This window comes from Pseudomonas sp. B23(2017) (assembly GCF_002113725.1).
GTDB lineage: Bacteria > Pseudomonadota > Gammaproteobacteria > Pseudomonadales > Pseudomonadaceae > Aquipseudomonas > Aquipseudomonas putida_Z.
This window is the reverse complement of record NZ_NEJM01000004.1, coordinates 22401-77791: the sequence shown is the minus strand read 5'-3', so window position 1 is coordinate 77791 and position 55391 is coordinate 22401. Positions and strand designations below refer to the sequence as shown.

Below are 55391 nucleotides of genomic sequence, written 5' to 3'. Positions count from 1 at the left end.
GGCGATATTGCCGGTAGCGCCTTTGGCATAGGGGCAGCCGCCCAGCCCGGCCACCGAGCTGTCGAACACGCTGATGCCTTCGAGCAGGCTGGCATATACGTTGGCCAGGGCCTGGCCATAGGTATCGTGGAAGTGCCCGGCCAGTTGCTCGCGCGGTACCTGTGCCGCGACCACCTCGAACAGGCGCCGGGTTTCGCCGGCGGTGCCGGTGCCGATGGTGTCGCCCAGCGATACCTCGTAGCAGCCCATGTCGTGCAGGGCACGGGCCACCGGGGCGACCTGCTCGGCGCTGACCTTGCCTTCATAGGGGCAGCCGAGCACGCACGACACATAGCCGCGCACGCGCACACCGTGGTTGCGCGCGGCTTCCATGATCGGCTCGAAGCGCTTGAGGCTGGCGCTGATCGAGCAGTTGATGTTGCGTTGCGAGAAGGCTTCGGAGGCGGCCGCGAACACCGCCACTTCCTTCACGCCGGCGGCCAGGGCGTCCTCGAAACCACGCAGGTTGGGGGCCAGCGCCGCATAGGTGACACCCGGGCGCTGCTGGATGCCGGCGAACACTTCGGCGGAGCCGGCCATCTGCGGCACCCACTTGGGCGAGACGAAACTGCCCACTTCGATATAGGCCAGGCCCGCCTCGGTGAGGTCGTCCACCAGGCGCACCTTGTCGGCGACGCTGATGGGCTGGGCTTCGTTCTGCAGTCCGTCGCGGGGGCCTACTTCGACCAGGCGGACGTGTTTGGGCAAGGACATGGCGGGTTTCCTGTGGCGTTCAGCGGTTGTCTTTGTTGTTCAGGGTGGCGGCCAGGGCTTGTTCGCAGCGCTCCTGGGCGGTGTCCAGCTCCAGCTGCATCTGGTGGATGTCGAGCATCTGCTGTTCCAGCTGGGCGCGGCGCTCGGCGATTTTCGCCAGCATGCTGTTGAGCTGCTTGAGGTTGCCGCTGGAGGGATCGTACAGCTCGATCAGCTCGCGGCATTCGGCCAGCGAAAAGCCGATGCGCTTGCCGCGCAGGATGAGCTTCAGGCTGACCTTGTCACGCGCCGAATAGATACGCTCCAGGCCACGGCGCTCGGGGCTCAGCAGGCCCTGTTCCTCATAGAAGCGGATGGCGCGGGTGGTGATGTCCAGTTCGCGGGACAGGTCGGAGATGCTGTAGGTCTGGGTGCTCATGCTGGGGCTCGGCGTGGGGTATGCGGGTATCCTGAGGGCAGGTTGACGTATACGTCAAGCAGGGGCGTGGGATGTGTGTTGCCTGTTCTGGCCTCTTCGCGGGTAAACCCGCTCCCACAGGAAGTGCACAGGCCTTGAGGGCACCGCCGTCCCTGTGGGAGCGGGTTCACCCGCGAAGAGGCCAGAACAGGCAAAAAAGTTACTCAGACAACCCCGACCTGCGATACCCATTCGGTGTCTGCCCACTCAACCGCTTGAACCACCGGGCAAAATAGGTGGGGTCGGTAAAGCCCAGGCTATCCGACAACTGCCCGATGCTCATCCGCGTATAGATCAGGTTGCGCCGCGCCTCCAGCAGCAACCGCTGGTGCACCACCTGCAGCGCGGTCTGCCCACTCAGCGCCCGGCACAGCTGGTTAAGCTGCAAACTCGGAATATTCAGCCGCGCGGCAAAGTCCTCCACCGACAGGTGCTCACGGTAATGCGCCTCGACCAGGCGCAGGTACTGCCCCAGCAACTGGCGGTCGCGTTCATCGCGGTTGCGCGGCGCCTGCCCCAACTGCTGGCGGCGGCTGATCCACACCATCAGCGCCGTCACCAGCGCCTCGAGCAGTGCCGCCCGCGCCGGGGCGTTGCCCTGGTACTCCTGCTGCAGGGTCTCGATCAGGCTGCGCAGGTTCACCCGGTCCCGGCCCAGCGGGTAACACGCCGCCTTCGCCAGCACCGCCAGCGGCGCGCCCAGGCGCTGCTCCAGGTTGGCCACCAGTGCCGTGCCGAAGGTCAGCACATGCCCCTGGATATCGGCGCTGAAGCGAAAGCCGTGCACGGTCATCGGCGGCACCACCTGGATCGCCGCTTCGCTGATGGCGCTGCGCACCCCCTCGACCTCCACCTCGGCCCGGCCGCGTTGCACATACAGCAACTGGAACAGCTCGGCATGCTGGTGCGGCTTGATTTCCCAGTGGTGCAAGCGGCTACGCGCCGGGATCGACTCGCAGTGCAGCAGGTCGGTGCCGGGCCAGGCCTGGTTTTCGCCATAAAGCTTGAACAAGGGGACGCCGGGGAGGGTGGATTTCATGCGTGCAGGCCTGTCCGTTAATCGAACGTTTTTTGTAAAAGTGCAGGTTATGCATGGAATAGCACACTTCAATGGCTGTTTTTGCCAGTAAAAATGCAAGGGCAAACCCTAACAGCAGATGCCGCCCCACTGCCAGTCCAGGGCCGGCATCGTCCGCACAGAGACAACAACAATGAAAACTCAGGTCGCAATTATTGGTGCAGGTCCGTCTGGCCTGCTGCTGGGCCAACTGCTGCACAAGGCCGGTATCGATACGGTCATCGTCGAACGCCAGGCGCCCGAATACGTGCTTGGCCGCATCCGTGCCGGGGTGCTGGAGCAAGGCACGGTCGACCTGCTGCGTGAAGCCGGTGTGGCCGAGCGCATGGACCGTGAAGGCCTGGTACACGAGGGTGTCGAACTGCTGGTCGGCGGGCGCCGCCAACGCCTGGACCTCAAGGCCCTGACCGGTGGCAAGACGGTGATGGTATACGGCCAGACCGAAGTCACCCGTGACCTGATGCAGGCACGTGAAGCCAGCGGCGCGCCGATCATCTATTCGGCAAGCAATGTCCAGCCGCACGAACTCAAGGGCGAACGGCCCTACCTGACCTATGAAAAAGACGGCCAGGTGCACCGGGTGGACTGCGACTACATTGCCGGCTGTGACGGCTTCCACGGTATCTCGCGGCAAAGCATCCCCGAGGGCATCCTCAAGCAGTACGAGCGGGTCTACCCGTTTGGCTGGCTGGGCATGCTGTCAGACACGCCACCGGTCAACCACGAACTGATCTACGCCCACCACGAACGCGGTTTCGTGCTGTGCAGCCAGCGTTCGCACACCCGTAGCCGCTACTACCTGCAGGTACCGCTGGAAGAGCAGGTGGAGGCGTGGTCCGACGAGCGCTTCTGGGAGGAGCTGAAGGCACGCTTGCCCGAAGACGTGGCGGCGCGCCTGGTCACCGGCCCGGCGCTGGAGAAGAGCATCGCGCCGCTGCGCAGCCTGGTGGTCGAGCCGATGCAGTACGGTCATCTGTTCCTGGTCGGGGATGCTGCGCATATCGTCCCGCCGACCGGCGCCAAGGGCCTGAACCTGGCGGCATCGGACGTCAACTACCTGTACCGCATCCTGGTCAAGGTGTACCGCGAAGGGCGTACCGACCTGCTGCAGCAGTATTCGCCGCTGGCCTTGCGCCGGGTGTGGAAAGGCGAGCGTTTCAGCTGGTTCATGACCCAGCTGCTGCATGACTTCGGCAGCCACAAGGATGCCTGGGACCAGAAGATGCAGGAGGCCGACCGCGAGTACTTCCTGACCTCGCCGGCGGGGTTGGTGAACATTGCCGAGAACTATGTAGGGCTGCCGTTCGAAGAAGTCGCCTGACCTGTAGGAGCGGCCTTGTGTCGCGAAGGGGGCGAAGCGCCCCCAGGGTCTTCGCATTCCTGCAAAATTGCCGGGGCCGCTTTACGGCCCTTTCGCGACACAAGGCCGCTCCCACAGGTACAGCAGCGCCTGTGAGGCAAACGATTACATGTGGGAGCGGCCTTGCGTCGCGATTGGGCTGCAAAGCAGCCCCGGCATTCGAAAGCCAGCATTGCCTAGCGGGCCAGTAACGCCTCCATCTCTCGATACCCCCGCTGCCGCGCATGCTCCAGCGCGGTCACCCCATCCTTGTCGGCAATCTGCCGATCCGCCCCGGCCGCCAGTAGCCGGCGCACGATCTCCACATGCCGCGGCCCGCCGTCACCGAGGATCACCGCCTCCAGCAGCGCAGTCCAGTGCAGGCGGTTGAGATGGTTCACGTCCACCCCGGCATCGATCAGCAACTGCACGGTCTCGACATGCCCGCGTTCGGCGGCGGGTATCAGCGCAGTGCCTCCGTACCGGTTGGTGCTCTTGAGGTCGGCACCGTGGTTCAAGGTCAGCCGCAGGATGTCGTTCAGGCCACGTGCCCCGGCATACAGGTACGGGCTGTCGTCGATGTTGTCCTTGGCATTCACATCGGCACCGGCCTCGATCAGCGCTTTCGCGGCCGCAACCTGGTTGCCATGGGTGGCCACCAGCAGGGCAGTGCGCCCTTGCTCGTCACGGCTCTCCAGCTGCGCACCTTGTGCCAGCAGTTGTTGCAGGGTGCGCACATCATCGTGACGGGCAGCATTGTGCAGGCGGTTGTCCATGGCAGTGCTCTCGGCGTGGGCGGCAAGGCTGGTGCACAGGGCGAACAGCATCGCAGCAAGTAGTGAACGCATGGGGCAGGCTCCTCGATGACCTGCCCGCATCCTAGAAAAAACACGCCAGGGCTTGAAGTTAAGTTTGCGCATGACAGACAGTGCCTTGCTGAATAGGTAATGGCGGGAAGTACAACGATGACATTCTCCACCCCCCTGATGGGCGCCTTGTGCCTGGTAGCTGCCAGTGGCTGGGCCTGTGCCGACCAGGTGCTGCCCGCACCACCGGAACTGGCCTCCGGCTACCGCACCGGCCTGCAGCCGGTGCATGCCAGCCGGCACATGGCTGCAGCTGCCAACCCGCTGGCCAGCGAGGCGGGGCGGGCGATGCTGCGGGCCGGTGGCAGCGCCATCGACGCGGCCATCGCCATGCAGATGGTGCTGACCCTGGTCGAACCGCAATCAAGCGGCATTGGCGGCGGGGGGTTCATCCTCTACTGGGATGGGCAGCGCGTACAGGCGTTCGATGGCCGCGAGGCAGCCCCGGCGGCGGTGACGGAAAACCTGTTCCTGCAAGCCGATGGTTCACCGATGCCATTCAGGGCGGCGCAGATCGGCGGGCGTTCGGTGGGCGTACCGGGGGTTCTGCGTGCCCTGAAGCTGGCCCATGAGCAGCACGGCAAGCTGCCCTGGCGCGACCTGTTCGCCCCGGCCATTGCGCTGGCACGTAACGGTTTCGCGGTTTCCGAACGCCTTCACACGCTGGTGGCGGGCGACCCGTTCATTGCCCGTTCACCGGCCATGGCCCGTTACTTCCTGGATGAGCAGGGCAAGCCGCTGGCGGTGGGGGCTACCTTGCGCAACCCCGAGCTTGCGCAAACCTTTGAACTGATTGCCGCGCACGGCCCCGAAGTGTTCTACAGCGGCGAGATCGCCGAAGCCATCGTCGCCAAGGTGCGCAGCCATGCCAATGCCGGCTATCTGTCGTTGCAGGATATGCAGCAATACAGGGCCAAGATGCGCGAGCCGCTGTGCGGCCCCTACAAGGCCTGGCGCATCTGTGGCATGCCGCCGCCGTCGTCGGGCGGGGTGACGGTGCTGCAGACCCTGGGCATCTTGGAGGCACTGCAACGGGCTTCGCCACAGCGCGACCTTGCCGCCATGCGGCCGCTGCGCACTTCGTCGGTTGCCGGGCTGGAAGCCCCGCCGCTGGCCGTGCACCTGGTTGCCGAGGCCGAGCGCCTGGCCTATGCCGACCGCGCCCAGTACCTGGCCGACAGCGATTACGTGCCGGTGCCGCTCAAGGCCCTGACCGACTCCGCATACCTGGCCAGCCGCGCTGCGCAGGTCGGCGAGTACAGCATGAAACGCGCCCGCCCGGGCCAGCCGCAGGGGGCCGATCTGGCCCTGGCGCCTGACCGCTCGCCGCTGCGCATATCCACCTCGCACCTCAGCGCGGTGGACGACCGCGGCCAGGCCCTGGCCATGACCACTTCGGTGGAAGCGGCGTTCGGCTCGCACCTGATGGTCAAGGGCTTTTTGCTCAACAACCACCTGACCGACTTCTCGTTCATCCCCCGGGAACAAGGCAAGCCTGTGGCCAACCGGGTGCAACCGGGCAAACGGCCGCTGTCGGCCATGGCGCCGACCCTGGTGTTCTCGCAAGCCTCCGGCGAGCTGGTGGCCAGCCTGGGTTCGCCCGGCGGCTCGCAGATCATCGGCTACGTGAACAAGGCGCTGATCGGCCTGCTGGATTGGCAGCTCGACCCGCAGCAGGCCGCCGGCCTGCCCAACTTCGGCAGCCGCAATGCCGGCACCGAAGTAGAGGCGGGGTTGGCCAGCCCGGCACTGATCCGCCAGTTGGCAGCCTGGGGGCATGAGGTGACGCCGATGATCATGACCAGTGGCATGCAGATCATCCAACGCAGTGGCGAGGGTTGGTCGGGTGGTGCCGACCCTCGGCGCGAAGGCGTGGCAGTCGGCGACTAGCGGTGCGCGTTGCGGTGCAGCAGGTGGCGTGGTAGAAGTCAGTCTTGCCATTCATAAGTTGAATATCAAGATGTCCATCAGCGTGAAATCGAATAGGGCCCTGTTCGACCTCGACCTGTTGCGTGCCATTGTCGTGGTGGCCGATTGCGGCAGCTTCACCACGGCTGCTGCCCGCCTGCACTCCACCCAATCGACCATCAGCCAGAAGGTGCGCCGCCTGGAGGATATGGTTGGCCACCGTCTGCTGGTGCGTGGCAATCGCGACGTGCTGCCGACCGACGCCGGGCAGACCCTGCTCGGCTATGCCCGGCACATGCTGGCCCTCAACGACCAGATGCTCGAAGCCTTGGCCGGGGCGATGGTTGGCATGACCGTGCGCCTTGGCGTGCCCGAGGACTTCGTGGGCGGGCGTACCACCAATGCATTGTCGGCCTTCAGCCGGCTGCACCCGCAGGTGAAGCTGGAAGTGACCAGCGGCCTGTGCCGCGACCTCAGCCAGGCCTACGACAACGGTGAGCTCGACCTGGTGTTGCTCAAGCAGCGGCGCAACAGCCGCGAAGGCGTGGCCTGCTGGCCCGAACGCCTGCAGTGGATCGACAGCGCGCGCACGCCCGCCTTCGAGCTGGACCCGATCCCGCTGGTGACCTTCCCGCCCCGCGGCCTGTACCGCGACGACATGATCACCGCCATCGAAGGCATGGGCCGGTGTTGGCGCATCAGCTTCACCAGCTCCAGCCTCAGCGGTATCCAGGCAGCGGTCGCCGATGGCATGGGTATCAGCCTGCTGCCGCCACGGGCGGCCACTGGTGAGCACCGGGTGCTGGGGGCAGGGCAAGGGTTGCCGGAAGTCGACAGCTACGAAATCGTCATCGTCCACCGGCCGACGGCGGATGTGATGGTCAAGGCGTTGGCCGAGGTGATGACGCAATTGCTTGCGGGTGGCGGGATCTGACGATCTGTACGGCGATGCAGGATTTTACAATCTGACGCGATCCCTTGTAGGAGCGGCCTTGCGTCGCGAAAGGGCTGCGCAGCAGCCCCAGGTTTCAGCGTCGCTGCAGAGATTGCCGGGGCCGCTGTGCGGCCCTTTCGCGACACAAGGCCGCTCCTACAAGGGCCGCGTCAGCCAGTAAGGTCGTGGGTCAGGCGCAGGCAGCGGTCATTCTTGGCGACAGATGTATCCCGGCAATCATGCAGCGCACCGAGCCTCCTGCCATTTCGATGGTCGGTACATCGAGTGGCACCAGCCGCGCCGAGCGTTCGATGCGCTGGCGCTGCTCGCCGCTCAGGCTGTCGAAGGCCTTGCGTGACAGCGCCAGGATGCGCCCGTCACGCCCGGACAGTTCGATGGCATTGCCGGCGAACTGGCTGATCTGCCGGTTGCTCAGGTCGATCACATCGCGGCCCGACTCAAGCAGGCGCATGCGCACTTCCTCGGCCCGCGCCTTGTTGGTGAAGGTGCCAAAGCCCACCAGCGCAAACTCCGTCGCCACGCACATCAGCACATTGGTGTGGTAGATCGGCGTGCCTTGTTCATCGGCGGTGTCGAACACCATCGGCTCGAAGTTGAAGTGCGTACTGAAGCGCTCCAGGGCAATCGGGTCGGCGCGGTTGGAGCGCGCGGTATAGGCCACCCGCGACAGGTGGTCGAAGACCATGGCGCCGGTCCCTTCAAGGAACAGTTCGTCCTGCTCCAGCCCCGAATAGTCGATCACATCCTGCACCCGGTACTCGTGCTTGAGCATCTCGATCACATCGGCGCGCCGTTCGCGGCGGCGGTTGCGCGAGTACATCGAGTAGATCGCGATGTGCCCCCCAGGGTGGGTGGAGAACCAGTTGTTGGGGAATACCGAGTCGGGGGTGTTGTGCTCGCCGAAGTCGTCGAACAGATGCACCCGCACGCCCTCGGCCTCGAGCCGGCCGGCAGCCTGGGTGACTTCATCGCGTGCCACCTCGGCCAGGGCCTGGGCGGCGATGTCGGGGTTGCTGCGCTGGAACGAGTTGTCGGCTGCGGTTTCCGGGTTGGGGGTGAAGGCATGCGGCCTGACCATGACCACTGCTGCAGGTGCCTGAATGGAACGCGTTGGAAATGCCATGTGAAATACCAGGTTGGGAGCAGGGTTAAGCAACGCGTCGGATGCGGCTTTTGGCAGCGCGACCGCGGGTATGGCTGAACAGGTCCTTGGGGTCATCCTCCACCCAAGGCACCAGGTCGATCTTGCTGCCCATGCCGCGTTTTTCGGCTTTCTGTAGTACGTACCGTAGTACGGTGTAGTCTTCCAGGGCGAAGCCCACCGAGTCGAACACGGTGACCTGGGCGTCACTCTGGCGGCCCTCTGTCTCGCCGCGCAGCACACGCCACAGGTCGACCACCGGGAAGTCCGCCGGCAACTGCTGGATATCACCTTCGATGCGGGTTTGCGGCTCGTATTCGACGAACACCCGGGCGCTGCGCAGCACATCGGCATGCAGTTCGGTCTTGCCCGGGCAGTCGCCACCCACGGCATTCAGGTGCATGCCGGGCTCGAGCATGTCGGGGGTGATGATGGTGGCGTAGGCCTTGTCGGCGGTCACCGTCGTGATGATGTCCACGCCTTTCACAGCTTCTGCCACCGAACCGGCGCGGCGGATGGTCAGGCCGCTGTATTCCTTGAGGTTGGCGATCAGCTTGGCGGTGGCCAGCGGGTCGGTGTCGTAGGCGACGATTTCTTCGATGCCCAGGTGCTTGTGGAAAGCCAGTGCCTGGAATTCGCTTTGCGCACCGTTGCCGATCAGCGCCATCTTGCGCGAGTTCGGCCGGGCCAGCGCCTGCGCTGCCATCAGCGAGGTGGCCGCAGTGCGCAGGGCGGTGGCGATGGTCAGTTCGGACAGCAGCACCGGGTAGCCGGTGTCGACATCGGCCAGCACGCCGAAGGCCATCACCGTATGCAGGTCGCGGGCGGTGTTGGCCGGGTGGCCATTGACGTATTTGAAGGCATAACGGCTGTTGTCGGCGACCGGCATCAGTTCGATCACGCCGACTTCCGAATGGCTGGCAACACGCGCGGATTTATCAAACTCCTGCCAGCGTTTGTAATCTTCGCGAATAGCTGCGGCCAGTTCGCCAATGAACGGCGCTACGCCAATGTCATGTACCAAGTCCGACATGGTTGGAACATCAATGAAATACGTCATGCTCTTGCACCTTATTATTGCGCTTTCACCCCAGTGGCCTGCGGGGTGAACGCTTGAGATTGTTGAAGTGGCGTGAACATTTTGATGAAAGGTTGCGTCAAGATGAAGAGAGCAGGTTGCCAGTTTCATCAACTTTCTAGACAATCTGCCACCCCAAAATAGCAATCTGATTATTTGGCAGGCATCCATGGATACTATCGATCGGGAACTGATTGCGCTGTTGCGGGACAACGCGCGCACCCCCGTGCTGACCCTGGCGAAGAAGCTCAAGGTAGCCAGGGCAACCGTGCAAAACCGCATCACCCGGCTCGAAGAGCAGGGCGTGATCATCGGCTACACGGTACGCCTGCGCTCCGATGCGCTGGAGCAGGGTGTGCGGGCCATCACCAGCATCGGCATCAGCGGCCACCACGCCGCAGAGGTCAAGCACGCGCTGCGTGGGCATCCCAACGTGGTGGCCATCCATACCACCAATGGCCGCTGGGACCTGATGGCAGAGCTGCGTGCCGACACCCTCGAGGCCTTCGACCGGGCGTTGAACACCATCCGCTCGATACCGCACATCGAAAACACCGAGACCAGCATCCTGCTCTCGACCTACAAGATGTGACCGCTGGGTCAGGCCTTGTGGCAGGTGCATTGTGCAAACTGTCACCCAGGCTTTTCACACTGCACAAAATCCCTTTGGCTGTGTGCATTCTGTAGCGTTCCGCTTGACCCGGGCCGCTGGCAGAATGAAACGGCTTTCGCGGGACTGTATCGGGCGCGCCACTCTGGTGCGCTTCAATAGAATAAGTAAGCCCGCTGCGAAGTTGCATCGGGAACTGTTCTTCATCTGTCTCAATACCCACGCTTCGACAGTATTGAATGACTAAAAGCCTGCACTTGAGTACCAACTAACTGGTGCGGCGCGGGGCGCTGAGGTTTTACAAAAAAAGAATAAGAGGTCAACTATGCAGCAAACGTGCAACGCGCAAAGCGCAGTTCCGGAAGATGGCCGCGTGCTCAAGCGCCGGCTGGAAAACCGGCATATCCAGCTTATTTCGATCAGTGGCGCAATTGGTACCGGCCTGTTCATGGGCTCGGGCAAGATCATTGCGCTGTCCGGCACGTCGATCATCCTGGTGTACGCCATCATCGGCTTTTTCGTGTTCTGCGTCATGCGGGCCATGGGCGAGATGCTGCTGGCCAACCTGCAGATGGAATCGTTCGCCGACCTGGTACACAACTACCTGGGGCCAAAGGCCGGTTACATCCTCAGCTGGTCGTACTGGCTGAGTTGGGTGGTCGCGGCGGTGGGCGATGTGGTGGTAGTGGCGGGGTTCGTGCAGTACTGGTACCCGGATGTGCCCACCTGGCTACCGGCATTCGCCACCATGTTCCTGCTGCTGGGGCTGAACATGCTGGCGGTGAAAGCGTTTGGCGAGGTGGAGTTCTGGTTCGGCCTGATCAAGATCGTTGCCATCGTGCTGCTGGTGGTAACCGGCCTGGTGATGGTCGCCACGTCCTACACTTCGCCGGCCGGGGTGACCGCCTCGTTCAGCCACCTGGTGGCCCCGGGCGTGGTCATGCCGCATGGCATCCTCGGCTTTCTCGCCGGGTTCCAGATCGCCATATTCTCCTTCGTCGGTACGGAGCTGATCGGCACCGCAGCCGCGGAGGCCAAGGACCCGGAGCGGACCTTGCCCAAGGCCATCAACACCATCCCGGTGCGTATCCTGCTGTTCTACATCTGCTCGCTGGTGTGCATCATCAGTGTCATCTCCTGGGCCAATGTGCCGGCCAATCGCAGCCCGTTCGTCGAACTGTTCCTGCTGGGTGGGTTGCCCGCTGCCGCTGGCATCATCAACTTCGTGGTGCTGACCTCTGCGGCCTCGTCGGCCAACAGTGGCGTGTACTCCGGCTCGCGGATGCTCTACGGCCTGTCGCACCAGCAGCAGGCGCCGGTGGCGTTCGGGCGGTTGTCGGGCTCGGGTACGCCGGTGCGCGCGCTGGTGTTCTCGGGGGTGTGCATGGCGATTGCACTGACGCTGCTGTTCGTGATCCCCGAGGTGATGACCGTGTTCACCCTGGTGTCGACCATTTCCGCGGTGATGATCATCGTTACCTGGTCGCTGATCCTGCTGTCCTACTTCGCCTATCGCCGGCAGGATCCGCAGGCGCATGAGCAGTCGACGTTCAAGCTGCCTGGTGGCAAGGTCACCGCTGCGCTGTCGCAGCTGTTCCTGATCTTCGTGCTGTGCCTGCTGGCGCTGGAGCCGGACACCCGCACCGCGCTGTACGTGATGCCGCTGTGGTACGCAGGCCTGTTGCTGGCCTATCGGCGCAGGGCCAGGGCTTGCTCCCAGCCGCAGACAGCCACGGCGGCCTGACGCCTCGGCTTGCACCGGCCCTTGTAGGAGCGGCCTTGTGTTGCGACAGGGCTGCAAAGCAGCCCCAGAAATTTGTGCATCTGCGCTGAGCCTTGGGGCTGCCTTGCAGCCCTGTCGCGACACAAGGCCGCTCCTACAGCGTGAACCGATCATGCGGTGGGCAAGTTGTCGCGCAGCCAGTCCACCAGCCGCAGAATGGTCGGGGTAGTGGTGCGCCCGTGAGGCACCACCAGGTAATAGGCCTCACGCGGCCGCACCACCAGGTCGGTCAGGCGCACCAGTTCGCCGGACGCCAGCAGGTGGTCGAGCATGCGCCCCCAGCCCAGTGCCACGCCATGCCCATGCAGTGCGCCCTGGATGGTGTCGGTATACAGCTGGCAGCGCAGGTTGTAGTGCAGCTTCGGCGGGTTGCCGCCCAGTGCGCGGAACCAGGTGGGCCAGGTCATCCAGCCTTCGGTGGTGGCATCGGCGTCCAGCAGGTCGGCCCGGTACAGCGCCTCCAGCGAGTCCGGCAGCGGGTTGTGCGCCAGCCAGGCTGGCGAGCACACCGGGAAGATCTCTTCATCGAACAGGTGCAGGGCAATGCCGTCTGCCCAGCGGCCATTGCCATAGCGCACCAGCAGGTCGACATCGTGGTTGCGCAGGTCGCCGGTGAGCATCTGCGTGGCCAGGCGCAGTCGCACCTGGGGCAGGGCGCTGCGCAGGCTGCCCAGGCGCGGCATCACCCGCAACTGGGAGAAGGTGGCGGTGGAGCTGAGCACCAGTTCCTGTTCGCTGTCGCCTTCACTGAGGCGGTCGAAGACCGAGGCGATCTTCTGCATGGAATCGGAAACCACCGCGTACAGCGCCTGGCCCTCGCTGGTCAGGCGGATGCCGCGGTGCAGGCGCTGGAACAGTTGGCGGCCGAGGTTTTCTTCAAGCTGCCTGACCTGCTTGCTGACCGCGGCCTGGGTGACGCCCAGCTCCTGGGCGGCCAGGGTGAAACTGGTGTGACGGGCTACCGCTTCGAATTCGAGCAGCGCGGTCATCGACGGGATGATGCGCCGGTAGCCTTTATGCGTGTTGTCGTTTTCTTGTGTTTTCATGTGACGTCCTGGCCAGGCGCGGCGCGCTGGTCCGCGCCGCGCGGGCACCGTGGCAGAAAAAGCGCGATGGCGGTAGCCCGGAAGGGCCGTGATGCTGCCGGTGGAAACTGTCTTGCGCAAATCTGAAGGCTTGTGCAAATCCCTGTGGGAGCGGGTTTACCCGCGAACACCGGCGCAGCCGGTGCCATCCACCGCGTTGGATTCTTCGCGGCTGAAGCCGCTCCCACAGGGTGCGCGGACCGCTTGCGAATCAGTTCACTGGCCTTGAGAGCGGCGCGATCGGAGTGGCAGCTCGGCTTGTCGGCGATAGGGCCGTGCAGGCATTTCAAGGCTGGCGCTCGGCCACCGCCCGCAAGGTCCGCAATGTCACCACGGGTGCATCCACCACAAACCGGTTGGCCAGCCACCCCGGCACATCCCCCGCAGGGTCGGCCTGCAGTTGGTAGGTCACTTCGGTCTTGCGCTCACCCAGCGGTTTCATCCGCCACTCGCCGCTGAGGTGCTGCACGCGGATCAGCCCCTTTACCTTGGGGATCCTGCCTGGCTCGGCGCTCAGGTGGCGCAGCAGCGTGCCGTCGTCCAGGCGTTCGGTGGTGACCTTCAGCACGATGTCCCGCGGCATCGTCGGCCACGGCAGGTTGGTGGTCAGGTACACCCAGGTGTTTTCGTCCTGTACATCCAGCAAGCGCATCTCGGCGCAGGCGTACAGCCACTTGCAGGCCACCCGCAGGTTCTCTTGCAGGTCGGTGAGCGTGCGCACGCTGGCTTTCATGGTGCTGACACCACGGAATTGCTGGTAGGGCGAGTCGGGGGCGGCGCTCAGGTAAACGCGGATGCCTTCGCGGTCGTAGGCCAGGTTCCAGTCATCGGCGGCTGGGGCGGGGGTGCAGAGCAGCAGGACGGCGAGCAGCAGGCAGCGGTTCATGGCTGGTACCGCGCGGGAGGTGGGTGTTTCAGTATGCGCGGCAAACAGAAAGCCCGCCAGGTTGGCGGGCTTGCGGGCATCAGCCTGGGCTTAACGCTTAGGGTTGAGCGTCAGGTGCACGTGACGGTTCACGTCCTTGTACAGGAGGTAGCTGAACTTGCCTGGGCCGCCGGCGTAGCAGGCTTGCGGGCAGAAGGCGCGCAGCCACATGAAGTCGCCGGCTTCCACTTCGACCCAGTCCTGGTTCAGGCGGTACACCGCCTTGCCTTCCAGCACGTACAGGCCGTGTTCCATCACGTGGGTCTCGGCGAACGGGATCACGCCGCCCGGCTGGAAGGTGACGATGTTCACATGCATGTCGTGGCGCATGTCGGCCATGTCGACGAAGCGGGTGGTGACCCAGCGGCCTTCGGTGCCCGGCATCTCGATGACGGTGGCGTTGTCACGGTGGGTGACGAACGACTCGGGAACGTCCAGGCCTTCGACCTTCTGGTAGTGCTTGCGCAGCCAGTGGAAGGTGACGTTGGACTTGCTGTTGTTACGCAGGCTCCACTCGGCGCCCGGGGCCAGGAAGGCGTAGCCGCCCGGTACCAGGGTGTGGTGCTTGCCTTCGACGGTGATGTCCAGTTCGCCTTCGACGATGAACACCACGGCTTCGGCGTTCGGGTCCAGCTCAGGGCGCTCGCTGCCGCCTTCCGGGGCCACTTCGACGATGTACTGGGAGAAGGTTTCGGCAAAACCGGTCAGCGGGCGGGCGATGACCCACATGCGCATCTTGTCCCAGAACGGCAGGTGGCTGGTGACGATGTCACGCATCACGCCCTTGGGGATGACGGCATAGGCTTCGGTGAACATGGCACGGTCAGTCAGCAGCTCGGTCTGAGCCGGGTGCCCACCGTGGGGGGCGAAGTACGAATGGTTCGACATGGACGATCTCGACTTGTTGTTCTCTCCCCATGCCGTGAACCGCACCGGCCGGTGCGGCGCAGGGGATGTGGCGACAGAATAGGGTCGAGTGTGTGCCATCCACAAATTAAATGTTGGAATACCCGGTATTTGGCGGCTGAATGCGAACCTGCCGGCCAGCGTGGCCTTCCGGCAAGCGGTCGCCCTGGCCGAACAGCTTGTGGCGCAAGGTGCCTTCGGCATAACTCAGCGGGTAGCGGTCGCGGCGTTGCAACTCCGGCACCAGCAGCTCGACCACATTTGCCAGGTCGTCCGGTTGCACTGCGTAGGTCAGGTTGAAGCCATCGATGCCGGTCTGGTCCAGCCAGCTTTCCAGCTGGTCGGCCACCTCGCTGGCAGTACCCACCAGCACCGGGCCACGGCCGCCCAGGCCAACGAACTCGGCAGCCTCGCGCACGGTCCAGCGGCGGTTCGGGTCGGCGGCGGTGAAGGCGGCCAGGGCCGCGCGGCCGGCATCGTTCTCGACGTATTCGATGGGCGCATCGGGGTCGAGGCCGGCAAAGTCGATGCCGGTCCAGCCCGACAGCAGCGCCAGGGCGGCGTCCAGGTCGACATAACGGCGGTATTCGGCGAAGCGCGCCTCGGCCTCCTCCCGGGTAGGGGCGACGATCAACAGCGCCTGGGCGTAGATCAGCACCTCGTCCCGGCCACGCCCGGCCACCTCGCTGGCCTGGCGGATGCCGTCGGCGTAGCGGCGCAGTACCGTGGGCGTCGGCCCGCTGATGAACACGCATTCGGCGTGCCGCGCCGCGAACTGCTGGCCGCGTGCCGAAGCACCGGCCTGGAACAGCACCGGCGTGCGTTGCGGCGAAGGTTGGCACAGGTGCATGCCCGGCACCTGGAAGTGCTCGCCCACATGGTTGATGGGGTGCACCCGGGCGGGTTCGATATAGCGCCCGCTGTCACGCTCCAGCAGCACCGCATCGTCGTCCCAGCTTTTCTCCCAGAGCTTGTACAGCACCTGCAGGTATTCCTCGGCCAGGTCATAGCGCTGGTCGTGGCCCAGCTGGCGCGCCAGGCCCAGGTTGCGCGCGGCACTGTCGAGGTAGCCGGTGACGATGTTCCAGCCGACCCGGCCATTGCTCAGGTGGTCGAGCGTCGACATGCGCCGGGCGAACGGGTAGGGGTGTTCGTAGGTGAGCGAGAAGGTGACGCCGAAGCCCAGGTGCTCGGTAACCCCGGCCATGGCCGGCACCAGCAGCAGCGGGTCGTTGACCGGCACCTGCACGCCACCGCGCAGGGCGGCTTCGGGGCCGCCCTGGTAGACGTCGTAGATGCCCAGCACATCGGCGATGAACAGGGCATCGAACAGGCCGCGTTCGAGCAGGCGGGCCAGGTCGGTCCAGTAGCCCAGGCGGTTGAAGGCCACGCTGGTGTTGCGCGGGTGGCGCCACAGGCCGGGGGACTGGTGGCTGGCGGCATTCATGCTGAAGGCGTTGAAGCGAATCGGGCGGGGCATGGTGGGCGCGCTCCGCTCAAGGCAATACGGAAGCCGGGTAGACCGCGTCGGCCACCTGCAGCTTGCGTGGAATCAGGCCCAGGCCCTGGAAGGTATCGGCCAGCTTCTGTTGCTCGGCAACGATCTGCGGGGTAATGGCCACGGCGTTGTAGTTGCGCCGCTCGCTGGCCACTTGCAGCACGTTGGCGTTGATCCCCAGTTGCGGGGCCAGCAGCGCGGCAACTTCCGCAGGCTTGGCATTGGCCCACTGGCTGACCTTGCCCAGTTCGGCGAAGAAGGTCTTCAGCAAGGCGCGATGCTGGTCGGCGAAGCTGGCGGTGGACAGGTAGAAGGTGCGGTTGTTGGACAGGCCGCTGCCGTCGCGCAGGTTCTTCAGGCCCGGCTGGCTTTCTGCCGCGGCGAGGAACGGGTCCCACAGGGTCACGGCCTGGACGCTGCCCGATTGCAGGGCAGCCACGGCATCGGCGGCGTTGTTGACGTAGGCCGGGGTGATGTCCTGGTAGCTGAGGCCGGCCTGTTCCAGGGCAACGGCCAGCAGGTACTGGGCGTTCCAGCCGCGGCCGGTGGCCACGCGCTTGCCCTTGAGGTCTTGCACGCTGGCCAGGTGGTCCTGCTCGCGCACCACCAGGCCGATGCCGCGTGGGTAGGGTTGCTCGGCGGCCAGGTACACCACCGGCTTGCCTGCGGCCTGGGCGAACACCGAGGGTGCGTCGGCGGCATGGCCGAGGTCGATGGCGCCGGTGCTCAAGGCTTCGAGCAACTGCGGGCCGGCGGCGAACTCGTGCCAGCTGACTTTCACGCCTTGCGGTGCCAGGGCCTTCTCCAGGGCGCCGCTGCCCTTGAGGATGTTGATGCTGTTGAACTTCTGGTAACCGATGCGCAGGGTGCTGGCCTCGTCGGCCAGGGCTTGGGACCAGGGCAACAGGGTACTGGCGACACTGGCCAGCAAGCCGCCGATCAACAGGCGGCGCAGGGGGGAGAAGGCACGGGCGGGCATGGGCATTGCTCCTTGATCTGGAAGGGAAACGATGTGCCCAGACTAAGGAGGTGGCGTTTGGCTTTCAATTTTTATATTCCTGTTTGTTAGATTGTTTTGTTATTTTTATATCCTTTTGTTTTGTAATGGTTGGTCCATTTCGACATTTTTTTCACATTCGCTTGCTAGGCTCCCCGGCATTCCCGAGGAGCCCTACATGTCGCACATCCTGCGCAAGCGCAGCACCCGCATCGCCTTGGCCGCCACCGCCGGCCTGCTCACGGCCACCCTGGGCTTCTTTGCCTGGCAGAGTTTCTACCCGGTCCAGGCCGCCTCCGGCTGGGGCGTCGAGGTGCTGCACCGTGACGTGACCAAGGCCGCGTCGCTGTTGCCGCAAGCCGATGGCAGCCTGCTGGTCAGCCGCGAACTGGACGATGGCCGTGGCAGCATCCTCAGGATCACCGCCCAGGGTGATCGGGTGGTGGTCATCGACAACCTGTCCAAGCCCGACGGCATGGTGGCGGCGCAGGGAGGCTGGGTGTTCAGCCAGGAAGGCGGGTTTGCCCCGGTCAGCCTGGCCCGCGATGGCCAGGTCACGCGGCTGTTCGATGGCGAGAGCGTGCAGGGCCTGTGGAACGACGGCGAGCACCTGTACGCAATCGAGGACCGCAAGGGCAATGGCCGTTTGATGCGCTATGACTGGCGCAGCGGCCAGCTCGATGTGCTGCGCTCCGGCCTGACCGAAACCGAAGGCCTGACCCGCTGCAGCGACGGGCGTCTGCTGTATACCGAAAAGGCCAACGGCAAGGTCCGCGCCTTGTCCGACGATGGCCGGGACCCGGTGGTGGTCGATGGCCTGCGCAACCCGACGTTCCTGTTCTGCGACCAGCGCGGCCTGTGGATCAGCGAAGACAACACTCACCGGGCCCGGCTGCTGCGCATCGGCGCCGACGGCACGCGGCAGACCGTGCTGTCGTTCCTCAAGGCGCCGCAGTCGATCGTTGCCGATGGCAAGGGCGGCTACCTGCTGGCCGAAGGCGGGCGCAACCGCGTGCTGCACCTGACCCCGCCGCTGGAGCGCAACACCGCCCAGCGCGACTGACCCTGCGCCTGGCTGGGCAGGCGCCGTTTGCGGGTGGGCAGCCGCCGCGGGTGATGGCTACCCGACCAACAGCGCGCTTCCCTGCATGGCCGCGCTCGCGGATAATCCCTCCATTCCAATAAACAGCCTGTGAGTGGGTATGAGTGATTCCGTAGTCAGCCTCGGCCAGCCTGAAACCGAAGGGGGGCGCAAGACGCGCAAGAACAACCCCGAGAAAACGCGCGAGGACATCCTCCAGGCCGCCATCAACGAGTTCGTCCAGCAAGGGCTGGCCGGTGCCCGCGTCGACGCCATCGCCGAGCGCACCGCCACCTCCAAGCGCATGATCTACTACTACTTCGGCAGCAAGGAGCAGCTGTACTGCGAGTGCCTGATCAAGCTGTACGGCGACATCCGCAAGACCGAGCAAAGCCTGGACCTGGAGTCGCTGCCGGCCGAGCAGGCGATTCGCCGGCTGGTGGAGTTCACCTTCGATCACCACGACCGCAACGTCGATTTCGTGCGGATCATCTGCACCGAAAACATCCACTACGGCGAGTACGTCAAGCAGTCGCCGGCGATTCGCGAAATGAGCAGCCTGGTGCTCGAGGCCCTGGGCAGTACCTTGCGCCGTGGGGTGCAGGAAGGTGTGTTCCGCGCCGGCATCGAGGTCATCGACCTGCACATGCTGATGAGCTCGTTCTGCTTCTACCGGGTGTCGAACCGCCACACCTTTGGCGAGATCTTCCAGATCGACCTGTCCGATGAGCAGGTCAAGCTGCGTCACAAGGCCATGATCTGTGATGCGGTGTTGCGGTACATCCAGATCGAGCGCCGCCCCTGAAGGTTTTCCAGTGCCTGGGCCGGCCCCTTCGCGGGCATGCCCGCTCCCACAGGTACTGCATCTGCCTTGAATGTTGTGGTGATCCTGTGGGAGCGGGCGTGCCCGCGAAAAGGCCCGCCCAGGCCATACATCTCTGACATATTTCCCGTGCTCACTCGCCCAACCGCTGCTCACGCGACGGCGGGTAGCCAAAGTAAGCCGCATAGCATTTGCTGAAGTGCGACACCGAAACAAACCCGCAGGCCACTGCCACTTCCATCACCGACAGGTCGGAATACTGCAACAGGCGGCGGCTCTTGGTGATGCGCAGCTCCATGTAGTAACGCCGCGGCGAAGTGCCCAGCTGGGCCTGGAACAGGCGGTCGATCTGCCGGCGCGAGCGCCCGCTGTAGGCGGCCAGCTGGTCGAGGCTGAGGGTTTCCTCGAGGTTGTTCTCCATCAGTTCGACGATGGTGCGCAGGTGCAGGCTCATGGATTTCTTCGCGCCTGGGCCGACCTGGCGGTAGCGGGCACCGGAGAACGACAGGATTTCCTCGACGCCTTCGGCCAGGCCGTCGCCATACAGCCGGCGCACCAGGCCGAGCATCAGCTCCATGGCGCCATTGGGGCTGGCAGCGCTGAGGCGGTCGCGGTCGAGGGTGAAGCTGGCCGGGGTGATCCGCGTCTGCGGGCTGCGCTCGGACAGGCTGGCGCGCTGTTCGGGGTGGATACTGCAGCCATAGTCGTCCAGCACCCCGGCGCGGCCGAGGAACCATGCGCCGTTCCACAACCCGCCCAGGGCCATGCCGTGGGCCGCGCAATCACCCAGCAGGCGGTCGAGCTCGGGGTACTTCAATGGCGTGCGCAGGCCGCCGCAGATCACCAGCAGGTCCAGCTCCTTCAGCGCCTCGGCGGACAACTCGGTGGCCACCAGCTCCAGCCCCAGGTCGCTGAGCACGCGGTCGCCTTCCGGCGACAGCGGGGTGAACTGGAAGCTGTCGGCGCGCAGCAGGTTGGCCGTGACCAGCACGTCCATGGCCACGGTGAAACTGGCCATCGAGAAGTGTTCGAGCAATACGAAATCGACCCGATAGGGCGCCTGGGCATTGGCGCTGGTGGACTTCAGCCGCAGCATGTTGCTGGTACTGGTCTTCTTGCTGAACTGGCGTGGCGTGGGCACTCTGGACTCCGCTTCCTGGCTGGCCTCGAGAGTGTGGCGGGTGGCCGGGGGAAAGACAATCTCCCGGGTGGCCGTGTCGTGTTCGAGGTCGTGTTCAGGCAACCTGTCTGGCTTGGCCCGTTGCCGCTATGCTGATGCTCCCGTCACTGAGGATACCCTTGATGAAGTACGCCGCTGCCCTGTTGCTTTGCCTGATGCCATTGCTGGCCAATGCCCTGGAACCGGGCGACAAGCTCGCGCCGTGGACGCTGCTCGACCAGCACGACCAGGCTTATAGCCTCGGCGCCGGTACGCACATCCTGCTGGTGGCGCGCGACATGGACGGTGCCAAGCTGGTGAAGGCGGCGTTGGCCGAACAGCCCAAGGGTTACCTGGAGGCGCGCGATGCGGTGTTTGTTGCCGATATCCAGCGCATGCCGGCACTGATCAGCAAGCTGTTCGCCATCCCCGCCATGCGCGATTACAACTACCGGGTGCTGCTGGACCGTGACGGGCGGGTGGCCAGCCGTTATCCCGGGCAGGATGGCCAGGTACAGTGGTTGCAACTGGAGCAAGGCAAGCTGGTGAGCCAGCGGGCATTTGCCGATGCGCCGGCGTTGAAGGCGGCGCTGGAGACTGCACCACGGCATTGAGAGCTGTCACTGCACCCTGTAGGAGCGGCCTTGTGTCGCGATGGGCTGCAAAGCAGCCCCCTGCGGTCTTTCGTAGGGCAAAAATCCTGGGGCTGCTGCGCAGCCCATCGCGACACAAGGCCGCTCCTACAACGGGCCGCGGTGCCATGTCGCCAGCCAAATCAATCTGAACCCTCGGCAGCCTCTGCAACCCAACCCATTACATGCCAAATGGGAGAGCGCTATGGAAATCGGAACGATCTGGATCATCGTCGCGGCCTTTGTGATCCTGCTGGAAATCTGGGCCATCTGGCACATCATCGGCAGTGACCGGCGCGCCGAGCGCAAGATGCTGTGGATCGTGTTCGTGGTCTACGCGCCATTCCCTGGTTTGCTGTTCTGGGCCTGGCGCGGGCCTCGGGCGGTGAAGGGCAGGGCGGTACTGCAGGAAAAATGACGGTGCGCGGCATCAGGCGCGGGGGCGCCTGATGCCGTCGCTGTTCATTTGGGCAGGATGTCGAAGCGAATGGCTGCGCCCAGCCCGTCCACCATCAGGCAACCGTAGAACTTCACGGTCGACAGCACACGCAGTTGCTTGAGCGCTTCATGGATGTAGTCGTGAAGCAGCTTTTCGGCTTCGCGCTTGCGCTCTGCAAGTGTGGCGCCTTTGAGTGTGACCATCCCGAGCAGGGTGGTCTCAATGTGCTCGACGGTGTCCAGGCCAATTTTCTCGCGCAGGTGCAGACGGGCCTGCGCCGCATCGGTTTCATCTCGGGCAGGGTTGTTTGGCTTGATGGTGTAGGCCAGTTGGAAATTGTATTTGCTCATCGCTTTATCCTTGTTACGTACAGGCCTCCATGCCGGGCCTCGCAATCTAGCGCCTGACGGCCGCTTCGCATATGAACGCGTGGTTCACGGAAGCTCGTGCGCTGTGCGAAACGTCCTACAGTCGACGCCTGTTTCGCGGGCAAGCCCGCCCCTGAAAACCGCGCTTGACCTCGAGTTGACTCAAGGTTCGATACTCCGTCCCTCTTCCAACTGATCGAGGGTTTACCGTGAGCCATTCAACCGCGTTTCAGCTGAGCAATCCCGAAGGCCTGTACGACCCCAGCGGCAATGCCTATTCCCATGTCGCCGAGGTGTATGCCGACAGCCGCCTGCTGTTCATCGCCGGCCAGGGCGGGGAGGGCCGCAACGGGCAGCTGTCGCCGCTGTTCGCCGAGCAGGCGCGCCAGGCACTGGCCAACCTGGAGGTTGCCCTGGCGTCGAAAGGCGCCAGCCTGGCCCAGGTGTTCAAGCTGACCCTGCTGATCGTCGAGCATTCCGAAACGCGCCTGCGTGAGTGGGTAGCCGAGGCTGACAGGGCCTGGGGCCCTTGCATGAAGCCGACCTGCACGCTGATACCGGTACCCCGGCTGGCGCTGGACGGCATGCTGGTGGAAATCGAGGCGGTGGCAGCGGTATAGGTCCGGGCGATTCGGTGGTGGCGGCAGATAAACACTATGTTGTATATCGGTGCTGGCCCTACCGGCATGGCCGCCATGACAACAATCGATCTCAGAGGTGACCACACCATGAGCAGCGGCACCACCACGCTCACCGACCGCAAGGCCCGGGCCTGGCTCTGGCCCGCACTTTTCAGCCTGGTGGCCTTCGCTGCCAACTCGGTGTTCTGCCGGCTGGCGCTGAAGGACGGGGCCATCGACCCGGCATCCTTCACCGTGGTGCGCCTGGCCAGTGGTGCACTGTTCCTGCTGCTGTTGATTCGCCTGCGCAAGCCCGCGCTTGCCATGGGAGGCACCTGGCGCGGCGGCCTGGCACTGTTCCTGTATGCGTTCCTGTTTTCTGCGGCGTACCTGCAGCTGGGCGCAGGCGCGGGGGCGTTGCTGCTGTTCGGCGCGGTGCAGATCACCATGTTCGGCTTCGCCTGGTACAAAGGCGAACCTATCACCGCGCGGATGCTGCTGGGCATGCTGATCGCCTTCGCCGGCCTGCTGGTGCTGCTGTTGCCCGGTGCCGCGGCGCCACCCTTTGCCAGTGCCTTGCTGATGGCCCTGTCCGGCGTGGCCTGGGGCGTGTACACGCTGCTGGGCAAAGGCTCACCCCGGCCGCTGGCCGACACTGCCGGCAATTTCGCCCGGAGCCTGCCGTGCCTGGTGCTGCTGGTGCCGATGCTGTTGCTGGGCGCTGGCTTGCACCTGAGCCCGCTCGGCTTGCTGTATGCGCTGGGCTCCGGTGTGCTGGCCTCGGGTGCGGGCTATGCCGTGTGGTACGGCGTGGTCAGGCAAGTCAGCGCGCAGCAGGCAGCGACCATGCAGCTCAGCGTCCCGGTGATTGCGGCGTTGGGCGGGGTTGGCCTGATCGGCGAGCCATTGTCGTTGCGCTTGCTGGTGGCGTGCGTGGTGGTGCTGGGCGGTATCGCCCTGGCGCTGGCGCCGCGCCGCTAAAAGGGTGAAGGGCGTGACAGGGCATGGCTGTCGGGGCGTGCAATGCCTGGCTGACTATAATGGAGCAACCTCACCTCGCAGCCCTATCTGTGCAGGTAGCGCTAAGGAACCGCTGGCGAGCCCAATCAGCCTTTGCTCGAACGGTCGGCGTCGGCAGCTTCGGTCACCACAGGCAGGTTGCCGGCACGCTGGATTACCCGCCGTTGCTGCTCGTAGTCGTCCAGCGACAGGCCACGGCGTTGCAAGGCTTCCAGTTGCAGTTGGCGGGTTTCCTCGGCGGTGTAGGGGCGCAGTTCGGGGTGGCTGGCACAGCCGCTGATGATGGCGATGGCAATAACGGCAAGGGTGGCGGACAGCAGGCGGGCCAAGGTGTTCATCAGGTAGCTCCAGGGGCCGGGGTGGTGGGCGGCGAGTCGATGGAGCTAGGTTATTCGGCCATGTCGTTCGGCAGAAATTGCCATTCTCGATAGTGACTATCGATGGTTCCTGGGAGGGTGCGATGGGGCAAGACGAGCAACCGCGTAAATGGGGCGTGCTGGAACCGATCGACCGGATCACCGAGGTCATCTTCGGCCTGTTGATGGCGATGACCTTCATCGGCTCGCTGAGCGTGGCCACCGCAGGGCGCGAAGACGCGCGGCTGATGCTGATTGCCGCGCTCGGCTGCAACCTGGCCTGGGGCCTGGCCGATGCCGTCATCTACCTGCTGCGTACCTGGACCGAACGCACCCGCAGCCGGACCTTGCTGGCCCGCCTGCAAGCCGGTGATATCACCCAGGGGCGCAGGCTGATTGCCGATACGCTGCCAGAGCGCATCGGCCTGGCGCTGGATGAAGACGGGCTGGAGATGCTGCGCGGGCGCATGCTGCGTGATGCTGGCCGCCCGCTGCCGGCACGCCTGGGGCTGGATGATTTCAAGGCTGCCCTGGCCACTTTCCTGCTGGTGGTACTGGCAACCTTCCCGATGGTCATTCCGTTCCTGCTGATCGAGACCACCGGTACGGCCATCCGTGTATCGAACCTGGTCGCCCTGGCCATGCTCTTCCTTGCAGGCTGGCTGCTGGCACGCTATTCCGGTGGCCGCACCCTGTTGACCGGCGTGGTCCTGGCGGTAGTCGGTGCGTCACTGATCCTGGCGATCATCGCCTTGGGCGGCTGAGCACCGCCCGCTCAATATTTTATGTCGCGGGCGCGCTCACGGCCTTGCTGCTTGGTGTGGCGTTTGTCCTGTCGGCAGCCGGCGTTGCTTTGCTGGTCGGCGTGGCGGCAATCCTGTTTGGTCTGCCGCGCGTCCTGGCGGGTTTCCTGCCGCACATCGCGGGCCTCGCGGCGCCGTTCGGCGCGGTCGGTGGCCGCCCAGGCCGAGGTGCAGAGCACGGCCAGCATGATCATGGCGATGAGGCGGGGCGTGTTCATCAGGGTGGGCTCCTTTTTTGGATACGTGCATGCACCGGCCTCTTCGCGGGCACGCCCGCTCTCACAGGTACTCCACAATGTTCGAACCTGTGGTGACCCTGTGGGAGCGGGCGTGCCCGCGAAAGGGCCGGTACAGTCAATTACAGATCTCAGCCCAGCCCTGGTATAGATTCAAAAGCAGCAACCACCCTCACCTTTAGAGCGCGAAAAGTTTGCGCCCGCACATCTGGCCAAAAGCATCGCCATTGCTACCCTTAATCCACGCGGTCTGATCTCATGGAGAGAAGCGATGCGCATCCCACTGTCAGCGGTCCTGTCGGTAATCCTGTATCTGAGCGCCACGCCCGGCCTGGTGCTGGCAGAAGACGTACCTGCCCCCGACCCGGCACCACAAGCCGACACGGTCGCGGCCAAGGACCCGGTGTTCACCCAGGAGCAACTGGACCAGATGCTCGCGCCCATCGCGTTGTACCCCGATGCGCTGCTGGCCCAGGTATTGATGGCCTCCACTTATCCGGGGCAGGTGAGCGAAGCGGTGACCTGGTCCAAGGCCAACCCCAAGGCCACCGGCGACGATGCCGTCAAGAAGGTGGCGAACCAGCCCTGGGACCCAAGCGTACAAGCGCTGGTGGCCTTCCCGCAGGTGCTGGCAACCCTGGGGCAGGACCCGGTCTGGGTGCAGCGCCTGGGCGACGCCTTCCTCGCGCAGCCCGATGATGTCATGGGCGGCGTGCAGCGCCTGCGTCACCAGGCCCAGGCCGCCGGCAACCTGCAGAGCAACCAGTACCAGAACGTGACCGTGCAGACCGCCCCGGCACCGGCCTCCAGCGGTAGCAGCACCCAGGTGGTTACGGCCAGCAGCCCGCCCACCACCATCATCATCGAGCCGTCCGACCCGCAAGTGGTGTACGTGCCCAGCTACAACCCGACCACCACCTACGGCACCTGGGCCTACCCGGCTTCGCCGCCGGCGTACTACCCGCCACCGTCCATGTACTACCCCGGTTCCGCGCTGGTGGCGGGTCTGGCCTTCGGTACCGGCGTGGCAATCGTTGCCTCGCTGTGGGGCGACTGTGACTGGGGCAACAACGACATCGACATCGACGTCAACCGCTACAACAACATCAACGCCAACAACCGCATCACCAACAACCAGAACAAATGGCAGCACAACGCCGCCAACCGCGACGGCGTGCCGTACCGCGACTCCCGCAGCCGCCAGCAGTACGGTCGCCAGCTGGACGGTGCCACCCAGCGTACTGCCTTCCGCGGCGATGACGCCCAGCGCGCCCAGGCGCGGGACAAGGCCAGGGCGTCGATGGACCGGGCCGGCATCGAACGGCCGGCCACCAGCAACCGCCAGGCACGCCAGCAGATGCGCGACGCGCAGGCGGGCAGTTCGGTCGGCAACCGCATGCAGCCTCGTAGCGACAACCCGCGGGCAACCGACCGCCGACAGGAAACCCGCAACACCCAGGCTCGGCAGCAGAACAACCAGGTGAACCAGCGCAGGCAGGGCGAAGGCCAGGGGCGGCAGCTGGCGCAAAACCGGCCTTCCAATACCGCCGGCCGGGCGCGTAACAATGCCTTTGACGGCGTGCGTTCACCCTCGCGCACCAGCGCGCAGGCCAGCCGTGGCCGCACCAGCCAGTCGTTCGCCCAGCGCCCGAGCGCATCGCGTGCCGCCGGGCACCAGATTTCCCGGCCCAGTGCGCCCGCACGCCGCGGGGGAGGTGGCCGTCGATGAACCGCCAATCGATAGCGGCACTGGCAATCGCAGCCGGTATGGCCTGGTCAACCCTGGCCGCTGCGCAGGAAGTCTTCCCGACACCGGAGAAGGCCGTGGAATCCTTTGTCGCGGCGCTGGGCGAGGAGAAACCTGATGAAGCCCGCCTGGCCCGGTTGCTGGGCGATGACTGGCGTACCTACATACCGCGCGGCGGTGTGCAACGCAGTGACGTGGACACGTTCCTGGCGCAGTATCGCGCGCAGCACAGCATCGACATGTCGGGGGCAAACAAGGCCATCCTCGCGGTGGGCAGTGATCACTGGACGTTGCCCATACCGTTGACCAAAGGCAGTCAGGGTTGGCGTTTCGACCTCAAGGCCGGCAGCTCTGAAATCCGCGCCCGGCGTATTGGCCGCAACGAGCTGGGCGCCATGCAGTCGATGCTGGCTTACCACGATGCGCAGATGGACTACGCCAGCCAGGACCACAACGGCAACGGTGCGCTGGAGTACGCGCAGAAGATATTCAGCGAGCCCGGCAAGCATGACGGGCTGTACTGGGACGACGACGGCGATGGCCAGGTCAGCCCGCTGGGCCCGCTGTTCGGCCAGGACATGGTCGGCGACGCCTGGTATGGCTACCACTTCCGCATCCTCGATGCACAGGGCCCATCTGCCCCCGGCGGTGCCTACAGCTACCTGATCGGCAACCAGATGAGCCGTGGCTTTGCCATGGTTGCCTGGCCGGCCAGGTACGATGACACCGGGGTGATGAGCTTCATGATCAGCCATGACGGCGAGGTGTTCGAGAAAGACCTCGGGCCGCACGGCGACAAGCTGGCCAAGGAGATGAAACGCTTCGATCCGGATGACAGTTGGAAGGTGGTGGATTTGCCGGCGGGGGATTGACCCTGCATGCTCAATGCGAAACGCCTTTGGTGCGTCTGCAGTGCACGGCACCGGCTGCGCCGATGTTCGCGGCTAAAGTCGCTCCCACAGGGTCCCATGCCAATTCAATGAGTTATGTGCAGTTCCAGGAGAGGGCATGCCCGCGAGCCAAGCCATATCAGCCTGGCTCGAACGGGTTCTCTCAGGTGAGATCTTTTACGGTTTTCGAAAGGCCGTTGGTTTTCACTGAAGCAATACCGACAGCACGTGCCTGTGTGCTTGCGTACATTTGGCTGGTGCCAATGACTTGGTGATTGGCGGCTTTCAGGTTGAAATAAACTTTCCCGTTAGTAGACTCGCTCTTCATAACGCTCAGCCAGCGGGCTGTTGGCCTGAACGGACGCGATTCCATTATCCGCTGCCTGAAAGATTCCCGGCGTTACCAGGGAGAACGAGGTTCCTTGTCTGACCGCCATATGGTCAGGGCCCGGTCAGTTCCGCCAGCAGGTCGTCCCGCAGCTTTTGCAAACGCGGCGCGTGCCGCTCGCGCGGATGCGGCAGGTCCACGCGCACCTCGAAGCGGATGCGCCCCGGGCGAGGGTCCATGACGATCACCCGGTCGCCGAGGTAAAGCGCCTCTTCTACGTCGTGGGTGACCATAATCATGCTACTGCCCTGTTGCAGCCAGATACGTTGCAACTCGCGTTGCAGGTGAATACGGGTCAGGGCATCCAGAGCGCCGAAGGGCTCGTCGAGCAACAGCAACTTGGGCCGGGTGATCAACGCCCGGGCAATGGCGGCGCGCTGGGCCATGCCCCCGGAGAGTTGGTGTGGGTAGGCATGCTCGAAGCCTTGCAGCCCCACCAGCGTCAAGTGCTCTGCAACCCGCTCGGCTTTTTCGCGCTTGCTCAGGCGCAGGGGCTTGAGTGCCAGGGCTACGTTCTGCTCCACGGTTTTCCAGGGGAACAGGCGATGGTCCTGGAACACAAGGCCCCGCTCCAGGCTGGTGCCTTGCACGCTCTCGCCATCCAGACAGATCTGCCCGTCGTAGTCCTGTTCCAGGCCCACGATCAGCCGTAATAACGAAGACTTGCCGCAGCCACTGGCGCCGACGATGCACACGAACTCGCCGGGTAACACTTGCAGGTCTATGTCCTTGAGTACCTGCAAGGGTTTGCCGTCGATCTGGTAGTGCTTGTTCAGCCCACGGATCTCCAGGGCGCCGGGTTGGCCGAGGGTGTATCCGGGAAGAAGAGAGTTGAACAGTGCGGTCATCGCGGTCACCTATCGACGAAGGGCGCGCCAGCGCAGCAGGTGCCGGCTCAGGCGCGAAAACAGTTGGTTCATGGTGTAGCCGAGCAGGCCGATGCACAGCACGCCGATCACGATGATCTCCATGCGTGAGCCGGTTTCGGCGTTCATCATCAGGTTGCCAAGCCCCATGCCGGTGGAGAGGAACAGCTCACTTCCCACCGAGCTGACCCAGGCGAAAGCCAGCGCATGCAGCACGCCGTTGCACAGGCTCGGTAATGCACCAGGCAGCAGGATCTGCACGAACTGCTGCCAGGGTGACAGGGCATACAGGCGGCCGACTTCGCGGTAGCGTTTTTCCACATGGCTGAAGCCTTCGAAGGCATTGAGCGCCATGGGGTAGAAGGCCGCTAGCGAGACGATCAGCACCTTGGTCACTTCGCCGCTGCCGAACCACAGTGCCAACAATGGGATCAAGCCAAGGATGGGCACCTGGCGCAGGCCGTGAAACAACGGCGCGAGCAGCCGCTCCAGCCAGCGCGAGGAGGCCATGCCAGCGCCCAGGGCGAAACCGCCCAGCACGCCGAACAGCAATCCCAGGCAGGTGCGTTGCAGGCTGGCCTGCACGCTCAGCCACAACTCGCCGCTGGCCAGCAACTCCATCAGGCCTGTGCCGATGCGCTGCAGTGGGACGAAGGCGTAGGCCTGGCTGGCGCCTTGTCGCGAGGCGATCTCCCAGGCAGCGATCAATAACAGCGGCAACACCAACCCGCGGCCATGGCGCAGTAATGCAGTCAGTCGGTTCATAGGGGTTTCCAGCGCAATACGCGCCGCTCCAGCAGACGTAAACCTTGGTCGAGGGTGAAGCCCACAAGTCCGGTCACCAGGACGCCGACCATCACCACATCGATGCGCAGCATCTGCCGGCTCAGCTCGATCATTTGCCCAAGACCACTGTCGGCGGCCAGTAGCTCGGCGGCCACCAGCACCATCCAGGCGCGGCTCAGGCCGATGCGCAGACCGGTGATGATCGGCGGCGCGGCGGCGGGGAAGGCGACCTCGGCGAGCAGCGTCGGCAGCGGCAGGCGGTACACTTGGGCAACATCGAAGTAGCTGCGCGGGATGCCGCGCACGCCTTCGCAGGTGGCCAGGGCCACGGGAAAGAAGCAGGCCTTGGTGACGATCACGATCTTGAAGGTTTCTTCGACACCGAAGAACAGGATGAACATCGGGATCAGGGCAATCGACGGCACCTGGCGCAAGGTGTGAAACAGCGGCCCGCAGTAAGCCTCGACGCTGGGCGACAGGGCCATGGCGGTGCCGAAGGCCAAGCCGCCAAGTGCGCCGAATACAAAGCCCAGGGCCAGGCGCGACAAGCTACTGGCCAGGTGATCGCGCAGTTCGCCACCGGCCAACAGCTCCTCGAAGGTTTGCCAGACCTCCCGCGGTGGCACCAGCAATTGGTGCGGGAAGGCGCCGCTGTCGGCCACCAGTACCCAGGCCGCCAGCAGGGCCAGGGGCGAGATGAGCACCGTGAGGTGGTGCAGGGGAATGTTGCGCATCGGATTATCCCTCCACGCTGAGAACATTGGCAGGGGCGTGCCGCAGGTGGCGCAGCCAGCAGAGCAGGGCTGTGAGCAGAACCAGCGGGATCCACGCCAAGAACAGATTCGCCGTGCCGATCCAATGGCTGATCACACCACCTAGCAAGGCACCGGCGCAGCCGCCGAGCATTCCGGCCAGGTTGAACAGGCCCGAGAGCTTGCTCTTGTCCAGGGCTGATTCCCCCATCTGCGCCATGTTCACCAGGTGCGCCAGGGCACTGGCCAGGCTCAGCAGTACCGCCCCCAGGGCCAGCCAGGCGTAGCCCTGGCCACGGGCGAGTAACAGCAGGCCTGTCACCGCCAGGGCCAGACTGGCGAGGTAGGACGAGCGCCGGCCCGCACGTAGCACCAGATGACCGAGGCCGAAAAGACCTAGCACCGCCGCCACGCCCTGGATCATCACCAGGCTTATAGCGTGCGCCTGGCTGAGCTGGGCACCCTCGATGGCAAGCACGATGACAAAGGTACCGAACAGCGCGCCAGTGGCGCCGGACAGCAATTCGATGACACAGCTTTCGGCCACCTCTGCGTGGCCAAGCAGGGCGCGTGACTGGTCGAAGATGCCACCGCCCACTTTGGCGACGGGCTCGGTTGGATCTTCCTGCTCCCAGAAGCCGAGGCTGTACACGGCCATCATGCCAAAGCACAAGCCGATCACCACGAAGCCCAGGGTGAAGCTTTCGACGCTAAGGGCATTGCCCAGCACCGGGCCGAGCAGTCCCATGCCAAGGGTCAGTGCGCCGCGATACCAACCAGCCTTGTCCTGGCCGATGTGGCGCAACTGGCGCAAGAAGGCGCTGTTCATGGCGACGATACGAAACGGAATGCACAGGCCGATCAGCAAGCGTGCCACGGCCAGCCACACCCAGTTGGCGAACAGTGGGATCGCCAGGTTCAGCAGCAGGGGCCCGAGGCTGGCCAGAAAATACACCCGGCGCGCGCCGAAGCGGGCGATGACGAAGCCAGCCGGCAGAGTCAGCAGCACCATGCCCAGCGACTCCATGGCCGAGATCACCCCCAATTGCAGGGGGCTGGCCCCCAGGTGCAGGGCGTATAGCGTGGTGACGATTTTCGCCATACCAATGGTGGCGCCGCTGAAGGTTGCCAGGGCCATGAAGCTGGCAACGAAGCCTTGCGGCCTAGATGGGGGCATTGACGTTCTCCAGCAGGTGCGCCAGCGGCCGTGGCTCGACCCACTGGCGCACATCGAAGCGGCGTGGGATGAAACCCCAGCGTTCGAGGAAGTCCGTAAGGTCTTGCAAAGCCTCGATGGAGCGCTCGGCCAGGTTGGTGCGCAGGCGCAGGTGGGCGTCCTCGCCATAGGCGGCGGCGACCCAGTATTCGCTGGTGTTCAGTTCGCGGGCGAGAAAGCGGCGGGTGTCTTCGGGGTGGGCCCAGGCCCACTGCTCGGCGCGCAGCACGCTGTCAAGGATCAGCACTGCGGCGTCGTAGTGCTGGTCCAGCAGGTGCTGGTCGACGGTCAGGGTACGTGGGGTACCGATATTGGCACGCACGAATGGGTCGGGGTGCGAGCCAACGTCCACCACCACCCGCAGGCCGAATTCATCGGCCATGTGCAGGCCGTGGGCGCCTTTGAGGAAAATCGCGTCGATGTCGCCACGCAGCAGACCGATCAGTTCGTTGTTGCGCTGGCGCACACGGTTGCCGAGGCTGACCTGGGCGCCGTGCACGTGGCGTACCGGGTCGTCGCTGTAGGTACCGCCATAGGGGTAGTCCACCAATTCCACGTCGTGGGGGCTCAGGCCTTCCAGGCGTAGGGCGTTTTCCAGGCCGCGAATCGCCTGGGCACGGGTGAAGTCGATCTGTACGTTAGCCCACTTGGGCACGCCGAAGCGGCGGTTGCGCAGGTCGCGGATGCCGCGTACCGGGCTGTCGGCGGTGGTGACGATCAGCTGCACTTCGTCGCTCCACGACAGCCCCAGCACGCGGGTATCGCGTCCGCTGGCGCGGGCCCAGATAGCCGGGATATTGCCGCCGTGGCGTACCGAGTTGCGCAGGTGATGGTCGAAGTGCGCCTCGCGAACTTCACGGTCGGAGGATTCGCGCAGGGCCTGGATACGCGTGCCCTGAGGCTGGAAGGCCCGGGCCAGGCGGCCGGATTCGACGGCAATGCCCAGCCCCGTGGGTACCGGGCTGTGGGTGTACCAGAGGGTGTCGAGTGGGTTGTTCATGCATGAGCCTTGTGCGGGTGGGCAGTCGGCCCCAGCCTGCGCCGGGGCCGGGCGACGCTCAGCTGGCGCGTTTGGCGACAGCGCTGCGCAGGGCCTCTAGCGGGCGCGGGTCGATCCAGTCGCGCACATTGAAGCGCTCAGGGATGAAGCGCCAACGGTGCAGGAAGTCGGTGAAATCCTGCAGGGCCGTGGTGGCGCGCTCGTCCAGTTCGGTACGCAAGCGCTGGTGGGCGTCCTCGCCGTAGGCCTGGACCACCCAGTACTCGCTGCTGTTGGACTCGCGGGCGAGGTAGCGGCGGGTGTCTTCCGGATGGGCATGCGCCCATTCCTCGGCGCGCAATACCGCACCGAGGATGCCCACGGCACTGTCCAGATGCTGATCGAGTAGGTGCTGGTCGACGCTCAGGGTACGCGGCGTGCCATTGTTCGAGCGCACCAGCGGCTCGGGGTGGGACCCCGTGTCGATCACCGTGTGCAGGCCGAACTGCAGGGCCAGTTGCACCGCATGGGCACCCTTGAGGAAGATCGCGTCCACCTCGCCGCGCAGCAGCCCGGTGAGTTCCGGATTCTGCCCGCCACGACGGCTGCCGCCGAAGGCGCCGAGGCCAGCGACACGCTGTGGGACTTCGTCACTGAACGTGCCACCCTGGATGAAGTCCACCAGATCCACATCCTTCACTTCCAGGCCTTCCAGGCGCAAGGCGTTCTCCAGGCCGCGGATGGCTTGGGCGCGGGTGAAATCGATCTGCGCGCCGGTCCAGTGTGGCAGGCCGAAGCGCCGGCCCTTGAGGTCCTTGACCGTTCGAATGCCGCTCTCTGGCAGGCTGAGAATCAACTGCACCTCATCGGCCCAGGACAGGCCGATTACCCGGGTTTCACGCCCGCTGGCGCGGGCCCAGATGGCCGGGATGCTGCCGCCGTGACGCACCGAATTCTGAAGGCTGTGGTCGAAATGTGATTCACGCACCGCCTGGCTGGGCGACTCGCGCAGCGACTGGATGCGCGTGCCCTGGGCGCCCAGGGCCTGCTCCAGCCAGCCTTTCTGCAAGGCGATGCCGAGCCCGGTGGGCACGGGGCAACGGGTGTACCAGAGCGTATCGAGCGGTTGAGTCATGATGTGCGGCTCCTTGCAGGGCTCAGGCGCTGGCCTTCAGCGCGGTGGATTGGTTGTCTTGCGGATGGCGGGACTGCACCAGCGGCAGCACTTCCTGGCCGATGCGCAGGGCCTCTTCCAGGTGCGGGTTGCCGGCAAGGATGAAGGTCGAGAAACCGGCGTCACGGTATTCGGCCAGGCGTTCGGCGACATTCTCGTGGCTGCCCACCAGGCCTACGGTCGGCCCTGGCTTGGCCTTGCCAAAACCGGCCCAGAGGTTGGGGCCCAGGATCAGGTCGTCGAAGCGTTCGAGGTGCTGGTGATACGCACTCTGGCGGGCAGCGCCCACCGAGTCGGAGCCGCTGGCGAAGTGCCTGATGGCGGCGCTGGTGCTGGTGTCGATTCGCTCGTACTGCTTGCGCAGTTCGCTCCAGGCGGCCTCTTCGGTTTCGCGGGCGAACAGGTCGATGCGAATGCCGAAGCGCACTTGGCGGCCTTGCTTGTCGGCAAGCTCGCGCACGCGGTCCAGGTGCGGCTTGAGCTTGTCCACGGGCTCTGCCCAGTTCAGGTAGACATCGGCATGGCGTGCGGCGACGTCCAGCGCAGCATCGGAAAAGCCGGAGAAGTAGATGTTCGGCTTGCGCTCATGCCTGAGGCCCGGCGGCAGTGCACCGTTCTCCAACTGGTAGATATCGCCCTGGTAGTTGAACTGCTCGTTGCGCCACAGGCCGTCGATGATGTCGAGGAACTCGCCGGTACGCTGGTAGCGTTTGTCGTGCTCGAGGAAGTCGCCATTGGCGCGCTGGCTGGCCGGGTTGCCGCCGGTGATGATGTTCCACTCCAGGCGGCCATGGCTGAGGTTCTGCAGGATCGCGGCCTGCTGGGCGGCATAGGCCGGCAGGGTCCAGGTGGCCTGGAATGCGACCAGGAACTTGATGCGGCGGGTTTCCCGGGCCAGCGCTGCAGCTGCGATCCACGGCTCTGGCCCGGTAGGCAGCAGGGCGCCTTCGAAGCCGGCGATTTCGGCGGCCTTGGCTACTTGGGCGATGTAGTCGATGTAGGTGAAACCATCCGCTTCACCGTCAGGCAGGCGACCGGGGGCAATATTGCCCGGACGATAGGTGGGGGCGCCGCGGTTGTTCTTGTCGGTGGCCAGGTAAGGGCCGTCGCTACCCAGGGGGAGGCGCCAGAAGAATTCGGTGCTCATGACAATGCTCCAGTGGCTACGTGAAGGAAAGCCCGGGTGCATCCACCGCGGGTTTGCCACGTTATTGAGCAAGGGCTGTGCCGAAAGCCGGGAGGCCTTGTATGGCAAGGGCTGCAGCGGACGTCGAGGCGCGCCTTGATGCTCGATTGCTGGTCCAGCAACACCCGGCCAGCAATTGCTGCTGGCGCGGCAGCAGGCAGGGTCCTCAATCGCGCTTGCACACTTGGTGATGGTGCTCAACTAATTGAAAACTAACGCTTTTCAGGGGTGGCACAACTTCTGCTGATGCAGTGGCAGCCCGGCTTCCGAGGCACTTCAGAGGAGTTGCATCATGTCCCATCGAATCACCCCGGCACTGCTCAGCCAGCTTGATCGCGCACGGCGCGATTTCGCCAAGGCGTTCCAGGTGCTGCGCGATACCCGCACGTTGACTGCCACCAACACCTACCAGGCCTACCTCCGGGTGTCGGACACCGATCTGGTGATTGCCCTGCATGCCCCAAGCCCCTGGGCCGATGACCCGGCGATTCGCGCGGTGGTCGCGAGTCATGCCGGCGAGGTGGTGCTGGACGAGACCGCCGACGGTAACTCGCCCCTGAGCGGGCGCAAGGCCGGGGGCAATGGCCAGCGTTATGCCGAGGTGTTCCAGAGACGCCCGGAGGTGAATGTGGTGATCCACGTACACACTCCGTACCTGGGCGGCTGGGCCAGTGCACACCGGGTGCTGCCGATTCGCTACGCGGCGACGCAGCGGGTGACCCTGGCGCGGGAGCTGCCGATCTACATCGACCGCCGTCAGCCTGAGCAGGCGTTCATCGTCGAGCGCATCGAGGATAACCCGCATACCCCGGCTATTCTCGAAGCCAACGGTGGCGCCACCTTCTGGGGGGGGGAACTGCTGCAGGTATCCAAATTGATTCTGCTGATCGAGGAGGGTGCGTACTTCCAGGGGTTGGCTGAGCTGTTCGGCGGTTCGCAGGAATTCGGCCCAGGGGTGCTGGAGCAGCAGTGGAAAATGACGGGGCTGTGGGCGCAGGGGCAAAAGCTGCTGGAGCCTGCCGCCTGAGGAATGCGGGCCGCTACGCGGCCCATTTCCAGGTAGCCCCACAGGACCCGGCCAAATCAATGATCCATGTGTTGCTCCATGAGTGTGGGCGTGTTCCGCGATTGGCCTGCGTAACAGCCCTGCAATGTCAGGTCAGGGTTGGGTGGTCACCGTCGCCGCAGCCGCTTTCCAATAGTCTTGCAGTTGCAGATTCTGCAAGCCTTGCTGCACGAACCGCGGTTCCAGTAATTCATCCACGTTCACGTCACCACGAATCAACCGGGCCTTGAGGGCATAGGTGATGGCGTCGCTGTAGTGCTGGCGCAAAGCCTGGTCATACAACGGGCTGAAGTGCTGCGCCCACGGCTGCCCCTCGGCCTCGCGCTGCAAAACGCTCAAGGGCTGCCCGGACTGTGCCTGGTAGGTCTGGTAGGCCGCCTGGTTCTGTGGCTGCGATGTCCAGTGAGCAGCGTTGAGGTAGGCGTCGACCACCAGCTGGGTAATTTCCGGCTGCCGGGCAATGAAATCCTTCGCGCCCCAGAGTTCGGCGCGCATCTTCCAGTCGGCCGGTGCGTGCTTGCTCGACCAGATGATCCTCCCGACCTGTTTGTCCTCCAGCAGGTACGCGTCACTCAGTGTAAAGAGCGCATCGACACGCCCTGCGCTAAGGGCAGCGGCACCCGCCTGTGGGTTGAGGTTGAAGATGCGAAAGTCCTCGAAGCCCATCTGGTTGGCCTGCAGCAACTTGGCGAACGACAGCTCCCAAGGCCGACCACGGTGCAGGGCGATGCGCTTGCCCTTGAGGTCGGTGATGGATCTGACCGATGACCCCGGCGGCACCACCAGGTACACGTTGTTGCCACTGCCACCCGGCACGATCAGTTGGGTGGAAACACCCGAGGCATTGGCTATGATCGACGGCAGGTCACCATAGAAGGCGAAGTCGATGCGCCGGTTGGTGAACTCCTCGTTGACGAACGTCCCCACCGAGGCGGTGGCGGCCGGCACCCATTCGAGCTTGATGTTGCGCTTGGCCAGTTGTTGCTCCAGCACTTTGTCGCGATCCATCACGTAGGCCGGGCCGTTGAAGATGATCTTGCCGGCATTGGCGTAGGCCACGGTGGCGATGCGTACGGTCTGGGGGGCGGCCGCCTGGGCCTGGGCCGTGAACAGCGCGAGGGGCAGCAGCAGGCGGCGAAACAGCAGGGACAGGGAAGGGATGGGCATGATGTGTTCCTCAGGCAGGCCCGCGGCAGGCGCCGCGGGCAGTGGGGTCAGAATTCGGTGGTGACGGAGACACCGAAGGTGCGTGGGTCGCCGAACATCACGCCAGCGGTCTGGAAGCCGCCCGGCAGTGTGTGGTTGCGGTACTCCTTGTCGGTCAGGTTGCTGACGTAGGCGCTCACCTGGGTGGTGTCGCCGGGCAGCTCGTAGGTGACCCGAGCGTTGCCCAGGGTGTAGCCGCCGGTACGCATGTTCTGGCTCTGGTCGTTGGAGAAGAAGTACTGGCGGCTGCGGGTGTTCCAGTCGGTAGCCAGCACCAACGCGCCGCCGACTTCCAGCGGGATGCGGTAGTCCGCGCCTATCACCGCCGAGACGTTGGGCGCGCGGACGAACTTGTTGCCCGAGTAGTCGCTGGTGCCAGAGGTGTAGTCGGTGAACTCGGTGTGCAGGAGGCCCAGGGCGAAGTTCAGGTGCAGGTTCTGTACTGGCACCGCTTCGAGTTCGAACTCGGCGCCGTAGGCCTCGCCCTCGGCGCCGTTGGCCAGCCTCGAGACAGTCTGGTTGTTCACCGCGCTGACGATGTTCAACTGGATGTCTTCGTAGTCGTAGTAGAACAGCGCGGCGTTGGCGTTCAGGCGACCGTCCAGCCACTCGGACTTCACGCCCAGCTCGTAGGAAGTCAGATACTCGGGGTTCACCGTGGCCACGGTCGCCTGGCTGGTGGCGCCGGTGTTGTAGCCGCCGGAGCGGAAGCCATAGGCATAGCGCAGATACACCCGGGCATTGTCGGAAATCTGGTATTCAGGCGTGAGGTCGTAGGTCCAGTCGCTCCAGGTGTTTTGCTCGTCCTGCACGGCATTGGCCACCAGCGGGGTGGACACGCTGCTCGGCTTCCACCAGTCGCTGTTGGAGAAGTTCGCCTGGCCCTGGTTCTGCACGCGGCGCAGGTTGATGTCCTTGGTCTCGCGGGTCCAGCGCAGGCCGGCGGTGACGCTGAAATCCTCGGTGAAACTGAATGTGCTACTACCGAAGATCGCGTAGCTCTCGGTGCCTTGGTTGTAGGTGAGGTTGTTGTAGTAACGCGGGATGAAGGGGTTGTCCAGCGCTGCGCTGGCGTTGCGCGAGTCGAGGTCTTCGTTGAAGTAGTGCAATCCCACGACCCAGTTCAGACGGTTCTCGCGCGGCGAGGCCAGGCGCAGCTCCTGGGACCACTGCTGGCTGTCGGCGTAGGCGAAGCTGCGTTGCAGCTCCTGGGGGGTGTTGTCCGAATCGCTGAAACCGTCCCGGGTGAAGTGCTCGAACGCGCTGATGGAGGTAAGTGTCAGGTCGCCCAGCTGCCAGTTGAGGTTGAGGTTGCTGCCCACCTGGTCGATCTGCACTTGGTATTTGGCGTTGTAGTTGACCTTGCCTTGCCTGGGGTCGATCCGGTAGCCGAACTGATTGGTGCCATCCGGGCGCAAGCCATAGCTCACAGTGCTATAGCCCCCGGTGTCGTGGTAGCTACGCGCGTGCACATTGAGGTTGGCCTCCAGGTCGTCGTTGATGTAGGCCAGAAACTGCAGGCGCGCGGCATCATCCTCGAGCGCGCCACGGTCGTTGCTGTCGGCGATGTTTTCGTTATAACCGTCGCGGCCCTGGTGGCGGAACGACAAGCGTGCGGCCAGGCGGTCGGTGACAAGGGCATCGCTGATAGCCCCTTCGAGGACGCGGTCGTCATAGTCGCCGTAGCCGGCCTTGGCATAGCCCGAGCGTTCGAAGGTGGGCTTGCGGGAGATGAAGTTGATTGCACCGGCGGTGGTGTTCTTGCCCCAGAGGGTGCCCTGCGGCCCGCGCAACACCTCGACGCGCTCCTGGTCGAAAAGCGGAAAGCCCGTGGCGCTGATGTTGGCGATGTACACGTCGTCGACGTAGATGCCCACCGGGCTCACGGTGTTGGCGCCCTGGTCACCGGTGCCCAGGCCACGGATCCACCAGCGTGGCCGGCCATGGCCCTCGGTGGTGCCGGCGGAGGCATTGGGGATGAAGCGTGTGACCTCGTTGGCCGATTGCAATGAGCTGTCGCGGATCTTGTCGCCGCTGAGCACGGAAATCGAAGCGGGCACTTCCTGGACGGTCTCTTCGCGCTTTTGCGCGGTGACCACCACTTTGGACAGGGTGGAGCCGGTGTTGTCGAGAGTGGTCGACTTACTGGGCATGAGGCTTTCTTCGGCCAGCGCCGTCAGTGCTGGCAGCCCCCCCAGGGCGACGGCGATGGAAAGTGCGGTGCGTTTGAACATGCTGATCCCCAATGGCGAAACGGACGTCGTGCAGCGGCATTGCGCTGCGTTGTCGTAGTGACGGTGCGTGCGTCCGTTGGCTGGCGCGCATGGCATCCGGCGCGTCCTTTTGTCAGGACGCATCAGGGCATTGGCAACAACTGTACCGATTTTTGTTTTTAAGATTTAACTAATTGATATTTAAGACTTTTATCTTAAAGAGTGGCTGCGCGGGCAGCGCCTGTGGATCTGCGCAGGCAGCAGGGGTTGCTGCTGGTGTGCTGCTGGGGCAGCAGTGGCAATCAGGTTATAAGCAAATGAATAATCATACTTATTTTGTAATAAGAGTTTTCAGGCATTATCGGCCTATTGCATGCCAAAGGACCCTGCCGCCATGTCGATGCTCACCCACCCCCACGCCCGTGAACTGAGCAAATCGGTGCGTGCCACCGTGCTGGTCTTCGAGGACCCACGCTCGCGCGAGCTGCTCAGCCGCATCGAGCGCCTGGCGCCCAGCGAGGCCAATGCGCTGGTCATCGGCGAGACCGGTACCGGCAAGGAGCTGGTGGCCCGCCATATCCACCAACTGAGTCGACGTGCCCGGGCTCCATTCGTGGCGGTGAACTGCGGCGCACTGCCGGAAAGCCTGGTGGAGAGCGAGCTGTTCGGCCATGAGAAGGGCGCCTTCACCGGTGCCACTAGCAGCAAGCCTGGTTGGTTCGAGTCGGCCAACGGCGGCACGCTGTTTCTCGACGAGATCGGTGACCTGCCGCTGAACATGCAGGTGAAGCTGCTACGGGTATTGCAGGAGCGCGAAGTGGTGCGTCTGGGTTCGCGTAGTGCGATCCCCATCGATGTACGACTTGTCGCAGCGACCAACGTCAACCTGGCCGATGCGGTGGTAGCCGGGCACTTTCGCGAGGACTTGTTCTACCGCCTGCACGTGGCGACCATCCGCCTGCCGCCGCTGCGCGAGCGCCCAGGCGATATCCTGCCGCTGGCCCAGTTCTTCGTCGAAGCGCATTGCCAGCGCCTGGGCTATCAGCGCGCCGCCTTGACCCCTGAGGCTGAGCGCAAGTTGCTCGGGCATAGCTGGCCAGGCAACATCCGTGAGCTGGAAAACGCCATCCACCACGCGCTGCTGGTGTGCCGCCAGCAACAGGTGCAGCCGGGCGATCTGAATCTGGCCGACATGCGCACTGCCCCGACCCGCCACGAGCCACTGCCGGCAATGCCCACCGAGGCGAGCCTGGATGCTGCATTGTTGGCCTTGTATGAGCGCAACCTTCCAGACCTTTTCCTGCACATCGAGGAGGCGGTGTTTCGCACGGCCTACCACTACTGCCATGGTAATCAGTTGCAGACCGGGCGCCTGCTGGGCATCAGCCGCAACATCGTGCGCGCGCGCCTGGAACGGATCGGGGAGCTGGAGCCTTCAAGTCGCACATTGAAAGCCAATGACCGGTGGCTGGCGTCGGGGTGAGCCGGGGAGGGACGTGAGTGTAAGCCCATCGCTTTCGGAGCGGGCATGCCCGCGAAGCAGGGAATGCGGTATCTGGTGCCGGCTTCACCGGCTCCTGCTGGGCTTTGCAGCTGCCCCAGAATCATGAAATTGAAAGAAGCCTACTGCCCCAACATCTGCCGCACCAGCCACTGCCCAGCCGGCCCGAGCGCGCGCCGGCTCGACCACGCCACATCCATGTCAACCCGTCGCGGGTACCCGGCCACCTGCAGCTCCACCAGCCCATTGCCAAACCGTGCCACCAGCGCCCTGGGCAGTTCGGCCCAGCCGAACCCGCGCACGGCGAACTCCAGCAGGGTGAGGTAGTCCGGTGCCGACCAGGCCTGGCCACGACCGTGGTGCAAGCTGGGGGCATAGGTCTTGATATACAGCTGCCGGACGTTCTCCAGGTGCTGCGTCTGCACCTGGGGCAAAGCCGCCAACGGATGCCCGCTGGCCACGTACACCCCAAACTCTGCCTGCTCGGGCAAGCGTGCCACGGCAACGTCAGCGGGGTAGCTGGGCTGGGTGGCAAGAATGCCGACATGTGCCAGGCCCTGCTGGATCAGCTCGATCACATCGGCATCTTCCGAGGGGCCGCAGCGCAGCTCGGTATATGGGTAGTGCTGGGCGAAGCGGGCCATCACCGCGCCCTGGAAGGTCACGCTGTAGCTGTCCGACATCACCACCGAGACCAGAGCCTCGACGTTTTCCGCCAACCGCACCGCCAGGGCATCGAGCTGGGCGCTGGCATCGAGAATCGCCTCGACATGGCTCAGCACCTGCCGCCCAGCCTCGTTCAGCGTGGGGTGGCGACCGCCACGCTCGAACAACGGGCAACCCACATCGGCCTCGAAATTGGCGATGGCGATGCTGATGGTGGACTGGCTTTTGCGCAACTTGCGCGCCGCAGCGGAAAACGAACCCAGCGATGCAGCTTCGACAAAGGCGACCAGAGCTTCGGGTGAGTAGCGCATGGTATTGATAAAACCGATGGTGGCTATGTCGCGAGTATCAGTTCTATCAAAGAAAATAGGAAGCACGACTCACGCAATGGATGGAATTTGCAATGAAAAACGTCTCTTTCACCGAACGCCTGGTTCACGCCGTCGGTTATGAAGTGTTCGCCGTGCTGCTGTGTGCGCCGCTGTTGTCCTGGATCATGGGCAAGTCGCTGGCGACGGCGGGGGCGCTGGCGGTGACCCTGTCGGTGATCGCCATGCTGTGGAACATGGTCTACAACGCGCTGGTCGATCGCTACGTGCGGGTCGAGCGCATCCACTGGAAGGCCAGCGCACGCTTTGTGCACGGCCTGGGCTTCGAAGCCGGGCTGGTGGTGTGGTGCCTGCCGGTGGCGGCGTGGATGCTGGAGATTTCGTTGCTGCAGGCGTTCATGGTGGAGTTGGGCTTCTTCGTGATCATCCTGCCCTACACCGTGCTGTACAACTGGGCCTTCGACAAAGCCCGGCACCTGCTGATGCAGCGTCGCCTTGCGTGAGAACTAACTGCCCTGCGCGGCCCTTCGATTTGTGCATTGTGCGGATATCCTGGGGCCGCTTCGCAGCCCTTTCGCGACACAAGGCCGCTCCTACAGGGACGGCGCAGGCTTCAGGCTTGCGCTGTACCTGTGGGAGCGGCTTTAGCCGCGAACACCGGCGCAGCCGGTGCCATCTATAGTTGACCGCGTCAGCCCATAAAAAAACGGGGCATGCCATCGCTGGCATGCCCCGTTTTTCAAACCGTTAAAGCGCCTCAGGCAACCTTGACGATCCAGCCAGCCGGTGCTTCCACGTCACCGCTCTGGATACCGGTCAGCTCGGTGTAGAGCTTCTGGGTAACCGGGCCGACCTTTTCCAGGTCGTGGAACACGTGCAGCTTGCCGTTGTACTCGATGCCGCCGATCGGGGTGATCACCGCAGCGGTACCGCAGGCGCCGGCTTCGATGAAGCGGTCCAGCTTGTTGATTTCCACATCGCCTTCGATCACTTTCAGGCCCAGGCGCGATTGCGCCAGTTCCATCAGCGACAGGCGGGTGATGCCTGGCAGCACCGAAGCCGATTTCGGGGTGACGAACTCGTTGTTGGCGGTGATGCCGAAGAAGTTGGCCGAACCGACTTCCTCGATCTTGGTGTGGGTCAGCGGGTCGAGGTAGATGGCGTCGGCGAAGTTGGCTTTCTTCGCTTCTGCACCCGGCTGCAGGCTGGCGGCGTAGTTGCCACCGACCTTGGCCGCGCCAGTGCCTTGGGGGGCTGCGCGGTCGAAGCTGGAGATCTGGAAGTTGTGCGGCTTCATGCCGCCCTTGAAGTACGAGCCAACCGGGATGGCGAAGATCGAGAAGATGAACTCGGGGGCGGTGCGCACGCCAATGTTGTCACCGGTGCCGATCACGAACGGACGCAGGTAGAGGGCGCCTTTACCATGCGGTGGCACGAACTTCTCGTTGGCCTTGACCACTTGCTTGCACGCCTCGATGAACACATCGGTCGGCACCTGCGGCATCAGCAGGCGGGCGCAGCTGCGCTGCATGCGGGCGGCGTTCTGGTCCGGGCGGAACAGGTTGATCGAACCGTCCTTGCAACGGTAGGCCTTGAGGCCTTCGAAGCACTGCTGGCCGTAGTGCAGGGCCGTGGAGCCTTCACTGATGTGCAGCACGTTGTCTTCGGTCAGGGTGCCTTTGTCCCACTCGCCATTGCGCCATACGGACAGGTAGCGTTTGTCGGTCTTGATGTAGTCGAAACCCAGCTTGTCCCAATTAATGCTTTCGTTGCTCATGACACCCTCATTGTCTTGCAAGTGCCCGATTGCTCGGGCTGCTGTTATATGCGCACCACGCCACCATAATACATCCGTGGCAGATCGGGAACGGCCAGTCACGAATTGATAGCCTGCAATGCATTCATTGCGGCTTCTACAGGTGCAGGTACTCGTCCAGCGCCAGCTGGTCGAGCAGTACCTGGTCGTGGGACGCCACCACCAGCGCCCCGCGAAACTGCCCGAGCATGTGTTCCAGTGCGGCCAGTGACGGCAGGTCCAGGTGGTTGCCGGGTTCGTCCAGCAGCAACAGGTCGAGCGGCCGTTCGCGGTACAGCACGGCGGCCAGTGCCGCCTTCATCCGCTCACCGCCGCTGAGCAGGCCGCTGGGCAGTTCGATGCGGGCGGCATCCAGGCCCAGTTGCGCCAGGCGGCTGCGCAAGTCGCCCTGGGGCAGTGTCGGGTTTGCCTGGCGCAGGTGGTCGAGCACGCTGGTGTGGCCTGGTAGTGTGCTGCAGTGCTGGTCGAGCAGGGCGGTTTCACCACTGAGGCGCAGGCTGTCGGGCGGGGCTGGCAACTCACCGTTCATCAGCCTGAGCAGGGTGGACTTGCCACTGCCATTGGCGCCGACCAGGCCCAGCCGCTGGCCCAGGCACAAGCGCAGGTTCAGTGGTTTGCGCGTGCCGCGGGGCAGGTGCAGCGCCTGCAAGGCCAGCACTTCGCGGCCCGGATGACGCTGCGGCGTGGGTGCATGCAGGGTAATGGCGCTGTCCTGCTCGACTTCGCGGGCGGCGTCACGCACTTTGCCCTGCAGCGCCTGCCGGGCGTCGCGGTGGTCGCGGCGCTGCTTGCCCGCAGTGGCCTGGCTGCGTTCCTGCTGGCGGTCGACCAGGATCTTGGCCTGGTTGGCGTGCCTGGCGTTGCGCCCGGCGCGGGCTTGATGACGTTCCAGGTCTTCGCGCTGGCGCTGCAGTTCGCGGGCCTGGCGTTGCTGCTCCTGTTTCAGCCGGGCAAGTTGCTGTTGGGCCAGCGCCGTCTGGCTGGCTTTCTGGGCCGAATAGAAGCTGTAGTTGCCGCCATAGGCCTGCAAGCCCAGGCTGGACAATTCGACGATGCGCGTCATGTGCGCGAGCAGGCTGCGATCATGGCTGATTACCAGCAAGCCCCGGTCCCAGGCTTCGATCATGCTCAGCAGTTGGGCGCGGGCGTTGCTGTCCAGGTGATTGCTCGGTTCGTCGAGGATCAGGTAGTCCGCTTCGCTGAGCCAGGCGCCGACCAGCGCCACGCGCATGGCCTGGCCACCGCTCAGGCTGTGGGCGGGCTGGTGCCAGTCGAGCTGGCCCAGGCCGTGGCGTTGCAGGTGCCCCTGCAATTGCTCGCGGATATCCCAGCGTTCGCCGACAGTGTCGAAGTCACTGGGTGCGACGCTGCCTTGCTCGATGCGCTCCAGCGCAGCGAGCACCGCGCCCACCTGGGCCAGGTCGGCGACCGTGGCGCTGCGCTCGATCACCTGCTGGTCCAGAAGATGGATGCGCCCAAGGCGCCGACACTGGCCGCTGCTTGGTTCGCGCTGGCCGGCAAGTATCTGCCCGAGCAGGCTCTTGCCCACACCGTTGCGCCCGACCAGGCCGGTGCGGCGTTGGTCGAAGGTTTCGCTGAGGTCGGTAAATAACAGCCTGCCGTCAGGCAAGGCCAAGGAGACGCTGTCCAGCGTCAGGATCGACGTGTTCGTCATGCACAACTCCACAAATGCCGCGACATCTCCGGAGCGAACCGGAGGCTGAAGACTGGCCGTCGAAGGGACGGCGGCATCAATGGCGCATTGGACGAACACCTCGTGACAGGGGAATGCGTAGCCTAACGGATAGAGGCATCGTTGTCGCGGGAAAACAGATTCCGCGAGTGCGCCGCGGCCCCTGTAGGAGCGGGCGTGCCCGCGAACACCGGCGAAGCCGGTGCCCAGTGCAGGCAGGAAGAGCCAGGACCGCGCATGCCCCTGGTTCAGCGCCCCATCAAGCGCTTGCTCCAGTCGCCCCCGTGGCTCTGCCGGCAGGCCTCTTCACTGTCAAACCGCACATGCCAGGCCGGATGATCCAGCTGAATGCCGGCCTGTTCCAAAGCCAGGCCGGTCAGCGCCAGCATGCGTACCTTCGCGTCGCCCGCCACGGCGGCGGCCTTGTCGGCCTCTCGCTCGAACACCCAGGTAATACGCAGGCTGGCCGGAAAATCCTCGGGAGCCAGGCGATGGGTAAGCCAGCTGAAACCGACGATCTCCGCCTTGGCGGTTTCGCAGGCTTCGGTCAGGCAAACCACCAGTTCACGCTCCAGGCGTGCCAAATCGCGCTTGTTCAGGGGTTTCACCGGGGTGCCTCGCTGCTAAAGCCACCACTGTAACGCAGTTGCGCCACTTGTTGTCGGCCAGCCCGACAGCAATGGTTGACCACCCGCCAGCCACTGCGTAGCCTTGCCACTTCGAGGTTCTTCGGCCAGGCCGAAGCTAAGACGGGAACGCGGTACAAGCCGCGGCTGCCCCCGCAACTGTAAGCACCGACAACGGATCGACACAGCCACTGCGCCCGCGCGCGGGAAGGCGTCATCCCGCCAGCCCGCTGCACCAGCGGGCACATGGAACGGTGCGAGCCAGGAGACCTGCCTCGTCACGTTTTCGACTTTCAACCGGGCGGGGTGATCCGGTGGCGAACAAGCCCGGCCGGCCTGGCCCGTGGCTGTCGTCCTGCATGCCCGCGCCAATCTGCCAAGGGCAATGCGACATGAAAACACTGGCCAAGCTCCCCGTCACCATCGTCACCGGCTTCCTCGGCTCGGGCAAGACTACCTTGCTGCGCCACATGCTCGACAACGCCCAGGGCCGCCGCATTGCGGTGATCGTCAACGAGTTCGGCGAACTGGGCATCGACGGCGAAATCCTCAAGCAGTGCAGCATCGGTTGCACCGAGGAAGAAGCCACCGGCCGCGTCTACGAGCTGGCCAACGGCTGCCTGTGCTGCACCGTGCAGGAAGAGTTCTTCCCGGTGATGCGCGAGCTGGTGGCACGCCGTGGCGACCTGGACCATATCCTCATCGAAACCAGCGGCCTGGCCCTGCCCAAACCGCTGGTGCAAGCCTTCCAGTGGCCGGAAATCCGCAATGCCTGCACCGTCGACGCGGTGATCACGGTGGTCGACAGCCCGGCCGTGGCCGCCGGCACCTTCGCCGCCTACCCGGACCAGGTCGATGCCCAGCGCAAGCTCGACCCCAACCTGGACCACGAATCGCCGCTGCACGAACTGTTCGCCGACCAGCTGGCCAGCGCCGACCTGGTGGTGCTGAACAAGGCCGACCTGATCGACGCCGAAGGCCTGGCCAAGGTCCGCGCCGAGGTGGCCGAAGAACTGCCGCCGGCGGTCAAGGTGATCGAGGCCAGCAGCGGCAAGCTGCCGCTGGAGGTGCTGCTGGGCGTGGGCGCCGAGTCCGAGGCGCACATCGATGGCCGCCGTACCCACCATGATTCGCATCATGACGGCGATGACCATGACGATCATGACCACGACGCCTTCGACTCCATCTCCATCGACCTGCCCGAAGCCGACGAAAGCCTGCTGCTCGACGCCCTGACCCAGCTGGTGGTGGAATTCGGCATCCTGCGCGCCAAAGGCTTCGCTGCCATCCCGGGCAAGCCGATGCGCCTGCTGGTACAAGGCGTGGGCACCCGTTTCGACAAGCATTTCGACCGCGCCTGGCGCGCCGACGAGCCGCGCATCACCCGCCTGGTGCTGATCGGCCAGGACCTCGACGCCGCCCAGCTGGAAGCGCGCCTGCGCCAGGCACTGGGCGCCTGACCCATGCACCTGCTGCGGACCCAGCCCGGCGGCTTCGTGCCGGATGACAGCATTGCCGACCTCGGCCAGACGCCCGCCGAGCTGGTGATTCTCTGCAGCGGCGATTCGCACCTGGCATTGCTCGCCGATACCGCCGAGCAATTGCCCGAGGATTACCCCAGCCTGCGCCTGGCCAACCCGATGCAGGTACAGAACCATGCCTCGGTCGACCTGTACGTCGACCAGGTGCTGCGCCATGCCAAAGTCATCCTGGTGTCGCTGCACGGTGGCGTCGGTTACTGGCGCTATGGCGTCGAGCAACTGGTCGAACTGGCCGGCCGTGGCGTGCAACTGATCCTGGTGCCGGGCGACGACCGCCCGGACCCGGAGCTGACCAGCCTGGGCAGTGTCAGCGGCGAGCAGGCCGAACGCCTCTGGCACTACTTGCGCCAGGGCGGCAAGGCCAACGCCATCAACCTGTTCAATTGCCTGGCCAGCCAGTGGCTGGGCCGCGACTATGCCTGGGACGAGCCGCAGCCTTTGCCGCGCACCGCCGTGTATCACCCGGCCAAGGGCAGCGCCACGCTGGAGGACTGGTACCCCCAGTGGCATCCCGAACAGCCGGTGGCGCCACTGCTGTTCTACCGCTCGCACCTGCAGGCGGCCAACACCGCGTTCATCGATGTGTTCTGCCAGCGCCTGCAGGCCGCCGGGCTCAACCCATTGCCGATCGCCGTGGCCAGCCTCAAGGAAAGCGCCTGCCTGGAGCAGGTCGAAGCCTGGCTGGACGAGGTGGGTGCCGAAGTGCTGGTCAACACCACCGGCTTTGCCCTGTCCAGCCCGGAACGGCCCAACCTGCGCCCGTTCCGTCGCGACATCCCGGTGCTGCAGGCCATCTGCGCGCAAGACAACCAGCCCGGCTGGGAAACCAGCGAGCAGGGCCTGGGGGCGCGTGACCTGGCCATGCACATCGCCCTGCCCGAACTGGACGGGCGTATCATCACCCGCCCGGTCAGTTTCAAGGACATGGCCTGGCGCAGCGAGCGCAGCCAGTCCGACGTGGTCTGCTACCGCGCCCACCCCGAGCGCATGGACTTTGTCGCCGAACTGGCCCGCCGCTGGGTCGAACTGGCGCGCCTGCCGAATGCGCAAAAGCGCGTGGCCCTGGTGCTGGCCAACTACCCGACCCGGGATGGTCGCATTGGCAACGGCGTTGGCCTGGACACGCCAGCGGCGGCGCTAAACATCCTCAAGGCCCTGCAGGCCGAAGGCTATCCGCTGGCCGACTTGCCGGGCAGTGGCACGCAACTGATCCACCAGTTGCTCGGAGGCGTGACCAACGACCTCGACCATCTGGACCTGCGCCTCTGTGCGCAGAGCCTGAGCCTGGCCGACTACCAGGCCGCCTTCGAGCGCCTGCCCGAGGCCAACCGCCAGGCCGTGCTGGAACGCTGGGGGCCACCGCAGCAGGACCCGATGTACCGCAGTGGCCGGCTGATGGTGGCCGGCCTGCGCTTTGGCTTGACCTTCGTCGGCATCCAGCCGGCACGGGGCTACCAGGTGGACCCCAGCGCGGTGTACCACGACCCGGACCTGGTGCCGCCGCACGGCTACCTGGCGTTTCACTTCTGGCTGCGCCATGCCTTTGCCGCCGACGCGGTGATCCACGTCGGCAAGCACGGCAACCTCGAATGGCTGCCCGGCAAGGGCGTCGGGTTGTCGGCGCAGTGCTGGCCGGACGCCTTGCTCGGCCCGCTGCCGAACATCTACCCGTTCATCGTCAACGACCCGGGCGAGGGTGCCCAGGCCAAGCGCCGCACCCAGGCGGTGATCATCGACCACCTGATGCCGCCGCTGACCCGTGCCGAAACCTATGGCCCGTTGCGCCACCTGGAGCAATTGGCCGACGAGTTCTACGAAGCGCAGCTGCTCGACCCGCGGCGCGCCCGCGAGTTGCAGCGCGACATTCTCGAACTGGTCAAGGCCAACCACATCGACCGCGAACTGCAACTGGAAGGCCAACTGGACGATGCCGCCGTGTGGCTGCCGCGCCTGGACACCTACCTGTGCGACCTGAAGGAATCGCAGATTCGCGATGGCCTGCATGTGTTCGGCCAGTCCCCGGAAGGCCGGCTGCGCCTGGATACCCTGCTGGCGCTGTTGCGGGTCGAGCGTGGCGACGGTCGCGGCGGCAATGCCAGCCTGCTGCGGGCTTTGGCCAAGGCGCTGGTACCGGGTTTCGACCCGCTCGATTGCGAGCTCGGGCAGCCGTGGCAGGGCGCACGCCCCGAGCAGTTGCAGGCCATGAGCAGCGAGCCCTGGCGCACCTGTGGCGATACCCGCGAACGCCTCGAACTGTTGGCGCTGCAGGTAATCGACCAGGCGCTGGGCGGGACCGCACAGTTACCTGCCCTGAGTGAATGGCAACCGGTGCATGACGTGGTGCAGGCGCTGCGCGAAGCGGTGGCACCCAGCCTGGATGCCTGCGGCAGCGCCGAAATGAATGGCCTGCTGGCGGCGCTGGCCGGGCGTTTCGTGCCCGCTGGCCCCAGCGGTGCGCCCAGCCGTGGGCGCCTGGACGTGCTGCCCACCGGTCGCAACTTCTATACCGTGGATGTGCGCAACCTGCCCACCACCACCGCCTGGCGCCTGGGCTTCGCCTCGGCCAACCTGATCCTCGAGCGCCACCTGCAGGACCACGGCGATCACCTGCGCCAACTCGGCCTTTCGGTGTGGGGCACGGCAACCATGCGTACCGGTGGCGACGACATCGCCCAGGCCATGGCGCTGATGGGCGTGCGACCGGTGTGGGCCACCGGCAGCCAGCGGGTCGACGATTTCGAGATCCTGCCGCTCAGCCTGCTCGACCGCCCGCGGGTGGACGTGACCTTGCGCGTTTCCGGCTTTTTCCGAGATGCCTTCGGCAACCTCATCCGCCTGTTCGATGCCGCAGTGCAGGCGGTGGCCGCGCTGGACGAACCCGACGATCTCAACCCACTGGCCGCCCGCGTGCGTAGCGAGCGCGCCGCGCTGCAGGCGCAGGGCGTGGACGCCGAGCAGGCCGCGCGCCAGGCTGGCTGGCGGGTGTTCGGTGCCAAGCCCGGGGCCTACGGCGCCGGGGTGCAGAACGCCATCGACGGGCGCCTGTGGCACAGCCGCGACGACCTGGCCGAGGTCTACCTCAACCACGGCGGCTATGCCTATGGCGCCAGCGACGACGGTACCCCGGCCCGCGCCCAGTTCGCCCAGCGCCTGGCCAAGGTGCAGGCGGTGCTGCAAAACCAGGACAACCACGAACACGACCTGCTCGATTCCAACGACTACTACCAGTTCCAGGGTGGCATGCTGGCGGCGTCGGAAACCTTGTCCGGTGCGGCAGTGGCCAGTTACCACGGCGACCACAGCCAGGCCGACCGGCCGCGCATCCGTACCCTCAAGGAAGAGCTGAACCGGGTCATCCGCGCCCGGGCGCTGAACCCGAAGTGGATCGACGGGGTCAAGCGCCATGGCTACAAAGGCGCCTTCGAGATGGCGGCGACGGTCGACAACCTGTTCGCCTTCGACGCCACCACGCAGCTGATCGACGACCATCATTACCAGGCGCTGGCCGATGCCTACGTGCTCGACCCGGCGACCCGCGACTTCATGCGCGAGCACAACCCCGAGGCCCTGCGCGACCTTACCGAGCGTTTGCTGGAGGCCCAGCAGCGCGGCCTGTGGCAGGCGCCTGGCGACTACCGCGAAGCCCTCGAGGAACAACTGCTCGACGGCGAGGAACAGGCTTGAAATGAGTGAACCCGTGCAATTTCCACTGGCAGCCGTGGTCGGTGCCGACGACCTGAAACTGGCGCTGTGCCTGACCGCCATCGACCCGAAGATCGGCGGCGTGCTGATCGAGGGGCCGCGTGGCATGGCCAAGAGTACCCTGGCTCGTGGTCTGGCCGACCTGCTCGGCGAGGGCCCGTTCGTCACCCTGCCACTGGGCGCCAGCGAAGAACGGTTGGTCGGCACCCTCGACCTGGATGCCGCGCTGGGGCAGGGCAAGGCGCAGTTTTCCCCGGGGGTGCTGGCCCAGGCCGATGGCGGCGTGCTGTATGTCGATGAGGTCAACCTGCTGCCCGATACCCTGGTCGACCTGCTGCTCGACGTGGCGGCCAGTGGCACCAACCGCATCGAGCGCGACGGCATCTCGCACCGGCACAGTGCCCGCTTCGTACTGATCGGCACCATGAACCCGGAGGAGGGCGAACTGCGCCCGCAGTTGCTTGACCGCTTTGGCCTCAACGTGGCCCTGGAAGGCTTGCCCGAGCCTGAGGCGCGTCAGCAGATCATTCGCCGCCGTCTGGCCTTCGACAGCGACCCGCAGGCTTTCTGCGCGCAATGGGCCGAGGCCCAGGCGCAATTGCGCGAGCGCTGCCAGGCGGCGCGCCAGGCCCTGGCCGGCATTGCCCTGGACGACCAGGCGTTGGCCTGGATCACCGAACGCTGCTACGCCGCCGGGGTCGACGGCCTGCGCGCCGACCTGGTCTGGCTGCGCGCCGCACGCGCCCACTGTGCCTGGCGCGGTGGCGAGGCCATCGAAGAGGCCGATGTCGATGCAGTGGCCGAGTTCGCCTTGCGCCATCGCCGCCGCGTTGCGCCCCAGGCCAACCCCCCTGCAGCACCGCAGCAGCCTGAGCAACAACCCGATCGGCAAGGCGCAGGCAACCCTGGCGAACAGGGCGGGCAGGGCGACTGGGGTGCGATGGCTGCGCAGCCCGTGGCCAGCGGCGCCCGCCGCGAGGTGCCGAACTGGGCAAAAAAGCCCTGAGCATCCCCCAGCCACCTGCCAAAGGGGCGGATGCCAAAGCAGGCGCAGGCAAGCAGTACGGTGCCAACCGAGGCCGGGCGCGCAGTGCCGCGGCCGGTCGGGTGGCCTGGCTGCCGACCCTGCTCAAGGGCCGGCCACGCCAGCGCCAGGACCTGTGCTGGCAACAACGGCAGGGCAGGCCCGCAGAACTGTGGCTGGTAATCGTCGATGCGTCGGCCTCGACCCGCCGCCACCAGGCGCTGGCACAAACCAAAGGGCTGCTGGCGGCGCTGTTCGATCAGGCCTACCGCCAGCGTGCCCGGCTGGCCCTGCTTACCGCCAGCGGGCGCACGCCGCAGTGGCAGCGCCACGGCCTGAAGGCCTCGGCCGCTTTGCAACCCTGGCTGCAAGCCTTGGGTGCCGGTGGCGGCACGCCGTTGATCGCAGCACTGGAACAGGCTCGGCACTGGTTGCAGGCGCGGCAACGGGCCCACCCTGAAGAAGCATTGCGCTGCCTGGTGTTTACCGACGGTCGCCTGCAGCACTGGAATGCCGTGCAACCAATGCCGTGTGCCACTTTGCTGGTGGATATGGAACTGGCGCCGGTGCGCCTGGGCCGTGCGCAGCGTCTGGCGCAACAACTTCAGGCTGATTACCAGCACCTGCAACAGTTCAGGTTGGTGGATTGAAAAAGTATCGATGCGACACTATGTCGCAATAAGAAGAGTTGCCAGAACAGCAACCCGGAAGTTGTACAAGTGCGTGGCGGTGCACGCACTTGGTTTGCCGGCCGATATTACTTCGGCATCGACCACGGTTGCAGGTCGTAACCTTTTTCGCACAGTTCGGCGCGCACTTCCTCGATCAGGCTGGCCCACTGGGCCGGGTCGGAGTAGATACGCGAGGACACTTGCTTGCTGCCGATGCGGGTGCTGGTCCGGTCGATCACTGCCAGGCTCAGTTCACCAGTACCGTTGGGTGCATCCCAGGCTACGCACTGGAAAGGTTCGAAGGCGTGGTCGGCAATCAGCAGTGCTTCGTTGACACGGAGCGGGGCATTCATGGTTCGGTCTCTCTATGGTCCCAAACATCCAGGTAAGTCCGCGTTGCTTCAAAGTCGCCTCGGTTATCGCGAAGTGCAGCGCGGGGTTATGTGTACTGATGCTCGTTGTCCGGGGGCGAGTCACACATTGGTTGTAAAAAATTTGCCAGGTTCGAATCCGTTCTTGCCCATGCCGCCATGTGATGTCGATAAAGTGCGAAAATTCCCGTCACTGATTGTAAAAAAATGATTCGGCAGACAGACGGTACTGGGAACCGTCAACTTCGTTGCTACTGTTAATCGGGCGCCACAACTTACTGTTTTATTTCAAAAAACCGAAAACTGGCGCCAAGGATCGGTCATGCAGCAGCCTGCCGCCCAACGCCGTTTGCTCATCGTCGACCCCTGCGATGACTGCCACCGTTTGTTGCCTGGATTGCGCAGCGCAGGCTGGGATGTGGACAGCTGCATGCTCGGTGCCGCGCTGGATCATCCTTGCGATGTGGGCCTGTTGCGCTTGCAGGCGTCGCACCTCAGGCGCCCGGACGGGGTCAAGGACTTGATCAAGCGCAGCAACACCGAATGGATTGCCGTGCTCAGCGCCGAACAGTTGCGCATGCCGGCCGTCGGCGATTTCGTTTGTGAATGGTTCTTCGACTTCCACACCTTGCCGTTCGACGTTTCCCGCGTGCAGGTCACCCTGGGCCGGGCCTTCGGCATGGCGCGCCTGCGTGGCAAAGGGCTGGCGAGGGTGGATGAAACCAGCCACGAGCTGCTCGGTGACAGCCGCCCGATCCGCGAGTTGCGCAAGCTGCTGGGCAAGCTGGCGCCTACTGAATCGCCGGTGCTGATCCGCGGTGAAAGCGGTACCGGCAAGGAGCTGGTGGCCCGCACCCTGCACCGTCAGTCGCAACGCAGCGAGCAGCCGTTCATTGCCATCAACTGCGGGGCGATCCCCGAGCACCTGATCCAGTCGGAACTGTTCGGCCATGAGAAGGGCGCCTTCACCGGTGCTCATCAGCGCAAGGCCGGGCGCATCGAAGCAGCCCATGGTGGTACGTTGTTCCTCGACGAAATTGGCGACCTGCCGCTGGAGTTGCAGGCCAACTTGCTGCGTTTTCTGCAGGAAAAGCACATTGAACGCGTGGGGGGCAGCCAGCCGATCCCGGTGGATGTGCGGGTGCTGGCGGCTACCCACGTGGACCTGGAAAGGGCCATCGAGCAAGGGCGCTTTCGCGAAGACCTGTATTACCGCCTGAACGTGTTGCAGGTAGTGACTGCGCCTTTGCGCGACCGGCATGGCGACCTGTCGATGCTGGCCAGCCATTTTGCCCATTTCTACAGCCTGGAAACCGGGCGTCGACCGCGTTCGTTCAGCGACCATGCGCTGGCGGCCATGGGCCGGCATGACTGGCCGGGCAATGTTCGCGAGTTGGCCAACCGTGTGCGGCGCGGGTTGGTGCTGGCCGAAGGTCGGCAAATCGAGGCGCAGGACCTGGGATTGCAGACCCTTGACCAGATGCAGCAACCGCTGGGTACGCTTGAGGAGTACAAGCACCGGGCCGAGCGCCAGGCGCTGTGTGATGTACTCAGCCGGCACAGTAACAACCTGAGTGTGGCGGCCAAGGTGCTAGGTATATCGCGGCCGACTTTCTATCGGTTGCTGCACAAGCATCAGATTCGCTGAGCTGCAGCGCAAAAGGTCATGCGGTCCCTGTGGGAGCGGGCATGCCCGCGAAGCAGGCGCCGCGGTGGATGGCACCGGCTACGCCGGTGTTCGCGGGTAAACCCGCTCCCACACTGACCGTGCAGGCTTCAAGGTCTTTGATTCAGGCCATTGCCTGTACAGGCATGGCGCCAGCCCTGCGGCCTTGCGCGATCCCTGTGGGAGCGGGTTCACCCGCGAAGCAGGCGCCGCGGTGGATGGCACCGGCTATGCCGGTGTTCGCGGGCATGCCCGCTCCCACACTGACCGTGCAGGCTTCAAGGTCTTTGATTCAGGCCATTGCCTTTACAGGCATGGCGCCAGCCCTGCGGCCTTGCGCGATCCCTGTGGGAGCGGGTTCACCCGCGAAGCAGGCGCCGCGGTGGATGGCACCGGCTAC

51 protein-coding genes, 1 pseudogene and 1 riboswitch (1 of these 53 only partly in view) are annotated in these 55391 nt (G+C 64.8%); of the genes and pseudogenes, 22 read left to right on the top strand and 30 right to left on the bottom strand.

Translation table 11 applies throughout. The annotated features are described in order from the left end of the window. From CAG46_RS08310 to CAG46_RS08295, 3 genes are all read right to left on the bottom strand, one after another. On the bottom strand, positions 1 to 753 hold the 5' portion of the coding sequence (locus tag CAG46_RS08310) for a hydroxymethylglutaryl-CoA lyase (RefSeq protein ID WP_085616973.1). 147 nt of this gene lie to the left of the window's left edge; the window shows 753 of its 900 coding nt (coding positions 1-753); the start codon lies at positions 751 to 753; the stop codon falls past the left edge of the window. A gap of 19 nt (positions 754 to 772) precedes the next feature. Continuing rightward, positions 773 to 1171 carry a MerR family DNA-binding transcriptional regulator gene (locus CAG46_RS08305; RefSeq protein WP_013972930.1) on the bottom strand — a complete coding sequence of 133 codons (399 nt, stop codon included), beginning with the start codon at positions 1169 to 1171 and terminating at the stop codon, positions 773 to 775. A gap of 199 nt (positions 1172 to 1370) precedes the next feature. Next, a complete protein-coding gene (locus CAG46_RS08295) occupies positions 1371 to 2249 on the bottom strand; it encodes a helix-turn-helix domain-containing protein (RefSeq protein WP_085616969.1) in 879 nt (292 codons plus the stop codon). 172 nt (positions 2250 to 2421) lie between these two features. On the opposite strand from CAG46_RS08295, the gene pobA reads away from it, so the two are divergent. Next, positions 2422 to 3609: a 4-hydroxybenzoate 3-monooxygenase gene (gene pobA, locus CAG46_RS08290; protein ID WP_085616967.1), complete on the top strand. Its 1188-nt coding sequence runs from the start codon at positions 2422 to 2424 to the stop codon at positions 3607 to 3609. Positions 3610 to 3824: 215 nt separating this feature from the next. Here pobA and CAG46_RS08285 read toward each other — a convergent pair whose 3' ends face one another. Further along, the gene (locus CAG46_RS08285) at positions 3825 to 4475 is read right to left on the bottom strand and encodes an ankyrin repeat domain-containing protein (RefSeq protein WP_085616965.1); all 651 of its coding nucleotides are present in this window, start codon (positions 4473 to 4475) and stop codon (positions 3825 to 3827) included. A gap of 117 nt (positions 4476 to 4592) precedes the next feature. Between CAG46_RS08285 and ggt the strand changes: the two genes are divergently transcribed. Continuing rightward, on the top strand, positions 4593 to 6383 hold the full coding sequence (gene ggt, locus CAG46_RS08280) for a gamma-glutamyltransferase (protein WP_085616963.1): 1791 nt from the start codon (positions 4593 to 4595) through the stop codon (positions 6381 to 6383). Positions 6384 to 6453: 70 nt separating this feature from the next. Then, entirely contained in the window at positions 6454 to 7335 is an 882-nt protein-coding gene (locus CAG46_RS08275) for a LysR substrate-binding domain-containing protein (protein ID WP_085616961.1), read from the top strand. Between the two features lie 190 nt (positions 7336 to 7525). Here the strand turns inward: CAG46_RS08275 and ctlX are convergent, their stop codons facing one another. Both ctlX and CAG46_RS08260 read right to left on the bottom strand, forming a co-directional pair. Continuing rightward, positions 7526 to 8479, bottom strand: coding sequence for a citrulline utilization hydrolase CtlX (gene ctlX / locus CAG46_RS08265; RefSeq protein ID WP_178080690.1), 954 nt, complete (start codon positions 8477 to 8479; stop codon positions 7526 to 7528). 25 nt (positions 8480 to 8504) lie between these two features. After that, positions 8505 to 9557 (bottom strand): ornithine cyclodeaminase, encoded by a 1053-nt coding sequence (locus tag CAG46_RS08260; protein ID WP_085616955.1) that lies wholly within the window; start codon positions 9555 to 9557, stop codon positions 8505 to 8507. 187 nt (positions 9558 to 9744) lie between these two features. Here CAG46_RS08260 and CAG46_RS08255 point away from each other — a divergent pair, with 187 nt between their 5' ends. Both CAG46_RS08255 and CAG46_RS08250 read left to right on the top strand, forming a co-directional pair. Continuing rightward, positions 9745 to 10167, top strand: coding sequence for an Lrp/AsnC family transcriptional regulator (locus CAG46_RS08255; RefSeq protein WP_012272037.1), 423 nt, complete (start codon positions 9745 to 9747; stop codon positions 10165 to 10167). Between the two features lie 343 nt (positions 10168 to 10510). Continuing rightward, positions 10511 to 11929: an amino acid permease gene (locus CAG46_RS08250; protein WP_085616953.1), complete on the top strand. Its 1419-nt coding sequence runs from the start codon at positions 10511 to 10513 to the stop codon at positions 11927 to 11929. Between the two features lie 149 nt (positions 11930 to 12078). On the opposite strand, the gene CAG46_RS08245 is transcribed toward CAG46_RS08250, so the two are convergent. The 5 genes from CAG46_RS08245 to CAG46_RS08225 all read right to left on the bottom strand — a co-directional run bounded on the left by CAG46_RS08245 (position 12079) and on the right by CAG46_RS08225 (position 17361). Continuing rightward, positions 12079 to 13014, bottom strand: coding sequence for a LysR substrate-binding domain-containing protein (locus CAG46_RS08245; protein ID WP_085616952.1), 936 nt, complete (start codon positions 13012 to 13014; stop codon positions 12079 to 12081). A 325-nt stretch (positions 13015 to 13339) separates the two neighbouring features. Continuing rightward, positions 13340 to 13939 (bottom strand): START domain-containing protein, encoded by a 600-nt coding sequence (locus tag CAG46_RS08240; RefSeq protein WP_085616950.1) that lies wholly within the window; start codon positions 13937 to 13939, stop codon positions 13340 to 13342. Between the two features lie 90 nt (positions 13940 to 14029). After that, complete coding sequence (locus tag CAG46_RS08235; RefSeq protein ID WP_013972924.1) at positions 14030 to 14866, bottom strand: bifunctional allantoicase/(S)-ureidoglycine aminohydrolase; 837 nt, start codon at positions 14864 to 14866, stop codon at positions 14030 to 14032. A gap of 106 nt (positions 14867 to 14972) precedes the next feature. Continuing rightward, positions 14973 to 16364, bottom strand: coding sequence for an LLM class flavin-dependent oxidoreductase (locus tag CAG46_RS08230; protein ID WP_085616948.1), 1392 nt, complete (start codon positions 16362 to 16364; stop codon positions 14973 to 14975). 16 nt (positions 16365 to 16380) lie between these two features. After that, positions 16381 to 17361: an aliphatic sulfonate ABC transporter substrate-binding protein gene (locus CAG46_RS08225; protein ID WP_085616946.1), complete on the bottom strand. Its 981-nt coding sequence runs from the start codon at positions 17359 to 17361 to the stop codon at positions 16381 to 16383. 196 nt (positions 17362 to 17557) lie between these two features. Between CAG46_RS08225 and CAG46_RS08220 the strand changes: the two genes are divergently transcribed. Next, on the top strand, positions 17558 to 18442 hold the full coding sequence (locus CAG46_RS08220; RefSeq protein WP_085616944.1) for a hypothetical protein: 885 nt from the start codon (positions 17558 to 17560) through the stop codon (positions 18440 to 18442). Positions 18443 to 18581: 139 nt separating this feature from the next. Then, a complete protein-coding gene (locus tag CAG46_RS08215; RefSeq protein WP_025338900.1) occupies positions 18582 to 19265 on the top strand; it encodes a TetR/AcrR family transcriptional regulator in 684 nt (227 codons plus the stop codon). A 151-nt stretch (positions 19266 to 19416) separates the two neighbouring features. Here CAG46_RS08215 and CAG46_RS08205 read toward each other — a convergent pair whose 3' ends face one another. Then, on the bottom strand, positions 19417 to 20424 hold the full coding sequence (locus tag CAG46_RS08205) for a GlxA family transcriptional regulator (RefSeq protein WP_085616940.1): 1008 nt from the start codon (positions 20422 to 20424) through the stop codon (positions 19417 to 19419). Between the two features lie 161 nt (positions 20425 to 20585). Between CAG46_RS08205 and CAG46_RS08200 the strand changes: the two genes are divergently transcribed. Both CAG46_RS08200 and CAG46_RS08195 read left to right on the top strand, forming a co-directional pair. Continuing rightward, positions 20586 to 21056: an FAD/FMN-containing dehydrogenase gene (locus CAG46_RS08200; protein WP_085616937.1), complete on the top strand. Its 471-nt coding sequence runs from the start codon at positions 20586 to 20588 to the stop codon at positions 21054 to 21056. Between the two features lie 223 nt (positions 21057 to 21279). Continuing rightward, the gene (locus CAG46_RS08195; protein ID WP_013972488.1) at positions 21280 to 21492 is read left to right on the top strand and encodes a PLDc N-terminal domain-containing protein; all 213 of its coding nucleotides are present in this window, start codon (positions 21280 to 21282) and stop codon (positions 21490 to 21492) included. A 44-nt stretch (positions 21493 to 21536) separates the two neighbouring features. On the opposite strand, the gene CAG46_RS08190 is transcribed toward CAG46_RS08195, so the two are convergent. Further along, a complete protein-coding gene (locus CAG46_RS08190; protein ID WP_025338903.1) occupies positions 21537 to 21863 on the bottom strand; it encodes a hypothetical protein in 327 nt (108 codons plus the stop codon). A 227-nt stretch (positions 21864 to 22090) separates the two neighbouring features. On the opposite strand from CAG46_RS08190, the gene CAG46_RS08185 reads away from it, so the two are divergent. Continuing rightward, positions 22091 to 22501 (top strand): RidA family protein, encoded by a 411-nt coding sequence (locus CAG46_RS08185; RefSeq protein ID WP_085616935.1) that lies wholly within the window; start codon positions 22091 to 22093, stop codon positions 22499 to 22501. Between the two features lie 108 nt (positions 22502 to 22609). Further along, positions 22610 to 23482 (top strand): DMT family transporter, encoded by an 873-nt coding sequence (locus CAG46_RS08180; RefSeq protein WP_085616933.1) that lies wholly within the window; start codon positions 22610 to 22612, stop codon positions 23480 to 23482. A gap of 125 nt (positions 23483 to 23607) precedes the next feature. Here the strand turns inward: CAG46_RS08180 and CAG46_RS08175 are convergent, their stop codons facing one another. Next, the gene (locus CAG46_RS08175; protein WP_075045072.1) at positions 23608 to 23859 is read right to left on the bottom strand and encodes a hypothetical protein; all 252 of its coding nucleotides are present in this window, start codon (positions 23857 to 23859) and stop codon (positions 23608 to 23610) included. Between the two features lie 122 nt (positions 23860 to 23981). On the opposite strand from CAG46_RS08175, the gene CAG46_RS08170 reads away from it, so the two are divergent. Next, the gene (locus CAG46_RS08170) at positions 23982 to 24641 is read left to right on the top strand and encodes a VIT1/CCC1 transporter family protein (protein ID WP_085616931.1); all 660 of its coding nucleotides are present in this window, start codon (positions 23982 to 23984) and stop codon (positions 24639 to 24641) included. An 11-nt stretch (positions 24642 to 24652) separates the two neighbouring features. Here the strand turns inward: CAG46_RS08170 and CAG46_RS08165 are convergent, their stop codons facing one another. Beyond that, on the bottom strand, positions 24653 to 24898 hold the full coding sequence (locus CAG46_RS08165) for a hypothetical protein (protein WP_085616929.1): 246 nt from the start codon (positions 24896 to 24898) through the stop codon (positions 24653 to 24655). Between the two features lie 289 nt (positions 24899 to 25187). On the opposite strand from CAG46_RS08165, the gene CAG46_RS08160 reads away from it, so the two are divergent. Together CAG46_RS08160 and CAG46_RS08155 are read left to right on the top strand one after the other, a co-directional pair. Beyond that, positions 25188 to 26645 carry a DUF3300 domain-containing protein gene (locus tag CAG46_RS08160; protein WP_085616927.1) on the top strand — a complete coding sequence of 486 codons (1458 nt, stop codon included), beginning with the start codon at positions 25188 to 25190 and terminating at the stop codon, positions 26643 to 26645. After that, positions 26642 to 27535, top strand: coding sequence for a DUF2950 domain-containing protein (locus tag CAG46_RS08155; RefSeq protein WP_085616925.1), 894 nt, complete (start codon positions 26642 to 26644; stop codon positions 27533 to 27535). Before CAG46_RS08160 ends, CAG46_RS08155 begins: the two co-directional genes overlap by 4 nt. Before the next feature lie 181 nt (positions 27536 to 27716). Here CAG46_RS08155 and CAG46_RS08150 read toward each other — a convergent pair. The 8 genes and pseudogenes from CAG46_RS08150 to CAG46_RS08115 all read right to left on the bottom strand — a co-directional run. Next, a pseudogene (locus tag CAG46_RS08150) lies at positions 27717 to 27936 on the bottom strand (DUF1508 domain-containing protein); the annotation flags it as partial. Positions 27937 to 27994: 58 nt separating this feature from the next. Next, positions 27995 to 28789, bottom strand: a complete 795-nt coding sequence (locus CAG46_RS08145; protein ID WP_085616923.1) for an ABC transporter ATP-binding protein — start codon at positions 28787 to 28789, stop codon at positions 27995 to 27997. A gap of 9 nt (positions 28790 to 28798) precedes the next feature. Then, positions 28799 to 29572, bottom strand: coding sequence for an ABC transporter permease (locus tag CAG46_RS08140; protein ID WP_085616921.1), 774 nt, complete (start codon positions 29570 to 29572; stop codon positions 28799 to 28801). After that, entirely contained in the window at positions 29569 to 30327 is a 759-nt protein-coding gene (locus CAG46_RS08135) for an ABC transporter permease (protein ID WP_085616918.1), read from the bottom strand. Before CAG46_RS08135 ends, CAG46_RS08140 begins: the two co-directional genes overlap by 4 nt. A gap of 4 nt (positions 30328 to 30331) precedes the next feature. Then, positions 30332 to 31522, bottom strand: coding sequence for an MFS transporter (locus tag CAG46_RS08130; RefSeq protein ID WP_085616916.1), 1191 nt, complete (start codon positions 31520 to 31522; stop codon positions 30332 to 30334). Beyond that, positions 31509 to 32561, bottom strand: a complete 1053-nt coding sequence (locus CAG46_RS08125) for an ABC transporter substrate-binding protein (RefSeq protein ID WP_085616914.1) — start codon at positions 32559 to 32561, stop codon at positions 31509 to 31511. Before CAG46_RS08125 ends, CAG46_RS08130 begins: the two co-directional genes overlap by 14 nt. Before the next feature lie 58 nt (positions 32562 to 32619). Further along, positions 32620 to 33675 carry an ABC transporter substrate-binding protein gene (locus CAG46_RS08120; protein WP_085616912.1) on the bottom strand — a complete coding sequence of 352 codons (1056 nt, stop codon included), beginning with the start codon at positions 33673 to 33675 and terminating at the stop codon, positions 32620 to 32622. Positions 33676 to 33697: 22 nt separating this feature from the next. Next, a complete protein-coding gene (locus CAG46_RS08115; protein ID WP_085616910.1) occupies positions 33698 to 34861 on the bottom strand; it encodes an LLM class flavin-dependent oxidoreductase in 1164 nt (387 codons plus the stop codon). Positions 34862 to 35192: 331 nt separating this feature from the next. Between CAG46_RS08115 and CAG46_RS08110 the strand changes: the two genes are divergently transcribed. Next, entirely contained in the window at positions 35193 to 35927 is a 735-nt protein-coding gene (locus CAG46_RS08110) for a class II aldolase/adducin family protein (protein ID WP_085616908.1), read from the top strand. Between the two features lie 132 nt (positions 35928 to 36059). Here CAG46_RS08110 and CAG46_RS08105 read toward each other — a convergent pair whose 3' ends face one another. Both CAG46_RS08105 and CAG46_RS08100 read right to left on the bottom strand, forming a co-directional pair. Further along, positions 36060 to 37133, bottom strand: a complete 1074-nt coding sequence (locus tag CAG46_RS08105) for an ABC transporter substrate-binding protein (protein WP_085616906.1) — start codon at positions 37131 to 37133, stop codon at positions 36060 to 36062. A 47-nt stretch (positions 37134 to 37180) separates the two neighbouring features. After that, positions 37181 to 39406 carry a TonB-dependent receptor gene (locus CAG46_RS08100; protein WP_085616904.1) on the bottom strand — a complete coding sequence of 742 codons (2226 nt, stop codon included), beginning with the start codon at positions 39404 to 39406 and terminating at the stop codon, positions 37181 to 37183. Positions 39407 to 39779: 373 nt separating this feature from the next. On the opposite strand from CAG46_RS08100, the gene CAG46_RS08095 reads away from it, so the two are divergent. After that, positions 39780 to 40868: a sigma-54-dependent Fis family transcriptional regulator gene (locus CAG46_RS08095; RefSeq protein ID WP_085616902.1), complete on the top strand. Its 1089-nt coding sequence runs from the start codon at positions 39780 to 39782 to the stop codon at positions 40866 to 40868. 140 nt (positions 40869 to 41008) lie between these two features. Here the strand turns inward: CAG46_RS08095 and CAG46_RS08090 are convergent, their stop codons facing one another. Beyond that, the gene (locus CAG46_RS08090; protein ID WP_085616900.1) at positions 41009 to 41863 is read right to left on the bottom strand and encodes a LysR family transcriptional regulator; all 855 of its coding nucleotides are present in this window, start codon (positions 41861 to 41863) and stop codon (positions 41009 to 41011) included. Positions 41864 to 41955: 92 nt separating this feature from the next. On the opposite strand from CAG46_RS08090, the gene CAG46_RS08085 reads away from it, so the two are divergent. Next, on the top strand, positions 41956 to 42384 hold the full coding sequence (locus CAG46_RS08085; RefSeq protein WP_085616898.1) for a multidrug/biocide efflux PACE transporter: 429 nt from the start codon (positions 41956 to 41958) through the stop codon (positions 42382 to 42384). Between the two features lie 254 nt (positions 42385 to 42638). On the opposite strand, the gene CAG46_RS08080 is transcribed toward CAG46_RS08085, so the two are convergent. The 3 genes from CAG46_RS08080 to CAG46_RS08070 all read right to left on the bottom strand — a co-directional run bounded on the left by CAG46_RS08080 (position 42639) and on the right by CAG46_RS08070 (position 45998). After that, entirely contained in the window at positions 42639 to 43658 is a 1020-nt protein-coding gene (locus CAG46_RS08080; RefSeq protein ID WP_085616896.1) for a branched-chain amino acid aminotransferase, read from the bottom strand. 136 nt (positions 43659 to 43794) lie between these two features. Beyond that, entirely contained in the window at positions 43795 to 45372 is a 1578-nt protein-coding gene (locus tag CAG46_RS08075; protein ID WP_085616894.1) for an ATP-binding cassette domain-containing protein, read from the bottom strand. Between the two features lie 266 nt (positions 45373 to 45638). After that, a complete protein-coding gene (locus CAG46_RS08070; protein ID WP_085616892.1) occupies positions 45639 to 45998 on the bottom strand; it encodes a hypothetical protein in 360 nt (119 codons plus the stop codon). A 97-nt stretch (positions 45999 to 46095) separates the two neighbouring features. Next, a riboswitch (cobalamin riboswitch) is annotated at positions 46096 to 46309 on the top strand. A gap of 99 nt (positions 46310 to 46408) precedes the next feature. Between CAG46_RS08070 and cobW the strand changes: the two genes are divergently transcribed. From cobW to CAG46_RS08050, 4 genes are all read left to right on the top strand, one after another. Then, a complete protein-coding gene (cobW, locus tag CAG46_RS08065; protein ID WP_085602303.1) occupies positions 46409 to 47476 on the top strand; it encodes a cobalamin biosynthesis protein CobW in 1068 nt (355 codons plus the stop codon). A 3-nt stretch (positions 47477 to 47479) separates the two neighbouring features. Beyond that, positions 47480 to 51241, top strand: coding sequence for a cobaltochelatase subunit CobN (gene cobN, locus CAG46_RS08060; protein WP_085616890.1), 3762 nt, complete (start codon positions 47480 to 47482; stop codon positions 51239 to 51241). A gap of 1 nt (position 51242) precedes the next feature. Then, positions 51243 to 52265, top strand: a complete 1023-nt coding sequence (locus CAG46_RS08055; protein ID WP_085616888.1) for an ATP-binding protein — start codon at positions 51243 to 51245, stop codon at positions 52263 to 52265. 101 nt (positions 52266 to 52366) lie between these two features. Beyond that, on the top strand, positions 52367 to 52933 hold the full coding sequence (locus tag CAG46_RS08050; protein WP_085616885.1) for a VWA domain-containing protein: 567 nt from the start codon (positions 52367 to 52369) through the stop codon (positions 52931 to 52933). Between the two features lie 107 nt (positions 52934 to 53040). Here the strand turns inward: CAG46_RS08050 and CAG46_RS08045 are convergent, their stop codons facing one another. After that, positions 53041 to 53307, bottom strand: coding sequence for a hypothetical protein (locus tag CAG46_RS08045; protein ID WP_013972506.1), 267 nt, complete (start codon positions 53305 to 53307; stop codon positions 53041 to 53043). A 340-nt stretch (positions 53308 to 53647) separates the two neighbouring features. On the opposite strand from CAG46_RS08045, the gene CAG46_RS08040 reads away from it, so the two are divergent. Beyond that, positions 53648 to 54973, top strand: coding sequence for a sigma-54 dependent transcriptional regulator (locus tag CAG46_RS08040; RefSeq protein WP_085616883.1), 1326 nt, complete (start codon positions 53648 to 53650; stop codon positions 54971 to 54973). Positions 54974 to 55391: the final 418 nt, after the last annotated feature.

Bases quoted from the DNA above. Each gene is read 5' to 3' on its own strand.
- CAG46_RS08190 (WP_025338903.1), bottom strand. From the start codon at position 21,863: ATGAGCAAATACAATTTCCAACTGGCCTACACCATCAAGCCAAACAAC.
- CAG46_RS08135 (WP_085616918.1), bottom strand. From the start codon at position 30,327: ATGCGCAACATTCCCCTGCACCACCTCACGGTGCTCATCTCGCCCCTG.
- CAG46_RS08120 (WP_085616912.1), bottom strand. From the start codon at position 33,675: ATGACTCAACCGCTCGATACGCTCTGGTACACCCGTTGCCCCGTGCCC.
- CAG46_RS08115 (WP_085616910.1), bottom strand. From the start codon at position 34,861: ATGAGCACCGAATTCTTCTGGCGCCTCCCCCTGGGTAGCGACGGCCCT.
- CAG46_RS08285 (WP_085616965.1), bottom strand. From the start codon at position 4,475: ATGCGTTCACTACTTGCTGCGATGCTGTTCGCCCTGTGCACCAGCCTT.
- CAG46_RS08075 (WP_085616894.1), bottom strand. From the start codon at position 45,372: ATGACGAACACGTCGATCCTGACGCTGGACAGCGTCTCCTTGGCCTTG.
- CAG46_RS08240 (WP_085616950.1), bottom strand. From the start codon at position 13,939: ATGAACCGCTGCCTGCTGCTCGCCGTCCTGCTGCTCTGCACCCCCGCC.
- CAG46_RS08305 (WP_013972930.1), bottom strand. From the start codon at position 1,171: ATGAGCACCCAGACCTACAGCATCTCCGACCTGTCCCGCGAACTGGAC.
- CAG46_RS08155 (WP_085616925.1), top strand. From the start codon at position 26,642: ATGAACCGCCAATCGATAGCGGCACTGGCAATCGCAGCCGGTATGGCC.
- CAG46_RS08045 (WP_013972506.1), bottom strand. From the start codon at position 53,307: ATGAATGCCCCGCTCCGTGTCAACGAAGCACTGCTGATTGCCGACCAC.
- CAG46_RS08140 (WP_085616921.1), bottom strand. From the start codon at position 29,572: ATGAACCGACTGACTGCATTACTGCGCCATGGCCGCGGGTTGGTGTTG.
- ctlX (WP_178080690.1), bottom strand. From the start codon at position 8,479: ATGGCATTTCCAACGCGTTCCATTCAGGCACCTGCAGCAGTGGTCATG.
- CAG46_RS08175 (WP_075045072.1), bottom strand. From the start codon at position 23,859: ATGAACACCTTGGCCCGCCTGCTGTCCGCCACCCTTGCCGTTATTGCC.
- CAG46_RS08125 (WP_085616914.1), bottom strand. From the start codon at position 32,561: ATGAACAACCCACTCGACACCCTCTGGTACACCCACAGCCCGGTACCC.
- pobA (WP_085616967.1), top strand. From the start codon at position 2,422: ATGAAAACTCAGGTCGCAATTATTGGTGCAGGTCCGTCTGGCCTGCTG.
- CAG46_RS08295 (WP_085616969.1), bottom strand. From the start codon at position 2,249: ATGAAATCCACCCTCCCCGGCGTCCCCTTGTTCAAGCTTTATGGCGAA.
- CAG46_RS08040 (WP_085616883.1), top strand. From the start codon at position 53,648: ATGCAGCAGCCTGCCGCCCAACGCCGTTTGCTCATCGTCGACCCCTGC.
- CAG46_RS08105 (WP_085616906.1), bottom strand. From the start codon at position 37,133: ATGCCCATCCCTTCCCTGTCCCTGCTGTTTCGCCGCCTGCTGCTGCCC.
- CAG46_RS08250 (WP_085616953.1), top strand. From the start codon at position 10,511: ATGCAGCAAACGTGCAACGCGCAAAGCGCAGTTCCGGAAGATGGCCGC.
- CAG46_RS08085 (WP_085616898.1), top strand. From the start codon at position 41,956: ATGAAAAACGTCTCTTTCACCGAACGCCTGGTTCACGCCGTCGGTTAT.
- CAG46_RS08130 (WP_085616916.1), bottom strand. From the start codon at position 31,522: ATGCCCCCATCTAGGCCGCAAGGCTTCGTTGCCAGCTTCATGGCCCTG.
- CAG46_RS08160 (WP_085616927.1), top strand. From the start codon at position 25,188: ATGCGCATCCCACTGTCAGCGGTCCTGTCGGTAATCCTGTATCTGAGC.
- CAG46_RS08225 (WP_085616946.1), bottom strand. From the start codon at position 17,361: ATGCCCGCCCGTGCCTTCTCCCCCCTGCGCCGCCTGTTGATCGGCGGC.
- ggt (WP_085616963.1), top strand. From the start codon at position 4,593: ATGACATTCTCCACCCCCCTGATGGGCGCCTTGTGCCTGGTAGCTGCC.
- CAG46_RS08110 (WP_085616908.1), top strand. From the start codon at position 35,193: ATGTCCCATCGAATCACCCCGGCACTGCTCAGCCAGCTTGATCGCGCA.
- CAG46_RS08235 (WP_013972924.1), bottom strand. From the start codon at position 14,866: ATGTCGAACCATTCGTACTTCGCCCCCCACGGTGGGCACCCGGCTCAG.
- CAG46_RS08145 (WP_085616923.1), bottom strand. From the start codon at position 28,789: ATGACCGCACTGTTCAACTCTCTTCTTCCCGGATACACCCTCGGCCAA.
- CAG46_RS08055 (WP_085616888.1), top strand. From the start codon at position 51,243: ATGAGTGAACCCGTGCAATTTCCACTGGCAGCCGTGGTCGGTGCCGAC.
- CAG46_RS08090 (WP_085616900.1), bottom strand. From the start codon at position 41,863: ATGCGCTACTCACCCGAAGCTCTGGTCGCCTTTGTCGAAGCTGCATCG.
- CAG46_RS08220 (WP_085616944.1), top strand. From the start codon at position 17,558: ATGTCGCACATCCTGCGCAAGCGCAGCACCCGCATCGCCTTGGCCGCC.
- CAG46_RS08230 (WP_085616948.1), bottom strand. From the start codon at position 16,364: ATGCCCCGCCCGATTCGCTTCAACGCCTTCAGCATGAATGCCGCCAGC.
- CAG46_RS08165 (WP_085616929.1), bottom strand. From the start codon at position 24,898: ATGAACACGCCCCGCCTCATCGCCATGATCATGCTGGCCGTGCTCTGC.
- cobW (WP_085602303.1), top strand. From the start codon at position 46,409: ATGAAAACACTGGCCAAGCTCCCCGTCACCATCGTCACCGGCTTCCTC.
- CAG46_RS08275 (WP_085616961.1), top strand. From the start codon at position 6,454: ATGTCCATCAGCGTGAAATCGAATAGGGCCCTGTTCGACCTCGACCTG.
- CAG46_RS08195 (WP_013972488.1), top strand. From the start codon at position 21,280: ATGGAAATCGGAACGATCTGGATCATCGTCGCGGCCTTTGTGATCCTG.
- CAG46_RS08245 (WP_085616952.1), bottom strand. From the start codon at position 13,014: ATGAAAACACAAGAAAACGACAACACGCATAAAGGCTACCGGCGCATC.
- CAG46_RS08260 (WP_085616955.1), bottom strand. From the start codon at position 9,557: ATGACGTATTTCATTGATGTTCCAACCATGTCGGACTTGGTACATGAC.
- cobN (WP_085616890.1), top strand. From the start codon at position 47,480: ATGCACCTGCTGCGGACCCAGCCCGGCGGCTTCGTGCCGGATGACAGC.
- CAG46_RS08170 (WP_085616931.1), top strand. From the start codon at position 23,982: ATGGGGCAAGACGAGCAACCGCGTAAATGGGGCGTGCTGGAACCGATC.
- CAG46_RS08215 (WP_025338900.1), top strand. From the start codon at position 18,582: ATGAGTGATTCCGTAGTCAGCCTCGGCCAGCCTGAAACCGAAGGGGGG.
- CAG46_RS08100 (WP_085616904.1), bottom strand. From the start codon at position 39,406: ATGTTCAAACGCACCGCACTTTCCATCGCCGTCGCCCTGGGGGGGCTG.
- CAG46_RS08255 (WP_012272037.1), top strand. From the start codon at position 9,745: ATGGATACTATCGATCGGGAACTGATTGCGCTGTTGCGGGACAACGCG.
- CAG46_RS08095 (WP_085616902.1), top strand. From the start codon at position 39,780: ATGTCGATGCTCACCCACCCCCACGCCCGTGAACTGAGCAAATCGGTG.
- CAG46_RS08180 (WP_085616933.1), top strand. From the start codon at position 22,610: ATGAGCAGCGGCACCACCACGCTCACCGACCGCAAGGCCCGGGCCTGG.
- CAG46_RS08080 (WP_085616896.1), bottom strand. From the start codon at position 43,658: ATGAGCAACGAAAGCATTAATTGGGACAAGCTGGGTTTCGACTACATC.
- CAG46_RS08200 (WP_085616937.1), top strand. From the start codon at position 20,586: ATGAAGTACGCCGCTGCCCTGTTGCTTTGCCTGATGCCATTGCTGGCC.